This is a genomic window from Pseudomonas atacamensis (assembly GCF_017167965.1).
In the GTDB taxonomy this organism is placed as follows: Bacteria; Pseudomonadota; Gammaproteobacteria; order Pseudomonadales; family Pseudomonadaceae; genus Aquipseudomonas; species Aquipseudomonas atacamensis.
In genome coordinates this window covers 1,026,431-1,083,122 of record NZ_CP070503.1, presented here as the reverse complement: position 1 = coordinate 1,083,122, position 56,692 = coordinate 1,026,431, and the positions used below count along the sequence as shown (strand labels likewise).

Below are 56,692 nucleotides of genomic sequence, written 5' to 3'. Positions count from 1 at the left end.
GCGCGGTACAGAACACCAGTTCGCGCTTGAGCCGTTCGACATCGATGCCCAGATGACCGGCCTCGGATTCACCGAGCAACAAGGCATTCAATGCCTTGGCCCGACGCGGCAGCCACAGCGCCACGCCGATGGTGATGATCAGCAGTGGCCACAGCCGCGCGTAACTGGCGCCGTTGAGGCTGCCCAGATTCCAGAAGGTCAGGGTGCGCAGCGTGGCGTCATCGGCCAGATAGGTGAACAGACCGACCGCCGAACTGGCCAGCGCCGTCAGCGCGATACCGGCCAGCAACATGGTGGCGACGTGAGTCTGACCGTTGCGCCGGCCCAGCCGATAGACCAGCGCCGTCACCCCGAGCCCGCCAAGAAACGCACACACCGACAACAGATACGGCCCGAACCACTCCGGCAGGCCGCCGAATAACGAACCACCGACAATCGCAATCGCTGCGCCAAGTGCCGCGCCACTGGACACCCCGACCAGCCCCGGATCGGCCAGCGGATTACGAAACAGGCCCTGCATTGCCACCCCGGACAGCGCCAGCACTCCGCCGACCGCCAAGCCGAGCAAGGTTCGCGGCAGGCGGATCTGGCCGAGAATCAGCTCAGCCTGCTCCAGACCTTGCGGCGCCAACGGCACGCCGATCAGACGCAGCGCCGCGCGCAAGGTATCGAACAGCGGCAGGCTCACCGGCCCCAATGCCAGCGACAGCCAGATCGCCAGCAGACACAGCAATGTCAGGCCGATAAACAAGCCACGGGGTTTGACCAGTGTGGTCATTGGCCGCCCTTGGCCGGGTAGAAGCCGTCAGTCAGGGTTTGCAAAGCAGCCGGCAACCGCGGCCCGAGACCGCCCACCAGCAGCGTCGGATCGAGCTCCATCACCCGCCCGCTCTTGGCAGCACGGCTGGAATTGAGGATCGGGTTTTCCTTGAACAATGCCACTTTTGCGGCCTCGCCGGTCAGCGCACGGTCAGCGAACACCAGCACTTCGGGATCGAGGCTGGCGAGGGATTCGACAGAAAACGGTTTGTAGCCGCTATGCGTCGCAAGGTTGTGCCCGCCAGCCTGTTGCAGCAACCAATCGGCGGCAGTGTCCTTGCCGGCGATCAACGGCTTGCCGCCAGCGTGCCCGAGCAACAGCAACACGCCCGGAGCTTTCTGCGTGGCCTGCACTTGGGCAACGCGCGCTTTCTGCGCCTGGAGCTGCTGTTGATAACTCTGCAGCAGCTGCGCTGCCTGGCTTTGTGCGCCGAGCAACTGGCCCAAACGAGTGACATTCTTTTCCAGTGTCGGCAGATCAGGCTGTGCCGAGAACAACTCGACTTTCACCTTGGCGGCTTTGACTTGCGCCAGAACCGGCGGCGGCCCCATTTCTTCGGTACCGACCAGAATGTCCGGGCGCAGGCTCAAGATGCCTTCGGCCGACAGGCTGCGCTGATAACCAATACTCGGCAGCGCCTGCAACGATTGGGGATGCTGACTGGTGGTGTCGACCCCAACCAGTTTTGACTCGCCACCCAGCGCGCTGACCCATTCCGACAGCGCGCCGCCAGCGCTGACCCAGCGTTGCGGTAAATCCGCTGCGCTCGCCTGATGGCTGAGAAAAAGGCCGACGCACAGTACGGCAACGCGGGTTTTCAGGCGCATACGCAGCTTCCTTGAACAAGGTTTCCCGGGCATCGGCGCAGCGAGCCAAGTATCCTCGGCAACGGCCAGACTCCCTGTGGGAGAAGGTCGCCATTTGATAATTGTTTGCATTTGAACGTCAAGCTCGGACATATCCAGACACGAGCGGACATTTGAGGATAGCCATGAAGTTTCTCTGCGCCGGCAGCGATCTGGCCGAAGCCGGCAGTCGCGGTTTCGAAATCGAAGGCAAAAAGCTGTTTGCCGTGCGTCGTGGCGGCAAGGTGTTTGTCTATTTCAATCGCTGCCCGCACCGGGGCGTCGGGCTGGAATGGCAGCCCGACCAGTTTCTCGATCCGAGCAATAGCCTGATCCAGTGCGCTACCCATGGCGCACTGTTTCTGATCGAGGACGGCGAATGCGTCGCCGGCCCCTGCGCCGGGCAGTCGCTCACGGCAATTGAATGCCGGGAAGATACACAAGGCGTGTGGGTCGACGTTTAACCGTTTAGCCGCACGTCGAGTCGGCGGTCGATGACCATCTCTTCATGGTCCAGGCGCACGCCGTAGGCCAACACCTCAACACCGCAGGCGACCGCTTCACGCAACGCCTCGGCGTAAGCCCAATCGATCTCCTCGGCCGGGCGCACGGCATCGATGCCGGTCAGGTTCACGCAGTACAATTGCACCGCCCGAATGCCGTCGCGCGCCAGATGCGCCAGCTCGCGCAGATGTTTGGCGCCGCGCTGGGTCACCGCATCGGGAAACGCCGCCACCGCCGTGCCGTCGAAGCCGAGGGTGACGCTTTTGACTTCGACATACGCCGGCCCACTGGGGTATTCGAGGCGGAAGTCGATGCGGCTTTTTTCCTGTCCGTAGGCAACCTCACGCTTCAATGCGGTAAAACCGTTCAACTCGGTGATCACGCCCGCCTGCAAGGCTTCCTCAACCAAGCCGTTGGCGCGCCCGGTGTTGACGCAAAACAGCCGGCCCTGCGGGGTTTCGCCAATTTCCCAAGTGCCGGGCAATTTGCGTTTCGGGTCATTGGAGCGACTGAACCAGACCTGCCCGTCCTCGACCTGGCAATTGAGCATCGAACCGGTGTTGGGGCAGTGAATGGTCAGCAATTCGCCGCTAACGGTCTCGATATCGGCGAGAAAACGCTTGTAACGACGAATCAGCCGCGCTTCTTCCAGAGCAGGATAAAAGCGCATCAGCCTTGCCAGCTCTTCAAGCCGCGCGCGATGCGCTCAACCGCTTCCTGTAAACGTGCGAGGTTTTGTGTGTAAGCGAAGCGCACGTGATGGCTGGCCTGATAACGACCAAAATCCAGTCCCGGCGTAAAGGCAACGTGCTCGGTTTCGAGGAAATGTCGGCAGAAGGCGAAGGCATCACCGCCGAAACGACTGATATCGGCGTACAGATAAAACGCGCCTTCCGGCTCAACGGCGATGTTGAAACCGAGTTCACGTAGCGCCGGCAGGAGGAAGTCGCGACGGCGCGCAAATTCGGCGCGGCGTTCTTCGAGAATAGCAATGGTGGCTGGCTCGAAACAGGCCAGCGCCGCGTACTGCGCCATGCTCGGCGCACTGATGTAGAGGTTCTGCGCGAGTTTTTCCAGCTCGCTGACCGCCGCGTCCGGCGCGACCAGCCAGCCCAGGCGCCAACCGGTCATGCCGAAATACTTGGAGAAACTGTTGAGGACAAAAGCGTTGTCATCGACTTCCAGCACACTGGCGGCATCAGTGCCGTAGGTCAGGCCGTGGTAGATCTCATCCACCACCAAGTGCCCGTGCCGTGCCTTGATCGCTGTGGATAATCCGCCCAGTTCATCGCGGGTGAGCAAAGTGCCCGTCGGGTTGGCCGGCGAAGCGACAAGGGCGCCGACACTGTCGTGGTCCCAATGCCGCTCGACCAGATCCGGGGTCAGTTGGTAACGCACCTCCGGCCCGACCGGCACCAGCTGCGCCGCGCCTTCGACCAGCCGCAAGAAATGCCGATTGCACGGGTAGCCCGGGTCGGCGAGCAGCCAGTGTTTACCCGGATCGACCAACAGGGCACTGGCCAGCAACAGCGCGCCGGAGCCGCCCGGCGTGATCAGAATCCGCCGTGGGTCGATATTCAGGCCGTACCGCGATTGGTAGAAACCGGCGATCGCCTCGCGCAGTTCGGGAATGCCACGGGCGGCGGTGTAACGGGTCTTGCCGGCGCTCAACGCAGCTTGTCCGGCGCGGATGATCGGCTCGGCGGTGGTGAAGTCCGGCTCGCCGATTTCCAGATGGATCACGTCGTGGCCTTCGGCCTGCAATTCATTGGCCCGCGCCAGCAGCGCCATCACATGGAACGGTTCGATCGCACGACTGCGCGCACTGTAGGGGCCCATTGGAATGCCTTTGACGGAAAAAAGAGACGATTCTACCTGTCTGCCGGAACGAGCGAGAACCCGTGGAGGTCACAGCCTCAAGAACGCTGGACTGTAACGATCTGAACGTACGCTCCAGGATTGACTAAAATCAGTGATTGAACAGGTCTCCCTTCCCACAGACACGGCTTGTCAGACATCTGCAAGCGCCACCCGCCGGGGGCTCGACATCCGGGAGTAGCGCAGGCTGATTTGATCTGGTAAGTTCGCCCGCTTGCAGCCGCAGGGCCGGCAGGTGTCGGTGATGGAGCAATCCTGCGCAATGGATTACAAGAGTAGAGGCGGTCTATTTCATGTCCACCCAAGCAAAGCAACAGCAGAAAGACACGATCAGCGGCTTCGAACCTTATGTTTCGAAGGCGGGTGAAGAGTACATGGGCGCTCCAATGCGCGCGCACTTCACCAAGATCCTGAACAAGTGGAAACTGGACTTGATGCAGGAAGTCGACCGCACGGTTGATCACATGAAAGACGAAGCGGCCAATTTCCCTGACCCGGCCGACCGTGCCAGCCAGGAAGAAGAGTTCGCCCTCGAATTGCGCGCCCGCGACCGCGAGCGCAAGCTGATCAAGAAAATCGACAAGACGCTGCAACTGATCGAAGACGAAGAGTACGGCTGGTGCGAGTCCTGCGGCATCGAGATCGGCGTCAAGCGCCTCGAAGCCCGCCCGACAGCGGACCTGTGCATCGACTGCAAGACCCTGGCGGAAATCAAGGAAAAGCAGGTCGGCAAGTAATCTCGACCTGAACGAAAAACGGAGCGTGCGAACGCTCCGTTTTTGTTTGTGCCTTTTGCCCGCGGAACCTGCTTCTGCCTCTGTGGGAGCGAGCCTGCTCGCGAAAGCGCCCCTTCAGACAGCTCATTATTGCCTGACACAGCGCTTTCGCGAGCAGGCTCGCTCCCACAGGGGGTAACCTGCTTAAATTCTGAATAGCCTTTATCGCCTCCATGACTGCCAAATCCCCCGCCTACATCGGCCGCTTCGCCCCCACCCCCAGTGGCCACCTGCACTTCGGTTCGCTGGTCGCTGCGTTGGCGTCTTACCTCGACGCCCGCTCCGTCGGTGGGCGCTGGCTGGTGCGCATGGAAGATCTCGATCCGCCGCGCGAAGAGCCCGGTGCACAAGCGGCGATTCTCAAGGCGCTGGAAAGCTACGGTTTCGAATGGGACGGCGAAATGGTCCGCCAAAGCGATCGACACGCGGCTTATGCCGAAGTGCTCGATAGCTTGTTCAATCATGGCCTGGCCTACGCCTGCACCTGCTCGCGCAAACAACTGGAGCCCTATCACGGGATTTATCCGGGGTTTTGCCGCAATGCCGGGCATGAACAGCACGACGCCGCGATCCGCCTGCGCGTGCCGGAGCTGGAATACCACTTCATTGATCGCGTGCAGGGCGAATATCGCCAGCACCTGGGCCGCGATGTCGGCGACTTTGTCATCCGTCGGCGCGATGGTCTCTACGCCTATCAACTCGCGGTGGTGCTCGATGACGCCTGGCAAGGCATTACCGACATCGTGCGCGGCGCTGACCTGCTCGATTCGACGCCGCGTCAGCTGTACCTGCAAGAACTGCTCGGCCTGAAACAGCCGCGCTATCTGCACCTGCCGCTGATCACCCAGCCGGACGGCAACAAACTCGGCAAGTCCTACCGTTCGCCGCCGCTCGAAGCCGATCAGGCCACGCCGTTGCTGCTGCGGGCCTTGCGCGCGCTGGGGCAGAATCCCGGCCCCGAACTGGCTCACGCTTCGCCGGGCGAACTGCTGGCCTGGGGCAGCGCGCATTGGGATGCCGACGGGATCCCGCGCACACTGACCCTGCCCGAAGCGCAACTGCAATGACGACACTTGCAGTCGCGCGCCCATCCGTTACCATCGCCGCACGTTTTCGGGCACGCGCATAAAAAAGAGAGGCCGGGATGTACATCTATCGCTTGGTCCTGCTTCTGGTCGTCGGGATCTACCTGTTCTCCCCCGCCATCATGGATTGGTGGATCGACGCGACGGGCGCCTGGTATCGCCCTTATCTGCTCTGGCTGATCCTGATTGTCGTGACCTTCATCCTGCAGAGCCAAAAAGATGCCGATGAGCTTTAGCCTGACCCAGATGATCCTGATCAGCGCCGCGTACCTGGCGGCGCTGTTCGGCGTTGCCTGGGTCAGCGAACGGGGCATGATCCCGCGCGCGATCATTCGCCACCCGTTGACCTACACCCTGTCGCTGGGGGTTTACGCCAGTGCCTGGGCGTTCTACGGCACGGTGGGCCTGGCCTATCAGTACGGTTACGGCTTTCTGTCCAGTTATCTCGGCGTGTCCGGTGCATTCCTGCTGGCGCCGGTGCTGCTTTATCCGATCCTGAAGATCACCCGCACGTATCAACTGTCGTCGCTGGCCGATCTGTTTGCCTTCCGCTTTCGCAGCACCTGGGCCGGTGCGCTGACCACGATTTTCATGCTGATTGGCGTCTTGCCATTGCTTGCCTTGCAGATTCAGGCCGTGGCCGACTCGATCGGCATTCTCACCGGCGAACGTGTGCAGAGCCGCGTGGCGCTGGCGTTCTGTGCGCTGATCATTCTGTTCACGATTTTCTTCGGTTCCCGGCACATCGCCACGCGCGAGAAACATGAAGGGCTGGTGTTCGCGATTGCCTTCGAATCGATCATCAAACTGATCGCTCTCGGCGGCGTTGGCCTGTACGCGCTGTATGGTGTGTTCGACGGCCCGCAACAGCTCGAACTGTGGCTGCTGCAAAACCAGACCGCCCTCGCCGCCCTGCACACGCCGTTGCAGGAAGGTCCGTGGCGCACGCTGCTGCTGGTGTTCTTCGCCTCGGCGATCGTGATGCCGCACATGTATCACATGACCTTTACGGAAAACCTCAATCCGCGCTCGCTGGTCAGCGCCAGTTGGGGCCTGCCGTTGTTTCTGCTGTTGATGAGTCTCGCCGTACCGCTGATCCTCTGGGCCGGGCTGAAACTCGGCGCCACCACCGACCCGGAATATTTCACCCTTGGTATCGGCATTGCCGCCAACAGCAAACCGCTGGCCTTGCTCGCCTACGTCGGTGGCCTGTCCGCCGCCAGTGGCCTGATAATCGTCACCACCCTGGCCTTGTCGGGCATGGCGCTGAACCATCTGGTGCTGCCGCTTTATCAGCCGCCGGCCGAGGGCAATATCTACCGCTGGCTGAAATGGACCCGCCGGGCGCTGATCGTGGCGATCATCATGGCCGGTTTCGGTTTCTACCTGATGCTCGGCGTCGAGCAGGATCTGGCCAACCTCGGCATCGTCGCGTTTGTTGCGACCCTGCAATTTCTGCCCGGGGTGTTGTCGGTGCTGTACTGGCCGACCGCCAACCGCCGTGGTTTCATTGCCGGTCTGCTGGCGGGGATCACGGTCTGGGTGGTGACCATGCTGCTGCCGCTGGTCGGCAATCTGCAGGGTTTCTATATCCCGCTGCTGAACATGATCTACGTGCTCGACGACACCAGTTGGCACATGGCGGCCATCGCCTCGCTGGCCGCCAACGTACTGATGTTCACTTTGATCTCGCTGTTCACCAACGCCAGCCCGGAAGAAGCCAGCGCCGCCGAGGCCTGTGCGGTGGATAACGTGCGCCGCCCGCAACGCCGCGAACTGCACGCCGCCTCGCCGCAGGAATTCGCCACGCAGCTGGCCAAGCCGCTGGGTGCCAAGGCTGCGCAGAAAGAGGTCGAGCAAGCCTTGCGCGATCTGTATCTGCCCTTCGACGAACGCCGGCCTTACGCCTTGCGCAGGTTGCGCGACCGCATTGAGGCCAACCTGTCCGGCCTGATGGGCCCGAGCGTTGCGCAGGATATGGTGGAAACCTTCCTGCCCTATAAGGCTGGCGGCGAAAACTACGTCACCGAAGACATTCACTTCATTGAAAGCCGTCTCGAGGATTACCACTCGCGCCTCACCGGCCTGGCCGCCGAGCTCGACGCCCTGCGCCGCTACCACCGCCAGACCTTGCAGGAACTGCCGATGGGCGTCTGCTCGCTGGCCAAGGATCAGGAGATCCTGATGTGGAACAAGGCGATGGAAGAGCTGACCGGCATCGCCGCACAGCGAGTGGTCGGCTCGCGTCTGAGCACCATCGCCAACCCGTGGAAAGAATTGCTGCAAGGCTTCATCAACCTGCCCGACGAGCATTTGCACAAACAGCATCTGGCCCTCGATGGTCAGACCCGCTGGCTGAATCTGCACAAAGCGGCAATCGACGAGCCGTTGGCACCGGGTAACAGTGGTCTGGTGTTACTCGTCGAAGATTTGACCGAAACGCAGATGCTCGAAGATAAACTGGTGCATTCCGAACGGCTGGCCAGCATCGGTCGACTCGCAGCGGGTGTGGCCCACGAAATCGGTAATCCGATCACCGGCATCGCCTGCCTGGCGCAGAACCTGCGCGAAGAGCGCGAAGACGACGGCGAGCTGACGGAAATCAGCGGGCAGATTCTCGAGCAGACCAAACGCGTCTCGCGCATCGTCCAGTCGCTGATGAGCTTCGCCCATGCCGGCAGTCATCAGCACAACGACGAACCGGTGTGTCTGGCCGAAGTCGCGCAGGACGCCATCGGCCTGCTGGCGCTGAACCGGCGCAATTTCGAAGTGCAGTTCTACAACCTGTGCGATCCCGATCATTGGGTCGAAGGCGACCCGCAACGGCTTGCCCAGGTGCTGATCAATCTGCTCTCCAACGCCCGCGACGCCTCGCCGCCGCACAGTGCGGTACGGGTCAAGAGCGAAGCCGGCGAACACACGGTCGATCTGATCGTCGAAGACGAAGGCAGTGGTATTCCGTCGAGCATCATGGACCGATTGTTCGAACCTTTCTTCACCACCAAGGATCCGGGTGAAGGCACCGGTCTGGGCCTTGCACTGGTCTATTCCATCGTTGAAGAGCATTATGGACAAATCACCATCGACAGCCCGGCTGATGTACAAAGCCAACGCGGCACCCGTATCCGGGTGACCTTACCGCGTCATGTCGAAGCGACGTCCGCTGTGAACTGAGACCGTCGAGAGTATCGAATCAATGCCGCACATTTTGATCGTCGAAGACGAAACAATTATCCGCTCCGCCTTGCGCCGCCTGCTGGAACGCAACCAGTACCAGGTCAGCGAAGCCGGTTCAGTGCAGGAAGCACAAGAACGCTTCACCATTCCTACGTTCGATCTGATCGTCAGCGACCTGCGCCTGCCGGGCGCCCCGGGCACCGAGCTGATCAAGCTCGGCCAGGGCACACCGGTGCTGATCATGACCAGTTACGCCAGCCTGCGCTCGGCGGTCGACTCGATGAAAATGGGCGCGGTCGATTACATCGCCAAGCCGTTCGACCACGATGAAATGCTCCAGGCGGTTGCGCGGATCCTGCGCGATCGCCAGTCGGCGCCGGCTGCCGGCGAAGCTACGGCGAGCAAGCCTGCCGCTGGCAATGGCAAAGCTGCTGTGGATAACAGCAATGGTGAAATTGGCATCATCGGCTCCTGCCCACCGATGCAGGACCTGTACAGCAAGATCCGCAAAGTCGCGCCAACCGATTCCAACGTGTTGATTCAGGGTGAGTCCGGCACCGGTAAAGAGCTGGTGGCCCGCGCCCTGCACAATCTGTCGAAACGCGCCAAGGCGCCGATGATCTCGGTGAACTGCGCGGCGATTCCGGAAAGCCTGATCGAATCCGAACTGTTCGGCCACGAGAAAGGCGCGTTCACCGGCGCCAGTGCCGGTCGCGCCGGTCTGGTCGAAGCGGCGGACGGCGGCACCTTGTTTCTCGATGAGATCGGCGAACTGCCCCTCGAAGCCCAGGCTCGCTTGCTGCGGGTTCTGCAGGAGGGCGAAATTCGCCGCGTAGGTTCGGTGCAGTCGCAGAAAGTCGATGTGCGCCTGATCGCTGCAACTCACCGCGATCTGAAAAGCCTGGCGAAAATCGGTCAGTTCCGTGAAGACCTTTATTACCGTCTGCACGTGATTGCCCTGAAGCTGCCGCCGCTGCGCGAGCGTGGCGCCGACGTCAACGAAATCGCCAATGCCTTCCTCGCTCGCCAGAGCGCGCGGATCAATCGCACCGACCTGAAATTCGCCGCCGATGCCGAACAGGCGATCCGGCACTATTCCTGGCCGGGTAACGTGCGTGAGCTGGAAAACGCTGTCGAGCGCGCGGTGATTCTCAGCGAAAGCCCGGAGATCTCGGCCGACCTGCTGGGCATCGACATCGAGCTGAGCGATCTGGAAGACGACGAGTTCATCGGTCTGCCGCCGCAAACCGGCGGTAACGCCAGCAACAGCAGCCATGAGCCGACCGAGGATCTGTCGCTGGAGGATTACTTCCAGCACTTCGTCCTCGAGCATCAGGACCACATGACCGAGACCGAACTGGCACGCAAACTGGGCGTCAGCCGCAAATGCCTGTGGGAACGCCGCCAGCGTCTGGGCATTCCACGGCGCAAGACCGGGGTCGCCAGCGAAAGCTGAGCGTTACCCACCGCGTGCGCGGGTAACGCATGACAATGTGAAAAAACTGTTACCGCAGTCGATTCACGTAACAGAAGCCGGGGTTATCGGTAACGAAACCCCGGCTTTTTTTCGCCCCTGCAAAACGGCTATATCCACCTAACCCCTTGTTTTACTGGGCTTGGCAAAAGTTGGCACGCACCCTGCTATATGTTTGGTACAAGAACAATAACAAGCAATGCACAAGACAATAAAAATAAGACGAATCGACTCACGCACAATAAAAACAAGACGGCGAGAGGCGCAGCTAACTGATTCTTTTGGAGAGGCGTTGTATTTGGGGCTTGCCCCACGACCAGGCCGAGAACAACAAAAACTGTCCTAAGACAGAGCCTGTACTGGTTGGATCGACAGATCACTGCAATTCAGCGACCAAAGCAATCCGTTTGCTCTTGGCTCCCGATTGGGAGGGTCACGAAGGAAACACTTCGTGGCGAGGGCACTCAACAAAAACAAGAAGCCCGAATCAATAATAAAAAGAGCACGCAACTACTTCTTGGGGAGCTTCGGCTCCCCTTGTAGTTTCTCCCCTCCGTGAAACTCCCCTGCTTTCCCGCGTTCGACCCTTGCAGCTTGCGGCTTGCAGCTCATATCTGCTGCGTCCTACACCATCCCCCGACTAAATGCTAGAATCTGCGCCCATCATGCGGTCATTCTTTTGGTATGGCCGAACATTCCTTCAAACAGTGCATCCCATGCTGAAGAAGCTGTTCCAGTCATTCCGAACTCCCGTGCGTCGTACGCAACACATCCGCAGCACCCCTGAAGTGCTCAACAGCGGCCAACATTCGCTGCAGAAAACGCAGTTCAGCCGCTATGCGGTGAATATCGTCGAACGCCTGCAAGGTGCCGGTTACCAGGCTTATCTGGTCGGTGGTTGCGTGCGTGACATGCTACTGGGCATCACGCCCAAGGACTTCGACGTCGCCACCAGTGCCACCCCCGAGCAGGTGCGTGCCGAATTCCGCAATGCGCGGATCATCGGCCGCCGGTTCAAGCTGGTGCACATCCATTTCGGTCGCGAAATCATTGAAGTCGCGACCTTCCGCGCCAATCACCCGGTCAACGAAGACGACGAAGACAGCAACCAGTCTTCGCGCAACGAGAGCGGGCGCATTCTGCGCGACAACGTCTACGGCACCCTGGAAGAAGACGCGCAACGTCGCGACTTCACCATCAACGCCCTGTATTACGACCCGGTCAGCGAGCGCATTCTCGATTACGCCAACGGCGTGCACGACATCCGCAATCACCTGATCCGCCTGATCGGCGACCCCAAGCAGCGTTACCAGGAAGACCCGGTACGCATGCTGCGGGCCGTGCGTTTCGCCGCCAAGCTCAACTTCGGCATCGAGAAGCACACCGTGCAGCCGATCCGTGAGCTGGCGCCGATGCTGCGCGAGATTCCGTCGGCGCGACTGTTCGAAGAAGTGCTCAAGCTGTTCCTCTCCGGGCACGGCGCGATCACCTTTGAAATGCTGGTTGATCTGCAACTGTTCGCGCCGCTGTTCCCGGCCAGTGCCGAGGCGCTGGAATACAACCCGGAATACACCCACACGCTGATCAGCGAAGCACTGACCAACACCGACCTGCGCATCAAGCAGAACAAACCGGTAACTCCGGCGTTCCTCTTTGCCGCCCTGCTCTGGCCGGCGCTGCCGGCGCGCGTGTTGCGTCTGCAGGAACGTGGCATGCCGCCGATTCCGGCGATGCAGGAAGCGGCTCATGAGCTGATCGCCGAACAATGCCAGCGCATCGCGATTCCGAAGCGTTTCACCATGCCGATCCGCGAAATCTGGGACATGCAGGAACGCCTGCCACGGCGCAGTGGCAAACGCGCCGATCTGTTGCTGGACAACCCGCGCTTCCGTGCCGGTTACGACTTCCTGCTGCTGCGTGAAAGCGCCGGTGAGGAGACCGATGGCCTCGGCGAATGGTGGACCGATTATCAGGACGCCAATGACAGCGAGCGTCGCGACATGATCCGCGACCTCAGCGGCAAGGGCGACGATGCCAGCGGCGCACCGCGCAAACGTCGCCGCAGCGGCGGTTCCAAGCGCAAGCGCGCCGGTGCTTCGAGCGCGACGGGCGAGTAAGCATGGAACGCATCTACATCGGCCTGGGCAGCAACCTCGCTGACCCGGCCGACCAGTTGCGCAGCGCCATCGCGGCGCTGGGCCAATTGCCGCAGACACGTCTTGCCGGCGTGTCAGCCTTTTATCAAAGCGATTCGCTGCTGCCGGGCCAGCCGCGTTACACCAACGCCGTCGCCGCCCTCGACAGCTCGCTCGCACCGATCGAGCTGCTCGACGCCTTGCAAGCGATCGAAAACGCTCAGGGCCGCGAACGTCTTGAGCGCTGGGGGCCTCGCACGCTGGATCTGGATATTCTGCTGTTCGGCGATCGCCTGATCGATGAGCCACGGCTGAAGGTCCCGCATTACCAGATCCAAGAGCGGGCGTTCGTTCTTTATCCCCTCGCTGAACTGGCACCGCAGGATCTGCGTCTCGCCGATGGCCGCACGCTGACAGAGCTGCTGGCCGCCTGCCCGTTTGTCGGCCTTGAACGCCTCTCCCAGCCCTGACAAAAATCTGCTGTGAAATGTGGTTATGTGGCGAGGGGATTTATCCCCGTTGGGTCGCGGAGCGGCCCCATGTTGTGTACAGCTTGGTCAGATTTGGGCCTGCTTCGCAGTCCAAGGGGGATAAATCCCCTCGCCACAGGTCACCTGCCAATCTCCAGTTTTTGTCAGACAAAAATCCCCCGAATCAGGTCCGCCGCGCCGCTGAATCGCATCAGTAACGCCGGTAACACCGCCCGCGTAACAATGCGGTAACACACGCAATTGACTTCCTGTTGGCTCATCACGACTATAGGCGTCCCGCTGCCGCCAACCCGGTATGAACGGGCGCAATCCAGGCCTTTCAAAGCACGACACAAGACCGTGCGCCTGAGTAGATGAAGAATCACGCGCGTGACTCGCAGCAGTTTCCAGAGCGCCTGAACGAGGATTTTTTACATGCCAGCCATCACCCTGACCACGCTCCAGAGCCTCAAGCAGAAAGGTGAAAAAATCACCATGCTGACCTGCTATGACGCGACCTTCGCCCACGCCTGCAACGAGGCCGGTGTCGAAGTGCTGCTGGTCGGCGACTCCCTCGGCATGGTTCTGCAGGGTCATGACAGCACCCTGCCGGTGACCACGGCGGAAATGGCCTATCACGTCGCCAGCGTCAAGCGTGGCAATGGCGATGCCCTGATCCTCGCCGACCTGCCGTTCATGGCCAACGCCACCCTCGAACAGACCATGACCAACAGCGCCATGCTGATGCAGGCCGGCGCGCACATGGTCAAGGTCGAAGGTCAGCTGTGGCTGGCGGAGTCGATCCGCCTGCTCGCCGAGCGCGGTGTGCCGGTGTGTGCGCACATGGGCCTGACCCCGCAAGCAGTGAACATTCTCGGTGGCTATAAAGTGCAGGGCCGCAACGAGAATCAGGCGCGGCAGATGCGTGCCGATGCGATCGCGCTGGAGCAGGCCGGTGCGGCCATGCTGTTGCTCGAGTGCGTGCCGAGCGAACTGGCGGCAGAAATCAGCCAGGCCGTGAGCATTCCGGTGATCGGTATCGGTGCCGGCAACGCCACCGACGGCCAGGTGCTGGTATTGCACGACATGCTCGGCCTGTCGGTCACCGGCCGCGTACCCAAATTCGTCAAGAACTTCATGCAAGGTCAGGACAGCATCCAGTCCGCGCTGAAGGCTTACGTCAGCGAAGTCAAAGCCACCACGTTCCCCGGCATCGAACACGGATTCTCTGCATGAACACCGTCAAAACCGTACGCGAACTGCGCGCCGCCGTCGCCCGCGCGCGCAGTGAAGGCAAGCGCATCGGCTTCGTGCCGACCATGGGCAACCTGCACAGCGGCCACGTCGCACTGATCACCAAAGCTACCCAGCGAGTGGATTTCGTCGTCGCGAGCATTTTCGTCAACCCGCTGCAATTCGGCGCCGGCGAAGACCTCGACAAATACCCGCGCACCCTCGCCGCCGATCAGGAAAAGCTCCTCGAAGCCGGTTGCGACCTGCTGTTTGCGCCGACGGTTGAAGAGATGTACCCGGACGGCATGGCCGGACAAACCCGGGTCAGCGTGCCGCAATTGTCCGAAGGCCTGTGTGGTGCCAGCCGTCCGGGGCACTTCGAAGGTGTGGCGACGGTGGTCAGCAAGCTGTTCAACATGGTCCAGCCGGATCTGGCGATCTTCGGCCAGAAGGATTACCAGCAACTGGCGGTGATCCGCGCACTGGTGCATGACCTGAACATGCCGATCCAGATCATCGGCGAGCCGACCGTGCGTGCAGCGGATGGCTTGGCACTGTCGTCGCGCAACGGCTTCCTCAATGAAGACCAGCGCGCGGTGGCACCGGTGGTGTATCGCGTCCTGAGCAGCATTGCCGAAGCGATCAAGCAAGGTGAGCGCGATTACCCGGCGCTGATCGCTGCGCAGTCGCAGGTGCTGGAAGCGGCGGGGCTGCGTCCGGACTATCTGGAAATCCGCCATGGCCTGACCTTGCGTCCGGCGATGGCGGAGGATCGCGACCTGGTGATTCTCGCGGCGGCGTTCCTCGGCACTACGCGGCTGATCGACAACCTGCACCTGAATCTCGATAGCCCGATTTAAGCAGCAACGAATTTCCCTGTGGGAGCGAGCTTGCTCGCCAAGGCGGTGTATCAGCGACTTATAAGTTGCCTGACACCACGCCTTCGCGAGCAGGCTCGCTCCCACAGGTGTTTTCGGCGCATGCCGGTTGGGCGAAAGTGTTCCGGGCACCTCCGTTTGTCGGCCAGATTCTTCAACGGATGTTAAAAAAGTACAGGGATCTGGTCAGACAAAGTCAAGACAGAACGCAGCGCGAGGTTTACTGTATTCGCCCTGTGTCCAGATCTCGTGTCGACGCAGTTGATCCCATGCGCTAAAAACCCGTGGTTGATCTGTACCGTGTTCAAAAGGCCGTTCAAGTAAAAAGGAAAACCGCAGCGATGGCGTACTACCGCACTCCTCACGACGTTACCGCTCTGCCCGCCTGGCAAGCGTTGAAAGATCACCGCCAAGCCATGCAGGATTTCAGCATGCGCGAAGCCTTCAACGCCGATCCGCAGCGTTTCAATCAGTTCACCCTTAGTAGCTGCGGTCTGTTTCTCGACTATTCGAAGAATTTGATCAACGCCGAGACCCGCAACCTGCTCGTGGGCCTGGCCAATGAAGTAGATCTGAAGGGCGCGATCAAAGCGCTGTTCGACGGCGAAATCGTCAACGCCTCCGAAGGCCGCCCGGCACTGCACACCGCCCTGCGCCGCCCGGTCGGCGACAAGTTGTCGGTCAACGGCGTCAACGTGATGCCGGAAGTGCACAAGGTGCTGAACCAGATCACCGATCTGGTCGGCCGCATCCACGATGGCTTGTGGCGCGGTTACACCGAGAAGCCGATCACTGACGTGGTCAACATCGGCATCGGTGGTTCGTTCCTCGGTCCCGAGCTGGTCTCCGAGGCACTGCTGTCCTACGCGCAGAAAGGCGTACGTTGCCACTATCTGGCGAACATCGACGGCAGCGAATTCCACGAGCTGACGCAGAAACTGCGCGCCGAGACCACGCTGTTCATCGTTTCGTCGAAGTCGTTCAACACTCTCGAAACGTTGAAAAACGCGCAGGCCGCACGCGCCTGGTACCTGGCGCAGGGCGGCTCGGAAGCCGAGCTGTATCGCCACTTCATCGCTGTGTCGAGCAACAACGCCGCCGCTGTGGCTTTCGGGATTCGCGAAGAAAACATCTTCCCGATGTGGGACTGGGTCGGCGGGCGCTACTCGCTGTGGTCGGCGATCGGTTTGCCGATTGCGCTGGCCATCGGCATGTCCAACTTCAAGGAACTGCTGTCCGGTGCCTACACCATGGACCAGCATTTCCAGACCGCGCCGTTCGAACAGAACATGCCGGTGCTGCTGGCCCTGCTCGGCGTCTGGTATGGCAACTTCTGGGGTGCGCAAAGCCACGCGATCCTGCCGTACGACCACTACCTGCGCAACATCACCAAGCACTTGCAACAGCTCGACATGGAGTCCAATGGCAAGAGCGTGCGTCAGGACGGCACCTCGGTGTCGACCGATACCGGCCCGGTGATCTGGGGCGGCGTCGGCTGCAACGGTCAGCACGCTTATCACCAGTTGCTGCACCAGGGCACCCAATTGATCCCGGCCGACTTCATCGTGCCGATCGTCAGCTTCAACCCGGTTTCCGACCATCACCAGTGGCTGTACGCCAACTGCCTGTCGCAGAGCCAGGCGCTGATGCTCGGCAAGACCCTGCCGGAAGCTGAAGCCGAACTGCGCGACAAAGGCATGGGCGAAGACGACGTGCGCAAACTTGCGCCGCACAAGGTGATCCCGGGCAATCGTCCGAGCAACACCCTGGTGGTCGAACGCATCAGCCCGCGTCGCCTCGGCGCGCTGGTTGCGATGTATGAGCACAAAGTGTTCGTGCAAAGCGTGGTCTGGGGCATCAACGCCTTCGACCAGTGGGGTGTGGAACTGGGCAAGGAATTGGGCAAAGGCGTCTACAACCGCCTGGTCGGCAGCGACGAGACCGTGGCTGACGATGCCTCGACTCAAGGCCTGATCAACTACTTCCGCGGGCGCCATCGCGGCTGATAAAAGCCTTCGGGCACAACGCTGTTCCCCTGTGGGAGCGAGCCTGCTCGCGAAATCGGTGCGTCATTCAACACTGTGTTGACTGATCCGCCGCCTTCGCGAGCAAGCTCGCTCCCACAGTTGTTTTGGCGCATGACTTGAACCTGTGCAGCGCTCGGCGCATCTTTATTCGTGTCGCACCACAAGAATAAGGAACCGTCATGTTCGATATCAGCACGTTCCCCAAAGCCGATGCCGTGCGCCAGGCCGCTCAGTTGAGCCAGGACGAGTATCGGCGCCTGTACCGCGAATCGATTGAACACCCCAGTGCCTTCTGGGCCGAGCAGGCCACGCGTTTCCTCGATTGGAGCACGCCGTGGCAGACCGTTCAGCGCTACGACCTGAAAACCGGTGAAGCGGCCTGGTTTGCCGGCGGCAAGCTCAACGTCAGTTACAACTGCATCGACCGTCACCTCAAGCTCCGTGGCGAGCAGACCGCCCTGCTCTGGGAAGGCGACGATCCTGCCGAATCGGCGCAGATCACTTACAACAAACTCCATCACCACGTCTGCCGTCTGGCCAACGTACTGAAAAGCCGTGGCGTGAAGAAAGGCGATCGGGTGTGCATCTACATGCCGATGATCCCCGAAGCCGCCTACGCCATGCTCGCCTGCGCGCGAATCGGCGCGATTCATTCGGTGGTGTTTGGCGGATTTTCCCCGGATTCCTTGCGTGATCGAATCCTCGACGCCGACTGCCGTACCGTGATCACGGCCGATGAAGGCGTGCGCGGCGGCCGCTTCGTGCCGCTGAAAAACAACGTCGACAAAGCCCTGCAAAGTTGCCCGAACGTCAGCACCGTGGTGGTGGTCGAGCGCACTCAGGGCCAGGTCGATTGGGTCGAGGGCCGCGACCTGTGGTATCACCACGCGGTGCGCGAGGTCAGCGACGACTGCCCGCCGGAACCGATGGACGCCGAAGATCCGCTGTTCATCCTCTACACCTCCGGCAGCACCGGCAAACCCAAAGGCGTGCTGCACACCACCGGCGGCTACCTGCTGCAAGCGGCGATGACCTTCAAATATGTGCTCGACTACCGCGACGGCGAAGTGTTCTGGTGCACCGCCGACGTCGGCTGGGTCACCGGCCACAGTTACATCGTCTACGGGCCGCTGGCCAACGGTGCGACCACACTGATGTTCGAAGGCGTGCCGAGCTACCCGAGCAGTTCGCGCTTCTGGCAGGTCATCGACAAGCACAAGGTGAACATTTTCTACACAGCACCCACCGCCCTGCGCGCGCTGATGCGCGAAGGCACCGGACCATTGAAGGAAACGTCGCGCGCCAGCCTCAGATTGCTCGGCAGCGTCGGTGAGCCGATCAACCCGGAAGCGTGGGAATGGTATTTCAATGCTGTCGGTGAACAGCGCTGCCCGATCGTCGACACCTGGTGGCAGACCGAAACCGGCGGCATCATGCTCAGCCCGCTGGTCAGCGCGCAACGGATCAAACCGGGCTGCGCGACGCAACCGATGTTTGGCGTGCAACCGGTGTTGCTTGACGAAGTCGGCAAGGAAATCAAAGGCGCCGGCAGTGGCGTGCTGGCGATCAAGTCGAGCTGGCCGGCGCAGATTCGCAGCGTCTACGGTGATCCGCAGCGGATGATCGACACCTACTTCAAGCCCTACCCCGGCTATTACTTCACCGGCGACGGCGCCCGCCGTGACGAGGACGGCGATTACTGGATTACCGGACGCATCGACGATGTGATCAACGTCTCCGGCCACCGCATCGGCACCGCCGAAGTGGAGAGCGCCCTGGTGCTGCACGACAGCATCGCCGAAGCCGCCGTGGTCGGTTATCCCCACGACGTCAAAGGCCAGGGCATCTACGCATTCGTGACGCCAATGAACGGCACCGAGGCCAACGAAGAGCTGAAGAAAGACCTGCTGGCGCATGTCAGCAAGGAGATCGGCAGCTTCGCCAAACCGGACCTGATCCAGTGGGCGCCGGCGCTGCCAAAGACCCGCTCGGGCAAGATCATGCGGCGGATTTTGCGCAAGATTGCCTGCAATGAGCTCGACAGCCTCGGCGATACTTCGACCCTGGCTGATCCGAGTGTGGTGCAGGACCTCGTCGACAAGCGGCTCAATACTTGAGAGCTGCAAGTTTCTAGCTACAAGCTGCAAGCTAAAGCGGTCCGCGCAGCTTTTCGCTTTTAGCTTGCAGCTAGAAACTTGCCGCTTGTAGCGCCCCGACTGCTAAGCTTCGCGTTTTTTCAGCAAGGCGCCCGCATGTCTTCCTTGAATCAGGCGCTGCGCGCCGCCCTCGATCAACGCCAGGACCTGCTCGCTGTGCTGCACAGCCAGGGCACCGATTGCTATCGGCTGTTCCATGGCAGCCAGGAAGGTGCCGGCGGCCTGACCATCGACCGCTACGGCCCGCAACTGCTGGTGCAGAGTTTTCACCAGACGCTCGAACGTGACGATCTGCTGCAACTGCACGCCATGGTCAACCAGACCCTGGGCTTCGACAGCCTGCTGGTCTACAACGACCGCTCCCGTGGCAACTCGCGGATCGATCGCGAGGACAGCGTCTATAAAGCCGATGACGCCGCACTGGCGGATCTGGTCGGGCATGAATGGGGCCTGAACTACCGCGTGCGCGGGCGTCATGCCGGGCAGGATCCGCTGCTGTTCCTCGACCTGCGCAACACCCGTGGCTGGGTCAAGGATCACGCGCAAGGCAAAAGTGTGCTCAACCTGTTCGCCTACACCTGTGGCGTTGGCCTCAGTGCTGCGGCCGGCGGTGCACGTGAGGTGTGCAACCTCGATTTTGCCGAGGGCAATCTGGCGGTCGGTCGCGAGAATGGTTTGCTCAACCCGCAACTGCCGCCGATGCAATTCATTCAGTCCGATTACTTCCCGGCGATCCGTCAGCTTGCTGGCCTGCCGATCAGCGTGCGGCGCGGGCAGAAGTTGCCGAGCTATCAGCGCCTCGAACAGCGCCAATACGATCTGGTCCTGCTCGATCCGCCGGCGTGGGCCAAAAGTGCGTTCGGCACCGTCGATTTGCTGCGCGATTATCAGAGCCTGCTCAAACCGGCGCTGCTGACCACCGCTGACAACGGCGTGCTTATCTGCTGCAACAACCTGGCGAAAGTCAGCATGGACGACTGGCGCGAACAAGTGTTGCGCTGCGCCGAAAAGGCCGGCCGCCCGGTGCGCGAATGGAGCGTGATGACCCCGGGTGCCGACTTCCCCTCGCGGGACCAGCAGCCACCGTTGAAGACGCTGATTTTGCAGCTGTGATCCCTCCGGCATGAGCGATTACATTCCCTTGTGGGAGCGAGCCTGCTCGCGAAAGCGCAGTGTCAGTCGACTTGTTTTTCACTGAACCAGCGCATTCGCGAGCAGGCTCGCTCCCACAAGGGAGATCTGTTCCTACAGAAATTTCTGAACAATCCTGTCCCACATCAAGCACTTCGGAACCAGAATCGCGTGCCATACTCCAAGGCACTCCGATTCAGACAGATGAAGCCGCACATGCCCAAAGGATTGATTCGCGCGATTGGCGCACTGCTGACAGCCCTGGCCCTCTACAGCCTGCTGGGGTTTCTGATCCTGCCGGGCATTACCTTGCGCGTGGCCAACCAGCAACTGGCCAACTACGCCACGGTGCCGGCGCATCTGCAGCGCATCGAACTCAACCCCTTCAGCCTTGAGGTCACCCTGTGGGGCCTAGTCATCGGCGAGCCGGGCAAGGAGCAGGTCGGCTTCGATCGCCTCTATGCCAACCTGCAAATCGACAGCCTGTGGACCAAGGCCCTGCACCTGTCCGACATCGAACTGGACAAACCCAAAAGCGAAATCCTCTTCGCCAAGGACGGCAAGCTCAACCTGCTCGGCCTGTTCAACCTGCCGCCGAGCGAGCCGACACCCGCCGATCCCGACGCCAAGCCGTTCCCGCTGCGTATCGACAACATCAAACTGGCCGGCGGCGTGGTGCATTTCGAGGATATGCGGCCCAGTGAGCCGATCGAATTTCTTTACGACGACCTCAGTTTCGAGCTGAAAAACCTCAGCACCCTGCCCGAGGACAGCGCCGACATGACCCTCGTCGCCATCGGCCCCGCTGGCGGGCGGATCGACTGGACCGGCAATTTCAGCCTGATCCCGTTCACCTCCGAAGGCACGCTGAAAGTCACCGATGGCCAGATGAAATCCTTCTGGCCCTACGTGCGCGACGCCGTGCCGCTGGTGCTGGAAAACGGCGTGGTCAGCCTCAGCACCGAGTACAAACTCAACCTGTCGAAACAGACCGAACTGCTGCTGAACAACGTCGCGGTGAGCATTGCGCCATTCGCCATCAAGGCTCCGGACGGACGTCCGCTGGCCAGGCTTGAACGCCTCGACGTCAGCGAAACCTCGCTCGACCTGGCCAAGCAGCAAGTGGTGGTCGGCAAGATCCGCAGCAACAAACTGGAAACCTGGGCGGCGCTGGAAGCCGACGGCCAGTTGGATTGGCAGAAGCTGTTCGCCAGCCAACCGTCGAAACCGGCGGCCAAAGCCGCTGCCGAACCTACGGATACACCGGCCGCCGCCGACTCGCCGAAACCTGAGCCAAGCGCCCCGAGCAAGCCATGGCAGGTGCTGGTCAAGGATGTGCAACTGCGCAACTACACGGTTCATCTCGCTGACCGCTCGGCGCAACCGGCGGTGGCGCTGGACATCACCCCGCTGAACGTCGACTTGCAGGATTTCGACAGCCTCAACGGCTCGCCTTTCAAGCTCAAGCTCGACAGCGGTCTGGGCAAGCAAGGCAAGATCAGCGCAGACGGCACGGTCAATCTGGCCCCGGTCAACGCACAGCTCAACGTGAAAACCGAGGACGTCGACCTGCGTGTCGCGCAGTCCTATATCAACCCGTTCATTCGCCTGGAACTGCGCAGCGGCATGCTCGGCAGTGACCTCAAGGTCAACCTGAAGAGCACCGAGCCACTGGCCCTCAGCGTCACCGGCCGCGCGCAGATCGATCAACTGCACACCCTCGATACGCTGAAGACCCGCGACTTCCTCAAATGGCAGCAAGTCGTGGTCGACGGCATCAACTATCAGCACGGCGATAGTCTGTCGATTGACAAGGTCAACCTGTTGCAGCCGTATGTGCGCTTCATGATCAACGACGATCGCACCACCAACGTCGACGACCTGCTGATCCCGCAACCGGCCGACAGCGGCACCAAACCTGCCGGAGCCAAACCGGCCGGCAAGGACAAACCGTTGGGCATTCACATCGGTGCGATTGCGATCAACGACGGCTCGGCCAACTTCGCCGACTTCAGCCTGACGCCGAATTTCGCCACCGCCGTGCAACAGCTCAACGGTCAGATCGGCACCATCGACAGTCGTCAGGCGAAGCCGGCAAGCGTCGACATCAAAGGCAAGGTCGACCGCTATGCGCCGGTGACCATCAAGGGTGCGGTCAATCCGTTCGACCCGATGGCCAGCCTCGACATCGCCACCAGTTTCAAGCGCGTCGAACTGACGACCCTGACGCCCTACTCCGGCAAATTCGCCGGCTACCGCATCCGCAAGGGCCGGCTCAACCTTGATCTGCACTACCTGATCACCAAAGGCCAACTGAAAGCCGAGAACAAAGTCGTCGTCGAGCAACTGCAACTGGGCGAGAAGGTCGACAGCCCTGATGCAGTGAGTCTGCCGCTGAAACTGGCGATCGCCCTGCTCAAGGACGTCGACGGCAAGATTTCCATCGAATTGCCAGTGACCGGCGACCTGAATAATCCACAGTTCAGCGTCATGCCGATCGTCTGGCAGACCCTGCGCAATTTGATCGTCAAAGCGGCCGCCGCGCCGTTCAAGATGATCGGCGGGCTGGTCAGTGGCGGCGGCTCCGAAGACCTCGGCACGGTGTCCTTCGCGCCGGGCTCCAGCGATCTGAGCAAAGACGCCGAAGCGGCGCTGGTGAAACTGTCGCAAGCGCTCAAGGAACGTCCGGCGCTGCGCCTGGAAATCGAAGGCACTGCCGCGAAGAGCAGTGATGGGCCACTGCTGGCCGAGCAACGTCTGGAACGCGAATACCAATACAACTACTACAAGATGCTCCAGCGCCGTGGCGACAAGGTCCCGGCCCAGGCCTCGCTGCTGCAAGTGCCCGAAGGCGAGAAAGGCGCATTGCTCGAAGGGATTTACCGCACCCGCCTGAAAACCCAGCCACCGGCAGAATGGAAAGACCTCGGCAAGGAAGAACGCACGGCGAAAATGCGCCAGGGCGTGATCGCGTTCTGGAGCGGCAGCGAGGTGCTGTTGCGACAGTTGGGCCAGGATCGCGCCAGCACCATCAAGGATTACCTGGTCGACAAGGGCAAGCTCGAAGATGACCGCGTGTACTTCATCGACGCCAACCTCGGCGAGGCCGAAAGCGACGGCCGCGTGGTCACGCAAATGCACCTGGATGCAGAATGACCGTGCGTAACTGGCTGGCTGTGCTCGTTCTGACCTGCGCCGCCGGCCACGTGTCGGCTTCGGATACATTGCGCTGCGGCAGCCAGTTGATCAGCCTCGGCGACCGCACAAGCGAGGTGCTGCAAAAATGCGGCGAGCCGGTCAGTCGCGACGTGCTCGGCTACAAGCGCAGCGCCAATCGCCGCGAAGAGTTTCAGGTCGAGGAATGGACCTACGGCCCGAACAACGGCATGTACCAGTACCTGCGCTTCGAAGGTAATCGCTTGCGGCAGATCAACAGCAAACGCGGTAACTAAGCCGAAAGAAATTCACCCTGTGGGAGCGAGCCTGCTCGCGAATACGCTCTGTCTACTGACGAACTTGTCGGCTGACACTACGCATTCGCGAGCAGGCTCGCTCCCACATTGGTATTGCCCAAAATAGAACAGGCCCCGACACAAGTGCCGGGGCCTGTAATGGTCACATCCGTGTGACCGTTCGCATGAACTCTAAAGTTGCGGCAGACGTATTGCTCGGCCCGTCTGTCGCGTCTTCTCCCGGTTCAGGCGAGAAGTCTTGCCTTACTCGGCTTTCAGGCCATCAGCGGAGACCGCTTTAACGCCTTTGATTTTCTTGGCAATGCCTACGGCGACTTCTTTCTGCGACTCGGTTACCGCAGTGGTCGACGACAGGGAAACTACACCCTTGTTGGTTTCGACTTTGATGTCGGTGCCTGGAATGCCTTTTTCGGTAACCAGGTCAGCTTTGACCTTGGTGGTGATCCAGGTGTCGCTGGTATCTTGTTTCATTTCGGTAACTTCACCGGCAGCCAGAACCATTGGCGCTTGGGTAGCCTGAGCGGACTGGGCGAAAGCGCCACCAGCCATGGTCAGGGTCAGAGCGGTAGCAGCGGCAGTGATAGCGAACTTCTTCATACGAGTAACTCCTGTTTTTACTGGAAGTCTGCTGTAACGCTTGTCAGCAGGGTTACCGGAGATATTGCGAACGCTGTGCCAACTTTTTCAGTCGCATAAAATCCTTTTAAAACAACAAGTTATGAAAAACACTGATTTTCGTTTTCATGCAAAATGCATGACTCGCTGAATCTTCGCATGCAAGTTGCGGTTTTTCGGAAAGTTCATAAGCTGCTGAAATTATTGGAGCTTTTGTGAAGAGGTGGCGATACGAAAATGCCCCGCAGTGCGGGGCATTTTGGCTTCAGGCGCGAACCGAGTTACGTACCGCTCGCAGTGCAGCCGCGCGGAGAATAGTCAGCGTTGACCGTCGTTCCGCATGTCCAGGCACCCGATGTGTTACCGGTGGCGGCGCCGGAACGGGTAAGCGTAATGGTTTTGCCCAGCACCGGCCCCGGAGCGTTCAACAAGGTGCAGGTGATCGTACCTGCGCCTGTCGCCGCCGTGCCTGTAACCGCCAACGTGCAGTTGGAAGTTGTCGTCGTACCGTTGGCCACATTAGTGATATCCGGGGCCGTTCCCTGATTGATCGTATCTTCAAAGGGAACCTTCAGCGCAGTAATCTCCGCCAACCCCGCCGTCACCTTCGACCGCGCCTGATACTTCGAATACTGAGGCAGGGCGATAGTCGCCAGAATGCCGATGATCGCCACGACGATCAGCAGCTCGATCAATGTGAAACCTTGTTGTTTTTTCATAGACACGCTCCATGCATGAGTCGAAATCTCATGATCTGAACAGGGCTCAGCACAGCCCATGCCAACGCCTTTCAGGCCCCGCCTGCTGGGCGCGCGCAATTTTCTGCGCCGTTTCCTACAACCCGCAACCGCACTATCTGACACTTTTTGTCACCTGCACCGGCCGTGTTTGGCGCTGTCACTTGACTAGGCTATAAGTCATGAACGGCAAGCGTGCGGAATCCCCATGAATGACATCGCTCTGAGCGGTCTGGCCAAGCAATTGGTCCAGGCCGAACTGCTCACGGAAACAAGTGCCCGGCAATCCTGGGCGCAGGCCCAGCGCAATCGCGTGTCGCTGGTCAATTACCTGGTGCACAACAAACTGGTCAACAGCCGGCAAATTGCCGAGATCGCCTCGGAACATTTCGGCATGGCCCTGCTCGATCTGCATTGCCTCGACAAGGAGACTCAGCCCAAGGGGCTGGTCAGTGAAAAACTGGTTCGTCAGCATTGCGCCCTGCCCTTGTGGCGGCGCGGCAACAAACTGTTCGTGGGCCTTTCCGACCCGAGCAATCAGCAGGCGATCAGCGACATCCAGTTCAGCACCGGCCTGAGCACCGAAGCGATTCTGGTCGAGGACGACAAACTCAGCGACGCCATCGACAAGTTCTTCGACAGCCACGCCTCGGGCCTGGAGGAAATGGCCGATGTCGATCTCGACGGCCTCGACGTCGAGTCCATTGATGACAACAAACAGGACGTGATCGGCCTCGATGCCGACGATGCCCCGGTCGTACGCTTCGTGCACAAGATGCTGCTCGATGCGATCAAGAGTGGCTCCTCCGACCTGCATTTCGAGCCGTACGAAAAAAACTATCGGGTGCGCATGCGCACCGACGGCATGCTGCGCGAGGTCGCCAAGCCGCCGATCCAGTTGTCCGGGCGTATTGCCGCACGTTTGAAGGTCATGGCCAGTCTGGACATTTCCGAACGACGCAAACCCCAGGACGGGCGGATCAAGATGCGCCTGTCGAAAAGCAAATCCATCGATTTTCGCGTCAACACCCTGCCGACCCTGTGGGGCGAAAAAGTGGTGATCCGGATTCTCGACCCGTCCAGTGCACAAATGGGCATCGATGCGCTGGGCTACGAAGCCGAACAAAAAGCCTTGTACCTGGCCGCGCTGAAACAGCCGCAAGGGATGATTCTGGTCACCGGCCCCACCGGTTCCGGTAAAACCGTGTCGCTGTACACCGGGCTGAACATTCTCAACACCGTCGACATCAACATTTCCACCGCCGAAGACCCGGTGGAAATCAACATGGAAGGCATCAACCAAGTCAACGTCAATCCCCGCCAAGGGCTGGACTTCGCCCAGGCGCTGCGCTCATTTCTGCGTCAGGACCCGGACGTGATCATGGTCGGCGAGATCCGCGATCTGGAAACCGCCGAGATCGCGATCAAGGCCGCGCAGACCGGCCACCTGGTGCTGTCGACCCTGCACACCAACAGCGCAGCGGAAACCCTCACGCGCCTGCACAACATGGGCATTCCCGGTTTCAACATTGCCACCTCGGTCAGCCTGATCATCGCCCAGCGCCTGGCGCGCAAGTTGTGCGCACACTGCAAGCGGCCGCTGGAAATCCCGCACGAAACCTTGCTCAAGGAAGGCTTCCCCGAGGAACGCATCGGCCATTTCACGATCTACGAGCCGGTCGGTTGCGATCACTGCAATGGCGGTTACAAAGGACGCGTGGGGATTTATGAAGTGGTAAAGAACACACCGGACCTGCAACGGCTGATCATGGCCGAGGGCAATTCGCTGGAAATCGACATTCAGATGCGCCGCGACGGTTTCGCCGATCTGCGCACCTCCGGGCTGCACAAGGCGATGCAAGGCATCACCAGCCTTGAGGAAATCAACCGGGTCACCAAGGATTGAACATGGCGGTCAAGGCAGCGAAAGTCAGCGTTTACGCCTGGGAAGGCACCGACCGCAAAGGCAGTAAAGTCAGCGGCGAGTTGAGCGGGCAGAACCCCGCACTGATCAAGGCACAGCTGCGCAAACAAGGGATCAACCCGGGCAAGGTGCGCAAGAAATCCGCTTCCCTGCTGAGCTTGGGCAAACGCATCAAACCGCAGGACATCGCCCTGTTCACCCGGCAGATGGCAACGATGATGAAGGCCGGTGTACCGCTGTTGCAGTCCTTCGACATCATCGGCGAGGGCTTCGAAAACCCGGCCATGCGCAAGCTGGTCGACGAGGTCAAACAGGAGGTCGCCGCCGGTAACAGCTTCGCCACGGCCCTGCGCAAGAAGCCGCAATACTTCGACGAGTTGTACTGCAACCTGGTCGACGCCGGCGAACAGTCTGGTGCCCTCGACACTTTGCTCGAACGGGTCGCGACCTATAAGGAAAAAAGCGAAGCGCTCAAGGCCAAGATCAAGAAGGCCATGACCTACCCCACCGCCGTGGTGCTGGTGGCGGCGGTGGTGACCGGCATTCTGCTGGTCAAGGTAGTGCCGCAGTTCCAGTCGGTATTCTCCGGGTTCGGCGCCGAACTGCCGGGCTTCACCCTGATGATCATCAGCCTGTCGGAATTCATGCAGCAGTGGTGGTGGGCGATTCTTTTTGCGCTGGTGGCAGCGTTTTTCGGCACTCGCCACGCGTTGAAGACTTCGCAGGCCCTGCGCGACCGGCGCGATGCCTGGCTGCTGAAGCTGCCACTGGTGGGCACCTTGATGTACAAGTCCGCCGTTGCCCGCTTTGCCCGCACCCTGTCGACCACTTTCGCCGCCGGGGTGCCATTGGTGGAAGCGCTGGATTCGGTCGCCGGCGCCACCGGCAACGTGGTGTTCAAGCGCGCGGTGCTGCGCGTGCGGCAGGACGTCTCGACCGGCATGCAGCTGAATTTTTCGATGCGCAGCACCGGTGTATTTCCGAACATGGCGGTGCAGATGACCGCCATCGGCGAGGAATCGGGCGCACTGGATGACATGCTCGACAAGGTCGCCGGTTTTTATGAAGCGGAAGTCGATAACATGGTCGACAACCTCACCAGCCTGATGGAGCCGTTCATCATGGTGGTGCTGGGGGTCATCGTCGGTGGACTGGTGGTGGCCATGTACCTGCCGATCTTCCAACTCGGCTCAGCGATCTGACATGCCTATCGATGAACTGTTTGCTGTGTATCCGCTGGCCTTTGCGGTCAGCGCGCTGCTGCTCGGGCTGGTGGTCGGCAGCTTCCTCAATGTTGTGGTCTGGCGCCTGCCGAAAATGCTCGAGCGCGACTGGCGCCAGCAAGCCCATGATGTGCTCGGCCTGCCCAGCGAAACGCCCGTGCCGACCTACAACCTGATGCTGCCGCACTCCGCGTGCCCGCATTGCGGACACCGGATCCGCCCGTGGGAAAACATTCCGCTGCTCAGTTATCTGCTGCTGCGCGGGCGCTGCTCGGCCTGTTCGGCGCCGATCAGTAAACGCTACCCGCTGACCGAACTGGCCTGCGGCCTGCTGTCGGCATTCATCGCCTGGCATCTGGGCTTCGGCTGGCCGGCGGGCTTGCTGATCTTGCTGACGTGGGGCTTGCTGGCGATGAGTCTGATCGACTGCGAACATCAGCTGCTGCCCGATGTGCTGGTGCTACCGCTGCTGTGGCTGGGGCTGATCGTCAACAGCTTCGGCGTGTTCGTGGCGTTGCCCGATGCGTTGTGGGGTGCGGTCGCGGGTTATCTGGCGCTGTGGTCGGTGTTCTGGCTGTTCAAACTGCTCACCGGCAAGGACGGCATCGGTCATGGCGATTTCAAGCTGCTGGCCTTGCTTGGCGCTTGGGGTGGCTGGCAGATTCTGCCGCTGACGATTCTGTTGTCATCCTTGGTGGGAGCGATTTTGGGCGTCGTCATGCTGCGTCTGCGCGCCCAGGCAACCTCGACGCCGATCCCCTTCGGACCCTTTCTGGCAATTGCCGGCTGGATTGCCTTGCTCTGGGGTGGTCAAATAACCGACTTCTATTGGCAGTCTGTCGGTTTGAAATGAATACCCCTGTGGAAAAACCCTGGATCCTCGGCCTGACCGGCGGCATCGGCAGCGGCAAAAGCGCGGCGGCGCAGCACTTCATCGACCTCGGCGTGCACGTGGTGGATGCCGATCATGCGGCGCGCTGGGTAGTCGAACCGGGGCGTCCGGCGCTGGCGAAAATCGCCGAGCATTTCGGTTCCGGCGTGTTGCAGGCCGACGGCACACTGGACCGTGCCGCCCTGCGCAAACTGATTTTTGAAGACCCTGAACAGCGGCGTTGGCTTGAAGCGCTGCTGCATCCGTTGATCGGCGAAGAAATCGCTCATCATCTGGCGCAGGCAAAATCGCCTTACGCGATTCTGGTTTCACCGCTGCTGATCGAGTCCGGGCAATACGCGATGACCCAGCGCATTCTGGTCATCGATGCGCCGCAACAACTGCAGATCGAACGCACCTTGCAGCGTGACCAGACCAGCGAACAACAAGTGCAGGCGATCCTCAAGGCGCAATCGAGCCGTGAAGACCGCGTGAGCCGTGCCGACGATGTGATCGTCAACGACCGCGACCTCGCCTGGCTGCACAGCGAGGTCGAGCGTCTGCATCACTTTTATCTGACTTTATCCGGAGGCCAAGCATGAGCCAGATTCCAACCGTTGAATGCCCAACCTGCGGCGCCCCCGTCGAATTCACCCCGGCGAACAAATTCCGTCCGTTCTGCTCCGATCGCTGCAAACTGATCGACCTGGGCGCCTGGGCCTCGGAAGAGCACAAGATTCCGGTCGCCCCGGATGCCGAAGACGAGCTGTTTTCCGGCGATTTCGATCCGCGTCACTGATCGCTGATCAGGGCCGCATAAAGCCGTAGTCCTGACTGTCGTCGAGGTTCTCCGCGAGAAAGCGCAACTCGTCGGCCAGGTCTTCGGCATTGCGCACGGCCTTGCTCTGCTGCACCACGGCGCTGAGCAGGGCGCGCAAACTCAGGCCCGGGTCAAAGCCCACCTCCTGCGCCAGCTCCAGACTCTGCCGGGTTTCCTGCCGCGCCCATTCGTACACGCCCATGCCACTGCTCCTGAAGGGATTTGCGCGAGCATGAAATCTCTGCGGCATGGCCGGTTTGATGTGGATCAAGACTTCGGATCGTCGTCCTTCCACGGCGCTGAAAGGTAACGGGTGCGGTTGAAGGTCTCCAGCCATTCCGGGCAGAACACCACCAACGCGCTGACAACCATGCCGTTGATAAAGGCCTCGGGAAACAGCAGCAACCACAGGTAGCCGACGAAATCTTCCAGCCATTCCGGCATGGCAAAGAGGCCGTCGTACCACAGCAACGTCAGGCTCAGAATCAGGCACAACAGGCCTGACAACGAAGCGGCGAAGAAACCGGAACAGAAGATGTAAACGAACGGATTTCGTGGCTGCGCACGCTCGACCAGAATCGCCACGCATTCGGTGATCAGCACTGGCAGCAGAATCAGCAACGCGCCATTGACGCCCACCGCAGCCAGGTCCTGACGCCCCAGCAGCACCAGCCCCATCTGCGCAACCAGCCCGCCGACGATCGCCAGCGGCCAATCTAACATCAGCGTCACCGCCGTCATGCCCATGAAGTGATAAGACACGCCGGTGTCGAAATCCCTGCGCACCAGCCACAGCAGAAATAGCGCGAACACCGTGCCGAACAGCAAGTGCTGCCGGCGACTGTCGCTGAACAGCTCGACCCATGGCGCACGCATGATCGCCCAGAGCAGCGCCGGCAGATAAATCAGCCAGCCGAGCGTCAGGCTTGCCGAGGACAGCAGTTCGGCACCGATCATGATTCCCTCACCTTCTCCATGGGCTTACCGCTTTGTCGCAGTCTACACCGCCGATGCATGTGCACCAGCCGATGCAAAGCTATCTGCTTGTCGCATTTGGACGCTAAGCTTGGGCTTATGGATGATTCAGATTATTTACGCCTGCTGACCATCGCGGCCGAGCAGGCCAATGCGTTCCTGTCCAATGCCCGCAAATGGGAGCGTGAGCGTTGGGTCTGCCAGCGCCTGCTGCAAGGTCTGAACATCCCCTACCGCGCCGACGAATTCGCCCCGGCCGGTGAGCCGCCGGACGTGTTGTTCCGCGATGCCAATTTCGAAGTTTTTTTCGTCCTCGATGAAGGCCGCCGTCTCAATGACGAGTGGCGCGACGAATTGCAGCGTCGGCGCAGCGCGTTTTCCCTGAGCCAACTGGTGCGCCGCGAAGCCAAACCCAAGCGCATCCCGGCCAATGAATTTCTCCTGCGTCTGGCGCCAACCCTGCGCAAGAAGGCGCACAACTACAAGGAACGCGGCATGGATCTGGGTGAGCTGGACATCATCGCCTTCGCCAGCCTCAAACGCGAAGTGCTGGATCTCAACAGTCACTTCCCGCCACCGACCGAATACCTGCGTCAGGGCTGGCGCTCGCTGTCGCTGGTCGGCCCGACATTCGCAAGGGTGCTGTTTGCTCATCCCGACGCGCCGGACTTTCTGCGCAGCAACCTCGGCCGCAGCATTGTGTTCGACGTGGGCATCAGCCTGTGACGCCGCTGCAGCAGTTGATCGCCGAGGTTCCGCAAACCGGTCGTGTGCGCTGGATCGGCGTGCGTCCAGAATCCCGCGGGCCGATGCTTGAGCTCGACGCGGTCGAGGCGCGGCTGGAGGCCGGGCTCACCGGCGACCACGCCCGCCCGGGTGTTCGCAATGCGCGACAGGTGACGCTGATTCAGTGGGAGCACTTGGCGGTGATCAATGCATTGATGGGCCGTCCCGCTGACCAGCCGGTCCGGCCTGAAGATCTGCGGCGCAATCTCGTTATAAGCGGAATCAATTTGTTTAGCCTGAAGGGGCGGCGCTTTCGCATCGGGCAAGCGATACTCGAAACCACTGGCTGGTGTCAGCCCTGCGCACGCTTGCAGAACAACCTCGGCCCGGGCACTTTTCAAGCCGTGCGCGGGCATGGCGGGATCACCGCCCGGGTGTTACAAAGCGGCATCATTCGTCTCGACGATAGCGTGTGCGTCGAACCGGTTCCGGACAGTGGCTACGCTGCGTTCAATCCGGGCTGAAAACCGCTGTAGCCTGTGCTCATTCAGTAACGTCTACCTGACGAGGCAAATATGACCAGCCGCCTGAACCCCGAAGACCAAAAGCATGTCGAAGAGTACCTGCAACTGTCCCAACACCGTGTCGAGCGCCGGCCTTTCCGGCCGTGGATGCTCCTGGTGCTGGTGCTGGCAGTGACCATTGGTCTGGGCCTGTTGAGCCGATTTATCAGTTACCTGACGTTATGAGCTGCCTTGCGCTCCCTCGGGTAACCGCACCGATTTCCTTTAAAAACCTTGCGAGTTATCCCTATGTCCCATCGTATTGTCATTGTCGGCGGCGGCGCCGGCGGTCTGGAGTTGGCTACCCGCCTGGGTAAGACTCTGGGCAAGCGCGGCACGGCCAGCGTGATGCTGGTCGACGCGAACCTGACCCACATCTGGAAGCCGCTGCTGCACGAAGTGGCCGCCGGTTCCCTGAACTCCTCCGAAGACGAACTCAACTATGTCGCCCAGGCGAAATGGAACCACTTCGAGTTCCAGCTCGGGCGCATGAGCGGGCTCGATCGCGCGCAGAAGAAAATCCAGTTGGCCGCGACCTATGACGAAAACGGCGTCGAGCTGGTGCCGGCGCGTGAAGTGGCTTATGACTCGCTGGTGATCAGCGTGGGCAGCACCACCAACGATTTCGGCACCCAGGGCGCGGCGCAGCATTGCCTGTTCCTCGATACGCGCAAACAGGCTGAGCGCTTCCACCAGCAATTGCTCAATCACTATCTGCGCGCCCACGCCGGGCAGACCGATGTGGTCGAGCAAATCAGCGTGGCCATCGTCGGCGCTGGCGCCACTGGCGTCGAACTGGCGGCAGAGCTGCACAACGCCGCCCATGAATTGGCCGCGTATGGTCTGGACCGGATCAAACCGGAAAACATGCACATCACGCTGATCGAAGCCGGCCCACGGGTGCTGCCTGCCCTGCCGGAGCGCATCAGCGGGCCGGTGCACAAGACCCTGGAAAAGCTCGGGGTCAATGTGATGACCAACGCAGCAGTCAGCGAAGTGACTGCCGACAGCCTGATCACCGCCGATGGCAACGAGATCAAGGCCAGCCTGAAAGTCTGGGCTGCCGGCATTCGCGCACCGGGTTTCCTCAAGGACATCGACGGTCTGGAAACCAACCGCATCAATCAGCTGCAAGTGCTGCCGACTCTGCAAACCACGCGCGACGAAAACATCTTTGCCTTCGGTGACTGCGCGGCCTGCCCGCAACCGGGTACCGATCGCAACGTGCCGCCACGGGCACAAGCGGCGCATCAACAGGCGTCGCTGCTGGCCAAGTCGCTGAAATTGCGCATCGAAGGCAAGACCCTGCCGGAGTACAAATACACCGACTACGGCTCGCTGATCTCGCTGTCGCGTTTTTCTGCTGTGGGTAACTTGATGGGTAACCTGACCGGCAGCGTCATGCTCGAAGGCTGGCTGGCGCGGATGTTCTATGTGTCGCTGTACCGTATGCACCAGATGGCGCTGTACGGGCCGTTCCGCACGGCGATGCTGATGCTGGGCAGCAAGATTGGTCGTGGCACCGAGCCGCGTCTGAAACTGCACTAAAACGCCAACCTGTGGGAGCGAGCCTGCTCGCGAAAGCGGTGGGTCTGTCAACACTGTCGTTGAATGATCCGGCCCCTTCGCGAGCAGGCTCGCTCCCACATCGTTTCGTGCTGTTCTCAAATCAGTGGGCGAAGGCCTGCAATGAATCGCTGTTCATCACAGCTGGAAGCGCCGCACCATGCCCTGTAGCGCATTGGCCAGTTGCGACAGTTCGTGGCTCGATGCGCTGGTCTGATCAGCCCCCGCAGCCGAACGCACCGACAGGTCGCGAATATTCACCAGATTGCGATCCACTTCCCGCGCCACTTGCGCCTGCTCCTCGGCGGCGCTGGCGATCACCAGGTTGCGCTCGTGAATCTCGTGCACCGACGCCGTGATCGTCACCAACGCCTCACCTGCCCGCTCTGCAAGAACCAGCGTGCTCGCCGCACGAGATGCGCTGGCCTGCATTGATTCCAGCGCCTGGCTCGAACCGCTGCGCATGCCTTGCACCATCTGTTCGATTTCCTGCGTCGATTGCTGGGTGCGATACGCCAGCGCGCGCACTTCGTCGGCTACCACCGCAAAGCCGCGACCGCTTTCACCGGCGCGTGCTGCTTCGATGGCAGCGTTGAGCGCCAGCAGATTGGTCTGCTCGGCGATGGCGCGAATCACGTCCAGAACCTTGCCGATGTCCTGCGACTGATTGGCCAGCGACTGCACCAGTTCACCGGTGTTCTGCACATCACTGGCCAGCGCATTGATCGCGCTGGCGGTTTCGCTGACGCGCTCCTGGCCCAATTGCGCCGATTGACTCGACTGGCGCGTGGCATCGGACGTCGACACCGCGTTGCGCGCGACTTCCTCCACCGCAGCGGTCATCTCATTGACCGCAGTGGCAGCTTGTTCGATTTCGTTGTTCTGCTCTTGCAGGCCTTGGGTGCTGTCGACGGTGACGGCACTCAGTTCGTCAGCGGCGGTGGCCAGTTGTGTGGCTGAGCCGCTGATACCTTGCAGCGTCTCGCGCAGGTTTTGTTGCATCGTCGCCAAGGCTTTGAGCAAGCGGCTGACTTCGTCGTTGCCATGGGTTTCGATCGGCCGCGTGAGATCGCCCTTGGCGACACTTTCTGCGGCATCCACGGCGCTGCTCAGCGGGCGCACGATACTGCGCGTGAGCAACATCGCCAGCGCCACCGTGGCCAGCGCTGCCAAGGCAATGAAAAGAGTAACGATGGTGCGCGAGGTTTCATAATGCGCGGCGGACTTCTCGCTTTCGGCAGCGACCTGGCGGGCGAACAGATCGGCGAGATCATTGAGCTGTTTGCCGGAGCCGTCGACCACGGTCTTCATGTCAACCAGGAGCAATTTGGTCAGCTCGTCACGCTTGCCTTGCTCGGCAAGGGTGAATGACTGGGCAATGCCAGTGCGATAGGCGGCGAAGGTTTTCTTGAACTGGTCATACAGCTGCCGGCCTTCGGCAGTGTCGACCAGTTTGTCGTAGGCGGCGATCTTCTCGCTCAGTTCCTTGTCGCGGGTGTCCATCTGGCCGCGATAGGTGGCGATATTGGCCGGATCCTGATCGAGCGCCATGCGCAGGGAGATGGTGCGGATGCGCAGCATCAGTTCGCGGATCTCGTCGCCGCCACGGATGCTCGGCAACCAACGGTTCTCCACCGCTACCTCACTGTCGCGAATGCTCGACATCTGTCCCAGCGCAAACACGCCGAGCAAGGCCACCAACACCGCGATCAGGGCAAATCCCAGGGCAGCCCGGGGAGCAATATTCAACTGACGAAGCAACATGACGAACGCCCTTATTCTTGTAATGGCCAGATCAAGGGGCGAAGCGTTGGCAGTCCCCTCGTGTTAGCGGGCTATCGGCAGGTTGTATGACGACTTGAAGGGATTCAGCTTTCGGCAGGCAAAAAAAATCCCCGTATCTTTCGATACGAGGATTTTCAATATGGTCGGGGTAAGGGGATTCGAACTCCTGACATCCTGCTCCCAAAGCAGGCGCGCTACCGGACTGCGCTATACCCCGGTAAAAAAAAGGCGACCTTTCAAAGATCGCCTTCTTCGATCAGCGCTTTTGGCCTCTGATCTTAAGATTCGATCCCAGCGCAAACTGGTTTCAAAAATGGTGGGTCGTGTGGGATTCGAACCTACGACCAATTGGTTAAAAGCCAACTGCTCTACCAACTGAGCTAACGACCCAAATATGGTCGGGGTAAGGGGATTCGAACTCCTGACATCCTGCTCCCAAAGCAGGCGCGCTACCGGACTGCGCTATACCCCGGTTTGAAATTGGCTCCGTGACCAGGACTCGAACCTGGGACCCAATGATTAACAGTCATTTGCTCTACCGACTGAGCTATCACGGAACTACATATTTCAATTTACAGCGGTGAAGCTTTGTTGCATCTCGCCACCCGTTCGCATCGCTGCGTTCGTGTGTCTGAGGCGCGCTATTCTACAACCTAGAACACCTCTGTCAACCCCCTAAATTGCTTTCAAGTTAATGATTTGCAACTTATTTCAGATTCCAACCCGGTGGGTTGAAACGCTGCCGGTGACTGACTGCGGGGCGCACTTTACAAGCCTTTTCCTTTGAGTTCAACAGCCTGGCGAAAAAAAGGCCTCGCAATGCGAGGCCTTCCCGGTTTCATTGCTGCTGAGGCTTAGCCGAAAACGATTTCGTCGTTCTCGACCTTGCCGGTGGCGGTGTCGCCAGGCATGAAATGACCCGACAGGATCAACTGTGCCAGCGGGTTTTCGATCCAGCGCTGGATCGCCCGTTTCAAAGGACGTGCGCCATACACCGGGTCGTAACCGACGGCGATCAGCTTGTCCATCGCTTCCGGGCTCAGCTCCAGCTTCAGCTCGCGCTCAGCCAGACGGCTGCGCAGGCGACCCAACTGGATCTCGGTAATCCCGGCGATCTGATCCCGCGCCAACGGCTCGAAGATCACCACCTCGTCGACCCGGTTGATGAACTCCGGACGGAAGTGCGACGTCAGCGCGTCCATCACAGCAGCGCGCTGCGCCTCGCGATCACCGACCAGCTCCTGGATCTGCATCGACCCGAGGTTGGAGGTCATCACGATCACCGTGTTGCGGAAGTCCACCGTACGCCCGTGACTGTCGGTCAGCCGGCCATCCTCAAGCACTTGCAGAAGGATGTTGAACACATCCGGATGGGCCTTCTCGACTTCGTCCATGAGGATCACCGAGTACGGCTTGCGACGCACCGCTTCGGTCAGATAACCGCCCTCTTCGTAGCCGACGTAGCCCGGTGGCGCACCGATCAGACGAGCCACGGAATGTTTCTCCATGAACTCGGACATGTCGATCCGCACCATCGCCTCTTCGGTATCAAAAAGGAATTCGGCCAAGGCCTTGCACAGCTCGGTTTTACCGACACCGGTAGGGCCGAGGAACATGAACGAGCCGCTCGGACGATTCGGGTCGGACAGCCCGGCGCGGGAACGCCGCACGGCGTTGGCCACAGCCACGACCGCTTCTTCCTGACCGATGACCCGTTTGTGCAACAGGCTCTCCATCTTCATCAGCTTGTCGCGCTCGCCTTCGAGCATCTTCGACACCGGGATGCCGGTCCACTTCGACACGACTTCGGCAATCTCTTCTTCAGTCACCTTGCTGCGCAGCAACTGGTTTTCGCTCTTGCCGTGCTGGTCGACCATTTGCAGGCTGCGCTCCAGATCGGGGATCACCCCGTACTGCAACTCCGCCATGCGATTCAGGTCGCCTTTGCGGCGTGCGGCTTCCAGTTCCTGGCGCGACTGTTCGATCTTCTGCTGGATCTGCGCAGAACCCTGCACCTCGGCTTTTTCCGAGTTCCAGATTTCTTCCAGATCCGAGTACTCACGTTCGTGACGCTCGATTTCTTCCTGGAGTTTTTCCAGGCGTTTCTTCGCTGCGTCGTCGCTTTCTTTCTTCAGCGCCTGGGATTCCACTTTCAACTGAATCAGGCGCCGCTCCAGACGATCGAGTACTTCCGGTTTGGAGTCGATTTCCATGCGGATACGGCTGGCGGCCTCATCGATCAAGTCGATGGCCTTGTCCGGCAACTGCCGATCCGTGATGTAGCGATGGCTGAGTTTCGCTGCGGCAATGATCGCGCCGTCGGTGATCGCCACCTTGTGGTGGACCTCGTAACGCTCCTTGAGGCCACGCAGAATGGCGATGGTGTCTTCTTCGCTCGGCTCGTCCACCAGGACTTTCTGGAAACGCCGCTCGAGCGCCGCGTCCTTCTCTATATATTGGCGATACTCGTTGAGCGTGGTCGCGCCGACGCAGTGCAACTCGCCGCGAGCCAGCGCAGGCTTGAGCATGTTGCCAGCGTCCATCGAGCCTTCGCCTTTACCAGCGCCGACCATGGTGTGCAGTTCGTCGATGAACAGAATGATCTGCCCTTCCTGCTTCGACAGTTCGTTGAGCAACGATTTCAGGCGCTCTTCGAACTCACCGCGATACTTGGCGCCGGCAATCAGCGCGCCCATGTCCAGCGACAGCAGGCGCTTGCCTTTAAGGCCATCCGGCACTTCGCCGTTGATGATGCGCTGCGCCAGCCCTTCGGCGATCGCGGTTTTACCCACGCCAGGCTCACCGATCAGCACCGGGTTGTTCTTGGTGCGGCGTTGCAGAACCTGAATGGTGCGGCGGATCTCGTCGTCACGGCCGATCACCGGATCAAGCTTGCCGTCTTCGGCGCGCTTGGTCAGGTCGACGGTGTATTTGTCCAAGGCCTGACGCGATTCTTCGTGGTTGGCGTCATTTACCGCTTCGCCACCACGCAGGTTGTTGATCGCGTTTTCCAGGGCTTTTTTGCTCACGCCTTGGCCGAGCAGCAACTTGCCGAGCTTGCTGTTCTCGTCCATCGCGGCGAGCAGCACCAGTTCGCTGGAGATGAACTGGTCGCCCTTCTGCTGAGCCAGACGGTCGGCCTGATTGAGCAGGCGCGCCAGATCCTGCGACATGTTGACGTCGCCGGTCGGATTCTGGATTTTCGGTAGTTGATCGAGCTCTTTGGTCAGCTCTTTACGCAAGCTGTTGACGTCGAAGCCTACTTGCATCAGCAACGGCTTGATCGAACCGCCCTGCTGTTCAAGCATGGCCTGCATCAAATGCGCCGGCTCGATGGCCGGATGATCGTGGCCAACCGCCAACGACTGGGCGTCGGACAGGGCCAACTGTAATTTACTGGTTAAACGGTCAATACGCATGGGTCACCTTCCTTTTGAGCAGGCCGGACCTAAGAAACCATCCTGAATAAAGAAACCTGCCAGATACCACTGTAGATGCGGTCGATTCTGGGAGATTCAAGCGTCGGAGAGTTGATGCAGATCAGAGAGTTTAGCGGGTGAGCCAAACAAGGGAGGCGAAACGACCGGTGCGCGACGCACGGCGGTAAGAGAAGAAGCGCGGGTCGGTCACGGTGCAGAAACCGCCACCATAAACAGCCGTGACACCCCGTTCAGCCAGACGCAGGCGCGCCAGCAGATAGATATCAGCCATGAACTTGCCGGCATTGTTGCTCGGTACGAACGCTTCTGCTGCTTCAGGCAGTTGATTGATGAAGACTTCCCGTACTTCCGGACCGACTTCAAAGGCTTTGGGGCCAATGGCCGGGCCGAGCCAGACCAGTACCTCGCCAGCAGGAACATCGAGGCTGTCGAGAGTTGCCTCAAGCACGCCCGCCGCCAGACCACGCCAACCGGCATGAGCGGCCGCGACACGCGTGCCGGCACGATCGCAGAACAATGCCGGCAAGCAGTCTGCCGTCATCGCCGTGCAGGCAATGCCCGGCGTTGCCGTCCAACTGGCATCTGCCGTCGCAACAATGCCCGGATCAGCATGAACCACGGCTATCCCGTGCACTTGCTGCAACCAGGCAGGCTGTATAGAGAAGCGCTCGGTCAGACGCCGACGGTTCTCGGCGACGGCTTCAGGACGATCATCAACGTGATCGCCCAGATTCAGGCTGTCGAACGGCGCCTCGCTGACACCACCCTCGCGGGTGGTGACACAGGCCCTGACGCTGGCCGGCGCAGGCCAGTCCGGCGTCAGCCAGTTCATCCGACGAAGGCCTCGCGATCCTGCTTGAGCAGGGTCAGCAGCCAGACGAAATCTTCCGGCAGCGGCGATTCCCAGCTCATGCGCTCACCGCTCGTCGGGTGATCAAGTTCAAGGAAGCGCGCGTGCAGCGCCTGACGCGGGAAGTGCTTGAGCGATTCCACCATGGTCGGGTTGGCCGCAGGCGGAATGCGGAAACGCCCGCCGTAGGCCGGATCGCCGACCAACGGGAAGTTGATGTGTGCCATGTGCACGCGGATCTGGTGGGTCCGACCGGTTTCCAGCTTCACCCGCACGTGAGTGTGGGAACGGAAACGCTCGAGCACGCGGTAGTGGCTGACGGCAGGCTTGCCGCCTTCCATCACTGCCATGCGCTGGCGTTGCTGGCCGTGACGACCGATCGGCGCATTGATCTTGCCACCGGCGGTGACCACGCCGATCACAATGCACTCGTAGATACGGCTGACGCTGCGGCTCTGCAATTGTGCGACCAGTTTGGTCTGCGCCTGAATGGTCTTGGCCACCACCATCAGACCGGTGGTGTCCTTGTCCAGACGATGCACGATACCGGCGCGCGGGACATTGATGATGTCCGGCACATGGTGCAACAAAGCGTTGAGCAGGGTGCCATCGGCATGACCGGCAGCCGGGTGCACCACCAGGCCCGCAGGCTTGTTGATCACCAGGATGTCGTCGTCTTCATAGACGATGTCGAGCTCGATGTCCTGGGCGATCCACTCGCCCTGGGCTTCCTGCTCGGCAGTCAGCTCAAGGACGGCACCGCCATGCACAATGTCGCGCGGGCGGATCACCGCCCCGTCCACAGTCAGGCGACCTTCTTTGATCCAGGCGGAAAGGCGCGAGCGTGAGTGCTCAGCGAAGAGTTGGGCGGCGACTTGATCGAGGCGTTGGCCGCCCAATTCGGACGGCACCTCTGCGCGAAGTTCAATTTTATCGGACATGCTCGGACTGGGCGTCGGCACAGCCTTTGGTTTCGGCTGCGCGCTTGTGGTTAAATACGGCGTCTTTTGCCCCGAGGCTTTTCAACGGGGCGCTCATCATAACAGGACGGCCCCGCCCAAGACAGCGGCCGTCATAGGGACGCAAGCCGCCATGCAAGTGAAACACCTGCTGCTGATCGCCATCCTCGCATTGACCGCTGCTTGCTCATCGAAGGAAGTCGTAGACGAAAACCTCAGCGAAGCCGAGCTGTATCAGCAGGCTCAGACTGACCTGGACAACAACAGCTACACCAGCGCCACAGCCAAACTGAAGGCTCTGGAGTCGCGATATCCGTTCGGTCGCTACGCCGATCAGGCTCAGCTGGAGTTGATCTACGCCAACTACAAGAACGCCGAGCCGGAAGCTGCAAAGTCTGCCGCCGAGCGTTTCATTCGTTTGCATCCGCAGCATCCGAACGTGGATTACGCGTACTACCTCAAGGGTCTGACTTCGTTCGACCAGGACGTCGGCCTGCTGGCGCGCTTCCTGCCGCTGGACATGACCAAGCGTGACCCGGGCGCCGCCCGTGACTCGTACAACGAGTTCGCGCAGTTGACCAGCCGCTACCCGAACAGCCGCTACGCGCCGGACGCCAAGCAGCGCATGATCTATCTGCGCAACCTGCTGGCGGCCTACGAAATCCACGTTGCTGACTACTACCTGACCCGTCAGGCTTACGTAGCCGCTGCCAACCGTGGCAAGTATGTCGTGGAAAACTTCCAGGAAACCCCATCGGTCGGCGACGGCCTGGCGGTGATGACCGAAGCCTACCAGCGTCTGCACCTCGACGATCTGGCCGCCACCAGCCTGGAAACCCTGAAGCTCAACTACCCGGATCACCCGAGCCTGCAAGATGGCCAGTTCGTGCCACGTGTAGCCGAGGCCGACAACCGTTCGTTCCTGAGCAAGGCGACTTTGGGCCTGATCGAATCGCGTCCACCGCTGCCGCCGGGCGAAACCCGCGCCAACCAAGACGTGCAGAAGCAGTTCCAGGACGCGAAGGATGCAATCCCGAACGAGCTCAAGCCTAAGGACGAAAACGGCGACGTGATCGAAGAGCCAGAGCCGGAATCCAGCGACACCGATCGCTCGTGGTTCAGCTACATGACCTTCGGCGTGTTCGACTGACCACACCGGCTGTACGAAAAAAGGGAGATCTGCGGATCTCCCTTTTTTATTGCCGCGCTTTAATAGGCTGTGCGCTGATCGGGTCCTTGGCTAAACTGCCGGATCATCAGTCGAAAAGCCGCTCATCATGCTTCGTTTATTGTTCTGGATTGCCCTGATCTTCGCCGCCATCTGGCTCTGGCGCAAATTCAAGGCCCCCGCCTCGTCCACCCGATCGCCGCGCGAACAGGATGCGCCGCCGATGGTGCGCTGCGCCCACTGCGGCGTGCACCTGCCGCGCGACCGCGCGCTGGGCAACCAGCAACTGTGGTATTGCAGCCAGGCTCATCTCGAGCAAGGCCCGGGCGCCAGTGGTCGCTGAGGCCGCCAACGCCGACCAGAAACAGGCGCAGCGTCTGCTGCGCCTTTATCACCTGTACCGTTTAAGTGTCGGCATCACTCTGGTGCTGCTGATCTCCAGCAACATGGACAACCGCCTGCTGACGTCGGCCAACGACGATCTGCTGCGCGGCGGCAGCTGGCTGTACCTGATCATCAACATGCTGCTGGTGGTGTTCCTTGAAAACACCCGGCGCCCGGCGCAGTTGTTCACCCTGGCGCTCGTCGATGTGCTGCTGTTGTGCGGCCTGTTCTACGCGGCGGGCGGCGTGGCCAGTGCGCTGGGCAATTTGCTGGTGGTCTCGGTGGCGATCAGCAACACCCTGCTGCGCCGACGCATCGGCCTGCTGATTGCCGCCATTGCGGCGATCGGCATTGTCGGCCTGAGCTTTCTGCTCGGGCTCAGCCGCCCCTTGAGCGCCAACGCCTACTTGCAAGCCGGCACCCTCGGCGCGCTGTGCTTCGCCGCCTCATTGCTGGTGCAAGGGCTGATCCGCCGCCTCGAAGTCAGCGAAACCCTGGCCGAACAGCGCGCCAGCGAGGTGGTCAGCCTGGAGGCGCTGAACGCATTGATCCTGCAACGCATGCGCACGGGGATTCTAGTGCTCGACGAGCAACGCCGGGTGCAACTGGCCAATCACAGTGCGCAGAGTCTGCTCGGCCATAGTCACCTGCAAGGTCATTTGATCGACGAATATTCGCCAGCACTGGTCGAGCGTCTGCAACTGTGGCGCAACAACCCGACCTTGCGCCCGCAGAGCCTGAAAATCCCCGGCAATGGCCTTGAGCTGCAACCCAGCTTCATCGCCCTTGAGCAGAGTCCGAACCAGCAGACGCTGGTGTTTCTCGAAGACCTGGCGCAAATCACCCAACAGGCGCAGCAACTCAAGCTCGCTGCGCTCGGGCGTTTGACCGCCGGCATCTCCCATGAAATTCGCAATCCACTGGGCGCGATCAGTCATGCCGCGCAGCTGTTGGCCGAGTCCGAGGAACTCGATAGCGCAGATCGGCGTCTGACGCAGATTATTCAAGACCACTCCCAGCGCATGAACCGAGTCATCGAAAACGTCCTGCAACTGTCCCGCCGCCAGCAAAGCGCGCCGCAACGGCTGGACCTCAAGCCGTGGCTGGAAGACTTCGTCGGCGAAATCCGCGAGCAGGCCAACGAGCGCCAGCACATTCATCTGCGGATCAATTCCGGCGATTTCACCACGCTGATGGACCCCAACCAATTGCGGCAGATTCTCGACAATCTGATACGCAACGCCTGGCGTCACAGTGCGCAACTGCACGAGCAGGCCGACGTCTGGCTGGCACTGTTCGTCGACCCCGACAGCCAATTGGCAGTGCTCGAAGTGCAGGACAACGGCCCCGGTGTGTCGGCCGATGAACAGGCGCATCTGTTTGAGCCGTTCTTCACTACCAGCAGCAAGGGCACCGGTCTTGGCCTTTATCTGTCCCGTGAGCTGTGCGAAAGCAATCAGGCACGCCTAGACTTCAAATCACGCCAAGGCGGCGGCTGCTTTTGCATCACTTTTGCTCACGGACGGAAACAAAGTTGAATACAAGCCCACGGCAAAAAATTCTAATCGTCGACGACGAACCGGATATCCGCGAGCTCCTGGAAATCACCCTGGGACGGATGAAACTGGAGACCTTCAGCGCACGCAATCTGGGCGAAGCTCAGGCGCTGTTGCAGCGCGAGCACTTTGACCTGTGCCTGACCGACATGCGCCTGCCCGACGGCACCGGGCTGGAGCTGGTGCAACACATTCAGCAACGCGATCCACACCTGCCGGTGGCGATGATCACTGCGTACGGAAGCCTGGAAACGGCTATCAATGCGCTGAAGGCCGGGGCGTTCGACTTCCTCACCAAACCGGTGGAACTGCCGCGCTTGCGCGAACTGGTCAGCTCGGCGCTGCGCCTGCCGACAGCGGGCGGCTTGAGCACGGCAATCGAGCGACGCTTGCTGGGCGACTCGCCGCCGATGGCCAATCTGCGCAGGCAGATCGACAAGCTCGCACGCAGTCAGGCACCGGTGTACATCAGTGGTGAATCCGGCAGCGGCAAAGAACTGGTCGCGCGTCTGATCCACGAACAAGGTCCGCGCGCCGGCCAACCCTTTGTGCCGGTGAACTGCGGGGCGATTCCATCGGAGCTGATGGAAAGCGAATTTTTCGGCCACCGCAAAGGCAGTTTCACTGGAGCCGTCGAAGACAAGCCGGGGCTGTTTCAAGCGGCCCATGGCGGCACTCTGTTTCTCGATGAAGTCGCCGACCTGCCACTGTCGATGCAGGTGAAGCTGCTGCGGGCGATCCAGGAAAAAGCCGTGCGCAGCGTCGGCGGCCAGCAGGAAACAGTGGTCGACGTACGCATCCTTTGCGCCACGCACAAAGACCTTGAAGCCGAAGTTTCGGCCGAACGCTTCCGCCAGGATCTGTATTACCGGCTCAACGTCATCGAACTGCGTGTGCCGTCCCTGCGCGAACGCCGTGACGACATTGAGGCGCTTGCCATGCACGTGCTCAAGCGCCTGGCCAAAGACACCGGACAACCCGAAGCGCGCCTGCACCCGCAAGCGCTGGAGGCGCTGAAGAACTATCGCTTTCCCGGCAATGTACGCGAACTGGAGAACGTCCTCGAACGCGCGCACACCCTGTGTGAAAACCGCACGATCGAGGCGCAGGATCTGCGTTTGAGCGAAGGCAATTGCACGGCGGACGGGGCGATGGCCGATCTGACGCAGGTCGACAATCTTGAGGATTATCTGGAGAGCGTCGAGAGGAAGCTGATTTTGCAGGCGCTGGAGGAAACCCGCTGGAACCGCACGGCGGCGGCGCAGCGGTTGAGTCTGTCGTTTCGGTCGATGCGTTATCGGCTGAAGAAATTGGGCCTGGATTAAAGGCCCCTTCGCGAGCAGGCTCGCTCCCACATTTGGAATGAGTACTCCTGTGGGAGCGAGCCAGCTCGCGAAGGCGGTCTACCCGCCTCTGACTAAATCCGGCCCTCAGGCGCATACGGCGCCGGATCAATAATCGGCGCCCGCCCCAGCATCACGTCAGCAAATAGCTGACACGATGCCGGCGCCAGCACCAGCCCGTTGCGGTAATGCCCGCAGTTCAGCCACAACCCCTCGAACCCCGGCACCCGGCCAATAAACGGAATGCCCTCCGGCGACCCCGGCCGCAGCCCCGCCCAGTGCCCGACCACTTCGGCATCCGCCAGCGCCGGCAACAACTCGATGGCCGAAGCCTTGAGGCTTTGCAGCGCTACATCGGTCGGGGTCTTGTCGTAACCTTCGTGCTCCAGCGTGCTGCCGATCAGAATGTGACCGTCGCGACGCGGGATCGCATATCGCCCCTTGGCCAGCACCATGCTTGGCAGGAAATCAGCCGCGCACTTGTAGAGAATCATCTGGCCTTTGACCGGTTCGACCGGCAGCGTCAGGTTCAGCGTCTTGAGCAGATCACCGCTCCACGCTCCCGCTGTCAGCACAATCTGATCGCCGTTGATCACGCCCGTCGGAGTCTGCACGCCGACCACGCGCTCGCCCTCGCGGACGAAGCCACTGACTTCGCATTGCTCATGAATCGTCACATTCGGCAGCGCCAGCAGCGCGGCTTTCAGCGATTTGACCAGCCGTGGATTGCGCACGTTGGCGACATCGGCCATGTAGATCGCCCGGCTGAAACCGCTGCCGAGCACCGGCACCGCGTCATGCGCCGCCGAGATATCCACAGCCCGCAGCGGCCGATTTTCCCGCTCGGCCCAGGCCAGGGCTGCGGCATCATCGTCCAGATCCAGCCAATACAGGCCAGTGGTGTGCACCTCAGGATCAACCCCCGTGTCGGCAAACAAGCGCTGGCCGAGCTGTGGATAAAAGTCCTGCGACCAATGCGCCAGCGCGGTGACTGCCGGACTGTAGCGCCACGGGTATAACGGCGAGACGATGCCGCCGCCAGCCCAGGACGATTCCTGGCCGACATTCGAGCGATCCAGCAGCACCACGCTGCGCACTTCGGAGGCGAGATTGTAGGCAGTGAGCAGGCCAATCACCCCGCCGCCGACAATCACCACTTGCTGTTGCCTGGTCATGTTTGATCCAACCGTAAAAAAGACAGTGGGCACAAAAAGCGCCCGAAAAAGAATACGTCAGCGGCCCCAGCAATCCTTGGCGGTCACTCCGGTGGTCGCGTTGTTCATGCTTCGCACGCCGGTGTTGGTCAGGGTGAAATCCCCGCATTTGTCGGTGGCCATGGCCGAGCCGGTTTTACGCACCGCAGTCAGCACAAAGGTCTGGTCGGTCAGCGTCGGGGTGATGGTGTAGAAATCATTGCCCGTGCTCAGTCCGGTGACGCCGGTGTAGACATTGTTGCGGGTGTAGAAACGCTCGAGGGTCTGCGCCTGCTCCGAGAGCAGCGAAACCACTTCGGCGCGACGGCCCTTCTTCACGTATTCGTTGTAGCTGGGAATGCTGATGGTGAGGATGATCCCGATAATCGCGATAACGATCATGATCTCGATCAGGGTAAAACCTCGGCTGGTTCTGCGCATGCCTCAAATTCTCGCTTACTGGATTTGTCGCCACATGATACGACGGCTGCCACCGCCACCCTTCTCTACAATGGTGGTGATGACGCCACTGGTGTCGGTCACGACCTTTCCCGTACCACCGGCGGAAATGACGTTAAGGGTCGGAATGCCGCCGGTAAAAATCACGCCGCTGGATATCGTATCGTTGCTGTCGACCAAACGGTCGCCGGTGGTGTCGATCACGGCGTAGTTGAGCATCTTACCGTTGAACGCATCGAGTTCGACCAGTCGGCCCGTACCAAAGCTCGAACACGGGTCGGTGGTATCGACGCTGGCGGTGGTGAAAACAACTCGCCCCAACACAAGACTGGCCTGATTGATCACGCGCTCGCCGGTCAGCACGTTGTTATACACCAGCGGCAGATACCAGCCTTTCTCTGCCGGATAGGTCGTTTCATTCTGGCTGGTGGTCAGAAACTGCCCGGAACTGCCGGCGAACGAGCCGGTAATCGCCTGTGCCTGCAAACTGCTGACGGTGATTTGTCCGGCCCCACCCTCTGCATCCCAGATTGAATAGAACGCTTGCAGATCCTTGTTGGTCTTGTCGGCAGTCTCGTTGAACTTGCCGGTGCCAAAGAACACTTGCTTGCCGCCCTGGGGGTTGTCCGCCAGCAGCGGTTGCGCGGTGATCGGCTGCGTTGCCCCACCCGGGGCTGTAAACAAGGGCTTGCCGGCAAACGCCACGCCCCAGCTTTCTGCCCCGGGTGCGCTCAAGTCGAATTTCCACATACGCCCCTTCAGGTCACCAGCGTAGGCAGCCTGCACCACGTTCGAGGAATTGACCCTGAGTTTTACCGAAGACAGACCGTTAGTGGTTTCCGTGCTGTCGATGACGATTTTCCTGATCAGCGAACCGTCCATTGCATCCAGTACATACAACGCTGCAACCCCCGAATTGCTGCCGTAACCATTGGCGACGAATGTCGCCCAGCGACCATTGGCCAAGCGTGCCACTTCCGGACGCGCGTAGGCGTAACCCAGATCATTGAAAGCATTCGACGCATTTGCCGTAGCCGGCGCACTGACTTCCCACAGTGCCTTGATCACGTTGCCTGCCGAGGCATCGAACAGTTGCAGCCCATAGAAGGTTTTGCCACCGGCCCCCGTTCCGCCAATGGCCAGGGTTTTCCAGGTGGTGCCAGCCTGCGCATCGAACACGCCGACCTGACCATCCACGAGAAACTTGTGGCTGACGCCGTTGACGTAATTGGTATCCGCAATCAGCCGCAACGAAGGCAGCACGCTGGAAGGCATGTAGGCATAACGGCGGGTGCCGTTCGCCGAATTGATCACGTTGACGAAACCGTCGTTGGCGTTCACCACCAGACTGGTATTCATGTTCGCAGTCTTGGTGGTCAGGTAGTTGGTGTAACTGCTGTCACCCGTCAGATCGGATGCGGTCTTGTCCGAAGGCGACGCGAGCACCAGCGGCGAATTGATGATGTCGCCCAGCAGCGCAGTGCGCACTTTGAGCCCTGCCCTGTTGGTCCCTTTGCTCCACTCCACCAGTTCAGTGCCGCTGATACCGGTGGGTAGGCCCTGATTCAACGTGTTCTGCTGGGCTGGGGAAAAGCTGCCGAATGCCAGAGCAATGGGCGTGTTGCTCAAGGTGTTCCATGACTGGAAAGTCGGCGCTGTGGCAGAGGGCACGATGGTGGTGTCGGTCGACCATTGCGCCGTCGAGGTATTTACCGTGCCGGTCGAGGTAAAGCCGAACGACCTGATCGTGCCGCGCCAATCCTTGGGATCGTAGGTTGTCTGGTAAAAACTGCTGCCACTGGTCAACGTACTGCTGCTGGCAACACCGGCACCACCGGAGCCGGCCTTGGAAGTGATATCGCTCAGTGCCGACGATAACGCCGCATTGAGCCCGGAGCTGTCGGTCGCCTGGTAATACCTGCCCTGCCCGTAACTGGCGGCGTCGGACAACATATCGTTATCCGCAGCGAAACCCACGGTGTAGGTGTTCATGTTCTGCCCGGGAAAATCCAACGCGTTCCAGCTCTTGCCGGCGGCGTCGGTGCCGGTCGAACGCATGTCGATGTCGAAGGCGAATTTGGCGATGTCATCCAGATACAGCGTGTCACCTTCGCCGTCACCGTTGAGGTTGTCGCCATCGTTATTCACGCCATCCCAGTTCGGTAAGCGACTGCCTCCCAGCGGATCGTTGGTCGGGAAGGTACGGTCATAGGTCGGCAAGCCATCGGTAATCACCACGCCGTAGTTTTTCTGGCAGCGGTATTGAATCGGACTGGTATAGGTCGCCGGTGTGCCGTTGTAGTAAGGCGCCAAGCCACGCATGTAGCGCGTGACTTCGTAATAGCTCTCGGCCAATGGCGTGTTGGCCACGGCGTTCAAGCCGTTGATCGATGAGATCAGCGCGTTGTAGTTGGTGTCTGCCTGGGCCTGGGTGACGCTGCCCGCGACGGGTGACAAATCGGTGATCGAGCGGGCGATGAAACCGCCGTTGCCCGGGTTGCTGCTTGTCGCCGGATTGAATGTCGACAGGCCCATGCGCAAGGTGCGGTTGCTGCTCACCAGTGCAGTGGAAACGTTGCGCGCCACGTTCATCCGGTAATCGTTGGGAATCGCCCCCGTGGTGAAGTCGCGGGTGCCGTTGCTGTTGGCGAGGCTGACTATGTAGGAAATGTAATCGGCGGAATACCGAGTGTTCTCATTGCCTACGGGGTCGGGCAGTTTCAGGCACAAGGGCGCCACGCTGTTGTTGTAGAACGCATAGGCGCCTCCCGAGCAACCGGAAGTCGGCAGGCTCGATAGAAACACCGTGTCGCCGGTAATCTGCGGCGCATTGAGTGCAGAGCACAAGCCGAGGAAGGCATTGCACTGCCGGGCTGGAGTGCGGTTGACGTTCGGGTCGAATCCGGCGGCGTAAATGATGCTGTTCATACTCCCCGAATCATCGATCAGCAGCATCACGTTCGGCGCCACCGCTGCCGCGCTCAGCAGCGGCGAATCGGAAGGCGTGAAAGCCCAGGCCGGTGCCGCCAGGTAGCTACTCAGCAGCATGCCGATCAGCAGCGACAGGCCGCGCTCAATACTTCGCATAGACACTCTCCACCACGCTACGCGAATTGCCGGCGATGCCGACCGCAGTGACTCGATACAACGTCGCCGAAGTGTTACTTGGCACGTTCACCGCCGTCAGGGTCGTGCCGATGTTCTGCACGCCATAAAAGCCATTACCGGCAGCGATCCACGTCACCCCGGAGGTCGAATTGAAACCTGCCGAGCTGACCGATGACGATTCCGCCGGCGGCAGACATTGGCTCGTGCCGCTGCACACCGCCAACGAATAACTGTCCAGTTGTACTGCGCTTTCGCCGACACGCAATGCAGCTTCGGCCGCCTGAAACGATTGATTGCGCAAGCTGACGCTGCCGGCCATTTTCTCTTGCAGGTTGGCGCTCTGCATCGAGGACAAACCGATCAATGTCAGCAACAGCAGAAACACCAGACTGACCAACAAGACCATGCCGCGCTGGGCCTGACGTTGTTGCAAGGAAATCCTCATCGCCGCCCCCTCATGGCAAGCGGTTGCGCAATGCCGCAACCACGTTGAAGGTTTGATCGCGCACCCGATTGTTCGGGTCGGTGAGGGTCAGGCTCAGGCGCACACTGCGGATGCGCGCCGGATCGCCAGGGTTGCTGCTGTAGGTTGAAGCTGCGACGTCGGTCGCCGAACTGGCCAGACCGAATGTGACGTTGAAGGCGCTGACATTGTTGACCAGCACTTGCTGCGCCGGATTGCCGCTGCCAGTGCCCATGAGGATCTGGTTATTGCTGAAGCTGTAGATCAGGCGCCGGATCGGGAACGCGATCTGCCCCGTGGTCGGGCTGCGCAATCCGCTGTAGGCGACCGCGCTGTTGCGGCAATCGGAAATCACCGTCCAGGTCGGCGTCCCCCCGCCGCTGCCGACATCGGCAGTGACTATGGTCAGCTTGAGACTGGCGTTATCCCAGTTGATCGGGATGAGTTGCGCGGTGTTGAAATCCCCTGCAGAACTGGAGTCGACGATGGTGCCGAGGCAGCCGAACATGCCGACCATACGAATTTCCTGAATCATTTTGCTGAGAACGAAGCGCGCGTCTTCCTGCATCGCTGCGGCGCTGTTCTGACTGACGTAAGTGTTTTTTGCGGCGATGAAAATCTGTACCACACCAAGCACGACGATCAGCCCCAAAGCCAGAGCAATCAGCAACTCGATCAGGCCGAAACCACGGCTGGTGTGCTTCATGGTGTGGCCACCGGATCGACCGCCGCCCGGCTGGTCAGGACGAAACTGCGCTGGGCACTGGCAGCGTTCGCCGCGCGCGCATCGCTCCAGGTAATGGTGATGGTGTAGACCCGTTGATTGAGGGTGATGCTGCCCGTCGCGGTCGGACCGCCGAAGTTGGCGATGTTGGTGGTGAAATCGTAGAGATCCTGGTCCCGCGCATTATTGAAATTGCCCGAGGTCGGTGGCGTAACGGTGTAGTTGGCGCCGGAATTGGCGCGGATGCGATCCATCATGTCATAGGCGATGAAGCTGGCCTGACTGGTCATCCGCGAACTGTCGGTGTACTTCAGCGCATTGAGCTGCACCGCCGCTGCGCCCAACAGCCCGACGGTGAGAATCAGCAGCGCGACCAGCACTTCGATCAGCGTCATGCCCTCCTGTGCGTTTTTGCTCCCTGCCCTCATCCGCAATTTCCACCCAGTTGAATGCGTCCGTTCAAACACACGTTCAGCGTCCTGCTTTGCGTGCCCAGCGTGTAACCGATGACCACCGCCATCGACGGTGCCGCCAGACCACCAAGATTGTTGAAATCCAGTGCGGTCACTCCTGAGGGTAGCGTCAGAGTCGCGCCACTGCTCATCGCTGGAACAACCCGCAACACATTGGCCGGATTGCCAGTACTGTCGTAGACCGCCAGCTCACCGGTCCAGACACTGCCGCCGGCGGTCGGACGCAGACGCGTGGTCACGCCGCGATTGATTGCCTCGAGGCGAGCGAAATTGATCGCGCGCTGCAAGTCGCCGACTTCGGTATCCGCCCTGCTGCTCTGGATCGTACGGGTAAAGGCCGGCACCGCCAGCGTGATCAGTATCAGGAACACCGCGATGGCGACCAGCAACTCGACCAGCGTGAAACCTTTTGTACGAAGATCCATCGGTGCCCTCCGTTGCCGTCGGCTATACCTGCTTTTACACGCTAGAACATTCGCTCGGCACGCGCCGACTGATTTGCCCTGCGCGGCGCACGGATTGCGCTGCTCATACCATTCCACGGAGGGATTTTTCATGCCGCAACACGGTTTCAGCCTGATTGAACTGCTTATGGGACTGGCGATTGGCGCAATTGTTCTGCTGCTGGTCAGCCCGGCGTTCGCCGCGCTCAAGCAAGCGACTCAACGCGACCACGCAGCGCAGTCGCTGCTCGAAGGCATCCGCCACGCTCGCACACTGGCCATCACGCACAATCAGAGCGTGGTGATCCATGGCATCGACGGTGACTGGAGTCAGGGTTGGCGGATCATTCTGGATCGAAGCGGTAGGGGGCCGGAGGACAGCAGCAATCCGCTGCTGGTGGAGCGCGCCAGTGAGGCGAAAGTGCCGATTGTCGGCAACTGGTGGGTGAGCCGCTATGTGCGGTTCAGTCATCTGGGGCAGCCACTGATGCCGGGGCGGCGATTTCAGGCGGGGACGATACACATCTGCTCGCCGCGCGAACCGGTCAGCCAGCGGCAGATCGTGCTGGCGGCGACCGGTCGCGTGCGCCTGGGCAGTCAGGAAACCGAGCAGGCGCTGTGCGACAAAGGCAGAAGCGTCAGATCGAACGGACGCGCAGCTCTTTCGGCATCGAGAACGTGATGTTCTCCTCACGGCCAGCCAGCTCGTCGGCACCGGTCGCACCCCAGGCCTGCAATTGCTGGATCACGCCCCGGACCAGCACTTCCGGCGCCGAGGCGCCAGCGGTAATGCCGATGCGCTCGACGCCGTCGAACCAGCTCTGTTGCAGGTCCTCGGCACCGTCGATCAGGTACGCCGGAGTCGCCATGCGCTCAGCCAATTCGCGCAGACGGTTGGAGTTGGAACTGTTCGGGCTGCCGACCACCAGCACCACGTCGCACTCGTCGGCCAGTTGCTTGACGGCGTCCTGGCGGTTTTGTGTGGCGTAGCAGATGTCGTCCTTGCGCGGACCACCGATGGCCGGGAAGCGCGTTCGCAGGGCATCGATCACACGGCTGGTATCGTCCATCGACAAGGTTGTCTGGGTGACGAAGGCGAGTCTTTCCGGATCGCGCACCTGCAGTGCGGCCACGTCCTTTTCGTCTTCAACGAGGTAGATCGCGCCGCCATTGCTGGCGTCGTACTGGCCCATGGTGCCTTCGACTTCCGGGTGACCGGCGTGGCCGATCAGGATGCACTCACGACCGTCGCGGCTGTATTTGGCGACTTCGATGTGCACCTTCGTCACCAGCGGGCAGGTTGCATCGAATACTTTCAGGCCACGACCGGCAGCTTCGTTGCGTACGGCTTGGGAAACACCGTGGGCGCTGAAGATGACGATCACGTCATCGGGTACCTGATCGAGCTCTTCGACGAAAATCGCGCCACGGCTGCGCAGGTCTTCGACGACGAACTTGTTGTGCACCACTTCGTGACGCACATAGATTGGCGGCCCGAAGACTTCAAGGGCGCGGTTGACGATTTCGATCGCCCGGTCCACACCGGCGCAGAAGCCACGGGGGTTGGCGAGTTTGATTTGCATGCTGTGCCTCGTGTCTTGCGCGCGAAAACAATGGAAAACAGACTGTGGAGACCTACTTGTTGTGGCGAGGGGATTCATCCCCGCTCGGCTGCTTAGCAGTCGTAGACCGTCAACGGACTTATCTCAGAATCCGTTGACTGGTCTGGGGGCGCTTCGCACCCCAGCGGGGATGAATCCCCTCGCCACAAAGGCTCACTCCTGCATTTTTAGATCGCTTTGACGGAAATGATTTCCACGTCAAAGGTCAGCGTCTTGCCCGCCAGCGGGTGGTTGAAGTCGACGGTCACTTGCGTGTCATCGAATTCCTTCACCACACCCGGCAACTCAGTATTGGCCGCATCGTTGAAGATCACCAGCAGACCCGGCGACAACTCCATGTCGGTGAACTGCGAACGCGGGATGGTCTGCACGTTCTGCGGGTTCGGCTGACCGAAAGCGTTTTCCGGCTCGACGGTCAGGGTGCGCTTGTCGCCGGCCTTGAAGCCGAACAATGCGGCTTCGAAGCCCGGCAGCAGGTTGCCATCGCCGACCTTGAACGTCGCCGGGGCCTTTTCGAAGGTACTGTCGACGGTGTCACCGTTTTCCAGGCGCAAGGCAAAGTGCAGGGTGACTTCGGTGTTCTGGCCGATGCGTTGCTCAGTCGATAGCGGTTCAGTCATGAGCGGCCTCTTCGGTTTTCTTCGATTTGAACATGTCCAGTGCCAGCATGATCGCGCCAACGGTAATCGCGCTGTCGGCAATGTTGAACGCCGGGAAATACCAGCGGTTCTGCCAGTGCACCAGAATGAAGTCGATCACATGGCCCAGGGCAACGCGGTCATACAGGTTGCCCAGCGCGCCACCCAGCACCAGTGCCAGGGCGACGGCCAGCCAGGTGTCGTTGCGGCCCAGACGCTTGAGCCAGACCACCAGCACGGCACTGACCACAATCGCGATCAGGGCAAACAGCCAGCGCTGCCAGCCGGAGCTGTCGGCAAGGAAGCTGAAAGCAGCGCCAGTGTTGTAGGCCAGCGTCCAGCTGAACAGGTCGGGAATGATCACGATCTGCTGGAACATTTCAAGCTTGGCTTCGAAGTAGAACTTGCTGGCCTGGTCAATGACCAGGACCAGCAAGCTCAACCACAGCCAGCTCAGCCGTCCGAAACGGCCAACGGCATCAGGCATAGTGACGAACCTCGCCCGCGCCGCTGATGTTGTCGACGCAACGCCCGCAGATTTCCGGATGCTCCGGGTTCACGCCGACGTCTTCGCGGCAATGCCAGCATCGCGCGCATTTCGGGAACGCCGATTTGACGATCTTCAGTTTCAGACCGCTGACTTCGGTGGCCACTGCATCGGCGGGAGCCTGAACGAACGGTGCAACGCTGGCAGTCGAGGTGATCAGGACAAAGCGCAGCTCGTTGCTCAGCTTGGCCAGATCGGCGCTCAGCGCCTCTTCGGCAAACAGCGTCACTTCGGCCTGCAGGTTGCCACCGACGGCTTTCGCCGCACGCTGGATTTCCATCTCTTTGTTGACCGCAACCTTCACTTCCATGATGCGATCCCAGTAGGTGCGACCCAGCTCGAAGCCTTCCGGCAGCTCGGTCAGGCCTTCGTACCAGGTGTTGAGCATGACCGACTCGTTACGCTCGCCCGGCAGGTATTGCCACAGTTCGTCAGCAGTGAAGGCGAGGATCGGCGCGATCCAGCGCACCAGCGCTTCAGAGATGTGGAACAGCGCAGTCTGGCACGAGCGCCGGGCCTTGCTGTCGGCACCGGTGGTGTACTGGCGGTCCTTGATGATGTCGAGGTAGAAACCACCCAGCTCCTGCACGCAGAAGTTGTGGATCTTAGAGTACACGTTCCAGAAACGGTATTCGCCGTAGTGCTCTTGCAACTCGCGTTGCAGCAGCAGCGTACGATCCACGGCCCAGCGATCCAGCGCCAGCATGTCTTCGGCCGGCAACAGGTCGGTGGCCGGGTTGAAACCGGTCAGGTTGGAAAGCAGGAAGCGCGCGGTGTTACGGATACGACGGTAGGCATCGGCGCTGCGGGTCAGGATCTGATCCGACACAGCGATTTCGCCAGAGTAGTCGGTCGACGCGACCCAAAGACGCATGATGTCGGCGCCCAGCGTATCGTTGATCTTCTTCGGCTCAATCACGTTTTTCAGCGACTTGGACATCTTGCGGCCGGACTCGTCGACGGTGAAGCCGTGCGTCAGCAGTTCGCGGTACGGCGCGTGGTTGTCGATGGCGCAACCGGTCAGCAGGGACGAGTGGAACCAGCCACGGTGCTGGTCGGAACCTTCCAGGTACAGGTCGGCACGCGGGCCGCTCTCGTGACCCATCGGGTGCGAACCGCGCAGGACGTGCCAATGCGTGGTGCCCGAGTCGAACCAGACGTCGAGGGTGTCGCTGATCTTGTCGTACTGCGGCGCTTCATCACCGAGCAGTTCGGCAGCGTCGAGTTTGAACCAGGCTTCGATGCCTTCGACTTCAACGCGTTTGGCGACTTCTTCCATCAGCTCGACGGTACGCGGGTGCAGCTCGCCGCTTTCCTTGTTGAGGAAGAACGGGATCGGCACGCCCCAGTTGCGCTGACGCGAGATGCACCAGTCCGGACGGTTGGCGATCATCGAATGCAGACGCGCCTGGCCCCAGGCCGGAACGAACCTGGTGTCTTCGATGGCTTTGAGCG

The 56,692-nt window shown here is 60.6% G+C and carries 52 protein-coding genes and 4 tRNA genes (2 of these 56 cut by a window edge); 29 read left to right on the top strand and 27 right to left on the bottom strand.

What is annotated here, in order from left to right:
* Both JWU58_RS05035 and JWU58_RS05030 read right to left on the bottom strand, forming a co-directional pair.
* Positions 1-724 carry the 5' portion of a FecCD family ABC transporter permease gene (locus JWU58_RS05035; RefSeq protein ID WP_167333571.1) on the bottom strand. The gene continues 260 nt to the left of window position 1, outside the view, so the window shows 724 of its 984 coding nt (coding positions 1-724); its start codon is at positions 722-724; the stop codon falls past the left edge of the window.
* A 50-nt stretch (positions 725-774) separates the two neighbouring features.
* On the bottom strand, positions 775-1,647 hold the full coding sequence (locus JWU58_RS05030; RefSeq protein WP_110603198.1) for a heme/hemin ABC transporter substrate-binding protein: 873 nt from the start codon (positions 1,645-1,647) through the stop codon (positions 775-777).
* A 164-nt stretch (positions 1,648-1,811) separates the two neighbouring features.
* Here JWU58_RS05030 and JWU58_RS05025 point away from each other — a divergent pair, with 164 nt between their 5' ends.
* The gene (locus tag JWU58_RS05025; RefSeq protein WP_016773170.1) at positions 1,812-2,129 is read left to right on the top strand and encodes a Rieske (2Fe-2S) protein; all 318 of its coding nucleotides are present in this window, start codon (positions 1,812-1,814) and stop codon (positions 2,127-2,129) included.
* Here the strand turns inward: JWU58_RS05025 and sfsA are convergent.
* Both sfsA and JWU58_RS05015 read right to left on the bottom strand, forming a co-directional pair.
* Entirely contained in the window at positions 2,126-2,839 is a 714-nt protein-coding gene (sfsA, locus tag JWU58_RS05020) for a DNA/RNA nuclease SfsA (RefSeq protein WP_206421557.1), read from the bottom strand. The two genes, JWU58_RS05025 and sfsA, sit on opposite strands and share 4 nt — an antisense overlap.
* Positions 2,839-4,008: a pyridoxal phosphate-dependent aminotransferase gene (locus tag JWU58_RS05015; protein WP_125918141.1), complete on the bottom strand. Its 1,170-nt coding sequence runs from the start codon at positions 4,006-4,008 to the stop codon at positions 2,839-2,841. The genes sfsA and JWU58_RS05015 overlap by 1 nt, the downstream gene beginning before the upstream one ends.
* Positions 4,009-4,340: 332 nt before the next feature.
* Here JWU58_RS05015 and dksA point away from each other — a divergent pair, with 332 nt between their 5' ends.
* The 14 genes from dksA to JWU58_RS04945 all read left to right on the top strand — a co-directional run bounded on the left by dksA (position 4,341) and on the right by JWU58_RS04945 (position 24,041).
* On the top strand, positions 4,341-4,784 hold the full coding sequence (dksA, locus tag JWU58_RS05010; RefSeq protein WP_016773167.1) for an RNA polymerase-binding protein DksA: 444 nt from the start codon (positions 4,341-4,343) through the stop codon (positions 4,782-4,784).
* A 212-nt stretch (positions 4,785-4,996) separates the two neighbouring features.
* Positions 4,997-5,890, top strand: coding sequence for a tRNA glutamyl-Q(34) synthetase GluQRS (gluQRS, locus tag JWU58_RS05005; RefSeq protein WP_206421556.1), 894 nt, complete (start codon positions 4,997-4,999; stop codon positions 5,888-5,890).
* 77 nt (positions 5,891-5,967) lie between these two features.
* Positions 5,968-6,144 carry a hypothetical protein gene (locus JWU58_RS05000; protein ID WP_003176118.1) on the top strand — a complete coding sequence of 59 codons (177 nt, stop codon included), beginning with the start codon at positions 5,968-5,970 and terminating at the stop codon, positions 6,142-6,144.
* On the top strand, positions 6,128-9,082 hold the full coding sequence (locus JWU58_RS04995; protein ID WP_024014332.1) for a sensor histidine kinase: 2,955 nt from the start codon (positions 6,128-6,130) through the stop codon (positions 9,080-9,082). Before JWU58_RS05000 ends, JWU58_RS04995 begins: the two co-directional genes overlap by 17 nt.
* Positions 9,083-9,104: 22 nt before the next feature.
* On the top strand, positions 9,105-10,541 hold the full coding sequence (locus tag JWU58_RS04990) for a sigma-54-dependent transcriptional regulator (RefSeq protein ID WP_039761623.1): 1,437 nt from the start codon (positions 9,105-9,107) through the stop codon (positions 10,539-10,541).
* Between the two features lie 734 nt (positions 10,542-11,275).
* A complete protein-coding gene (locus tag JWU58_RS04985) occupies positions 11,276-12,676 on the top strand; it encodes a polynucleotide adenylyltransferase PcnB (RefSeq protein ID WP_016773164.1) in 1,401 nt (466 codons plus the stop codon).
* Between the two features lie 2 nt (positions 12,677-12,678).
* Positions 12,679-13,164 carry a 2-amino-4-hydroxy-6-hydroxymethyldihydropteridine diphosphokinase gene (gene folK / locus JWU58_RS04980; protein WP_123443325.1) on the top strand — a complete coding sequence of 162 codons (486 nt, stop codon included), beginning with the start codon at positions 12,679-12,681 and terminating at the stop codon, positions 13,162-13,164.
* A gap of 435 nt (positions 13,165-13,599) precedes the next feature.
* Positions 13,600-14,400: a 3-methyl-2-oxobutanoate hydroxymethyltransferase gene (panB, locus tag JWU58_RS04975; protein ID WP_206421555.1), complete on the top strand. Its 801-nt coding sequence runs from the start codon at positions 13,600-13,602 to the stop codon at positions 14,398-14,400.
* Positions 14,397-15,257: a pantoate--beta-alanine ligase gene (gene panC, locus JWU58_RS04970; RefSeq protein WP_206421554.1), complete on the top strand. Its 861-nt coding sequence runs from the start codon at positions 14,397-14,399 to the stop codon at positions 15,255-15,257. The genes panB and panC overlap by 4 nt, the downstream gene beginning before the upstream one ends.
* 359 nt (positions 15,258-15,616) lie before the next feature.
* On the top strand, positions 15,617-17,281 hold the full coding sequence (pgi, locus tag JWU58_RS04965; RefSeq protein WP_016773160.1) for a glucose-6-phosphate isomerase: 1,665 nt from the start codon (positions 15,617-15,619) through the stop codon (positions 17,279-17,281).
* A gap of 200 nt (positions 17,282-17,481) precedes the next feature.
* Entirely contained in the window at positions 17,482-19,419 is a 1,938-nt protein-coding gene (gene acs / locus JWU58_RS04960; RefSeq protein WP_123443324.1) for an acetate--CoA ligase, read from the top strand.
* 135 nt (positions 19,420-19,554) lie between these two features.
* Entirely contained in the window at positions 19,555-20,571 is a 1,017-nt protein-coding gene (locus JWU58_RS04955) for a class I SAM-dependent rRNA methyltransferase (protein WP_123443323.1), read from the top strand.
* 222 nt (positions 20,572-20,793) lie between these two features.
* A complete protein-coding gene (locus JWU58_RS04950; RefSeq protein ID WP_123443322.1) occupies positions 20,794-23,745 on the top strand; it encodes a DUF748 domain-containing protein in 2,952 nt (983 codons plus the stop codon).
* Positions 23,742-24,041 carry a DUF2845 domain-containing protein gene (locus tag JWU58_RS04945; RefSeq protein WP_071173628.1) on the top strand — a complete coding sequence of 100 codons (300 nt, stop codon included), beginning with the start codon at positions 23,742-23,744 and terminating at the stop codon, positions 24,039-24,041. Before JWU58_RS04950 ends, JWU58_RS04945 begins: the two co-directional genes overlap by 4 nt.
* Before the next feature lie 264 nt (positions 24,042-24,305).
* Here the strand turns inward: JWU58_RS04945 and JWU58_RS04940 are convergent, their stop codons facing one another.
* Complete coding sequence (locus JWU58_RS04940; RefSeq protein WP_016773155.1) at positions 24,306-24,659, bottom strand: BON domain-containing protein; 354 nt, start codon at positions 24,657-24,659, stop codon at positions 24,306-24,308.
* A 299-nt stretch (positions 24,660-24,958) separates the two neighbouring features.
* On the bottom strand, positions 24,959-25,396 hold the full coding sequence (locus JWU58_RS04935; protein ID WP_122698547.1) for a pilin: 438 nt from the start codon (positions 25,394-25,396) through the stop codon (positions 24,959-24,961).
* A 226-nt stretch (positions 25,397-25,622) separates the two neighbouring features.
* On the opposite strand from JWU58_RS04935, the gene pilB reads away from it, so the two are divergent.
* Genes pilB through yacG form a run of 5 tightly spaced genes read left to right on the top strand, consistent with a single transcriptional unit; the run spans position 25,623 to position 30,231 of the window.
* Positions 25,623-27,320 (top strand): type IV-A pilus assembly ATPase PilB, encoded by a 1,698-nt coding sequence (pilB, locus tag JWU58_RS04930; protein WP_206421553.1) that lies wholly within the window; start codon positions 25,623-25,625, stop codon positions 27,318-27,320.
* A gap of 2 nt (positions 27,321-27,322) precedes the next feature.
* A complete protein-coding gene (locus JWU58_RS04925) occupies positions 27,323-28,540 on the top strand; it encodes a type II secretion system F family protein (RefSeq protein ID WP_024014342.1) in 1,218 nt (405 codons plus the stop codon).
* Between the two features lies 1 nt (position 28,541).
* Complete coding sequence (locus JWU58_RS04920) at positions 28,542-29,414, top strand: prepilin peptidase (RefSeq protein WP_206421552.1); 873 nt, start codon at positions 28,542-28,544, stop codon at positions 29,412-29,414.
* On the top strand, positions 29,411-30,034 hold the full coding sequence (coaE, locus tag JWU58_RS04915) for a dephospho-CoA kinase (protein ID WP_130887103.1): 624 nt from the start codon (positions 29,411-29,413) through the stop codon (positions 30,032-30,034). Before JWU58_RS04920 ends, coaE begins: the two co-directional genes overlap by 4 nt.
* Positions 30,031-30,231: a DNA gyrase inhibitor YacG gene (gene yacG / locus JWU58_RS04910; protein WP_016773149.1), complete on the top strand. Its 201-nt coding sequence runs from the start codon at positions 30,031-30,033 to the stop codon at positions 30,229-30,231. The genes coaE and yacG overlap by 4 nt, the downstream gene beginning before the upstream one ends.
* Before the next feature lie 7 nt (positions 30,232-30,238).
* Here the strand turns inward: yacG and JWU58_RS04905 are convergent, their stop codons facing one another.
* Entirely contained in the window at positions 30,239-30,454 is a 216-nt protein-coding gene (locus JWU58_RS04905; RefSeq protein WP_016773148.1) for a hypothetical protein, read from the bottom strand.
* A 65-nt stretch (positions 30,455-30,519) separates the two neighbouring features.
* Positions 30,520-31,209: an energy-coupling factor ABC transporter permease gene (locus tag JWU58_RS04900; RefSeq protein WP_206421551.1), complete on the bottom strand. Its 690-nt coding sequence runs from the start codon at positions 31,207-31,209 to the stop codon at positions 30,520-30,522.
* A gap of 117 nt (positions 31,210-31,326) precedes the next feature.
* Between JWU58_RS04900 and JWU58_RS04895 the strand changes: the two genes are divergently transcribed.
* The 4 genes from JWU58_RS04895 to JWU58_RS04880 all read left to right on the top strand — a co-directional run bounded on the left by JWU58_RS04895 (position 31,327) and on the right by JWU58_RS04880 (position 34,064).
* Entirely contained in the window at positions 31,327-31,953 is a 627-nt protein-coding gene (locus JWU58_RS04895) for a DUF1780 domain-containing protein (RefSeq protein ID WP_007909887.1), read from the top strand.
* Positions 31,950-32,477: an MOSC domain-containing protein gene (locus tag JWU58_RS04890; protein ID WP_016773146.1), complete on the top strand. Its 528-nt coding sequence runs from the start codon at positions 31,950-31,952 to the stop codon at positions 32,475-32,477. Before JWU58_RS04895 ends, JWU58_RS04890 begins: the two co-directional genes overlap by 4 nt.
* A gap of 51 nt (positions 32,478-32,528) precedes the next feature.
* Entirely contained in the window at positions 32,529-32,702 is a 174-nt protein-coding gene (locus JWU58_RS04885) for a DUF3094 domain-containing protein (protein WP_007909875.1), read from the top strand.
* A 63-nt stretch (positions 32,703-32,765) separates the two neighbouring features.
* Positions 32,766-34,064 (top strand): NAD(P)/FAD-dependent oxidoreductase, encoded by a 1,299-nt coding sequence (locus JWU58_RS04880; protein WP_016773144.1) that lies wholly within the window; start codon positions 32,766-32,768, stop codon positions 34,062-34,064.
* 156 nt (positions 34,065-34,220) lie between these two features.
* On the opposite strand, the gene JWU58_RS04875 is transcribed toward JWU58_RS04880, so the two are convergent.
* From JWU58_RS04875 to rluD, 8 genes are all read right to left on the bottom strand, one after another.
* The gene (locus JWU58_RS04875; protein WP_024014347.1) at positions 34,221-35,846 is read right to left on the bottom strand and encodes a methyl-accepting chemotaxis protein; all 1,626 of its coding nucleotides are present in this window, start codon (positions 35,844-35,846) and stop codon (positions 34,221-34,223) included.
* A gap of 161 nt (positions 35,847-36,007) precedes the next feature.
* Positions 36,008-36,084 (bottom strand) — tRNA-Pro (locus tag JWU58_RS04870).
* Positions 36,085-36,181: 97 nt separating this feature from the next.
* Positions 36,182-36,257, bottom strand: a tRNA-Lys gene (locus JWU58_RS04865).
* Between the two features lie 5 nt (positions 36,258-36,262).
* Positions 36,263-36,339, bottom strand: a tRNA-Pro gene (locus JWU58_RS04860).
* 9 nt (positions 36,340-36,348) lie between these two features.
* Positions 36,349-36,424, bottom strand: a tRNA-Asn gene (locus tag JWU58_RS04855).
* A 297-nt stretch (positions 36,425-36,721) separates the two neighbouring features.
* Positions 36,722-39,286, bottom strand: a complete 2,565-nt coding sequence (gene clpB, locus JWU58_RS04850) for an ATP-dependent chaperone ClpB (protein WP_073475480.1) — start codon at positions 39,284-39,286, stop codon at positions 36,722-36,724.
* A 130-nt stretch (positions 39,287-39,416) separates the two neighbouring features.
* On the bottom strand, positions 39,417-40,139 hold the full coding sequence (pgeF, locus tag JWU58_RS04845; RefSeq protein ID WP_206421550.1) for a peptidoglycan editing factor PgeF: 723 nt from the start codon (positions 40,137-40,139) through the stop codon (positions 39,417-39,419).
* Positions 40,136-41,098, bottom strand: a complete 963-nt coding sequence (gene rluD, locus JWU58_RS04840) for a 23S rRNA pseudouridine(1911/1915/1917) synthase RluD (protein WP_016773140.1) — start codon at positions 41,096-41,098, stop codon at positions 40,136-40,138. The genes pgeF and rluD overlap by 4 nt, the downstream gene beginning before the upstream one ends.
* A 151-nt stretch (positions 41,099-41,249) precedes the next feature.
* On the opposite strand from rluD, the gene JWU58_RS04835 reads away from it, so the two are divergent.
* The 4 genes from JWU58_RS04835 to JWU58_RS04820 all read left to right on the top strand — a co-directional run bounded on the left by JWU58_RS04835 (position 41,250) and on the right by JWU58_RS04820 (position 45,549).
* On the top strand, positions 41,250-42,266 hold the full coding sequence (locus JWU58_RS04835) for an outer membrane protein assembly factor BamD (protein WP_016773139.1): 1,017 nt from the start codon (positions 41,250-41,252) through the stop codon (positions 42,264-42,266).
* Between the two features lie 127 nt (positions 42,267-42,393).
* Positions 42,394-42,627, top strand: coding sequence for a PP0621 family protein (locus JWU58_RS04830; protein ID WP_016773138.1), 234 nt, complete (start codon positions 42,394-42,396; stop codon positions 42,625-42,627).
* Positions 42,617-44,206 carry a sensor histidine kinase gene (locus JWU58_RS04825; protein ID WP_206421549.1) on the top strand — a complete coding sequence of 530 codons (1,590 nt, stop codon included), beginning with the start codon at positions 42,617-42,619 and terminating at the stop codon, positions 44,204-44,206. The genes JWU58_RS04830 and JWU58_RS04825 overlap by 11 nt, the downstream gene beginning before the upstream one ends.
* The gene (locus JWU58_RS04820; protein ID WP_206421548.1) at positions 44,203-45,549 is read left to right on the top strand and encodes a sigma-54-dependent transcriptional regulator; all 1,347 of its coding nucleotides are present in this window, start codon (positions 44,203-44,205) and stop codon (positions 45,547-45,549) included. The genes JWU58_RS04825 and JWU58_RS04820 overlap by 4 nt, the downstream gene beginning before the upstream one ends.
* A 92-nt stretch (positions 45,550-45,641) precedes the next feature.
* Here the strand turns inward: JWU58_RS04820 and thiO are convergent, their stop codons facing one another.
* Genes thiO through JWU58_RS04785 form a run of 7 tightly spaced genes read right to left on the bottom strand, consistent with a single transcriptional unit; the run spans position 45,642 to position 52,412 of the window.
* On the bottom strand, positions 45,642-46,742 hold the full coding sequence (thiO, locus tag JWU58_RS04815; RefSeq protein WP_206421547.1) for a glycine oxidase ThiO: 1,101 nt from the start codon (positions 46,740-46,742) through the stop codon (positions 45,642-45,644).
* Between the two features lie 57 nt (positions 46,743-46,799).
* Positions 46,800-47,201: a type IV pilin protein gene (locus tag JWU58_RS04810; RefSeq protein ID WP_130902285.1), complete on the bottom strand. Its 402-nt coding sequence runs from the start codon at positions 47,199-47,201 to the stop codon at positions 46,800-46,802.
* A 15-nt stretch (positions 47,202-47,216) separates the two neighbouring features.
* On the bottom strand, positions 47,217-50,306 hold the full coding sequence (locus JWU58_RS04805; protein WP_206421546.1) for a pilus assembly protein: 3,090 nt from the start codon (positions 50,304-50,306) through the stop codon (positions 47,217-47,219).
* On the bottom strand, positions 50,293-50,772 hold the full coding sequence (locus JWU58_RS04800; protein ID WP_016773134.1) for a pilus assembly PilX family protein: 480 nt from the start codon (positions 50,770-50,772) through the stop codon (positions 50,293-50,295). Before JWU58_RS04800 ends, JWU58_RS04805 begins: the two co-directional genes overlap by 14 nt.
* 10 nt (positions 50,773-50,782) lie before the next feature.
* The gene (locus JWU58_RS04795) at positions 50,783-51,496 is read right to left on the bottom strand and encodes a PilW family protein (RefSeq protein ID WP_206421545.1); all 714 of its coding nucleotides are present in this window, start codon (positions 51,494-51,496) and stop codon (positions 50,783-50,785) included.
* The gene (pilV, locus tag JWU58_RS04790; protein ID WP_110603161.1) at positions 51,493-51,942 is read right to left on the bottom strand and encodes a type IV pilus modification protein PilV; all 450 of its coding nucleotides are present in this window, start codon (positions 51,940-51,942) and stop codon (positions 51,493-51,495) included. Before pilV ends, JWU58_RS04795 begins: the two co-directional genes overlap by 4 nt.
* Positions 51,939-52,412 (bottom strand): GspH/FimT family pseudopilin, encoded by a 474-nt coding sequence (locus tag JWU58_RS04785; protein WP_110603159.1) that lies wholly within the window; start codon positions 52,410-52,412, stop codon positions 51,939-51,941. The genes pilV and JWU58_RS04785 overlap by 4 nt, the downstream gene beginning before the upstream one ends.
* A 130-nt stretch (positions 52,413-52,542) precedes the next feature.
* Between JWU58_RS04785 and JWU58_RS04780 the strand changes: the two genes are divergently transcribed.
* Entirely contained in the window at positions 52,543-53,112 is a 570-nt protein-coding gene (locus JWU58_RS04780) for a GspH/FimT family pseudopilin (RefSeq protein ID WP_130902283.1), read from the top strand.
* Here the strand turns inward: JWU58_RS04780 and ispH are convergent.
* The 4 genes from ispH to ileS all read right to left on the bottom strand — a co-directional run.
* Positions 53,069-54,013, bottom strand: a complete 945-nt coding sequence (gene ispH / locus JWU58_RS04775) for a 4-hydroxy-3-methylbut-2-enyl diphosphate reductase (protein ID WP_016773129.1) — start codon at positions 54,011-54,013, stop codon at positions 53,069-53,071. The genes JWU58_RS04780 and ispH overlap by 44 nt on opposite strands.
* A gap of 206 nt (positions 54,014-54,219) precedes the next feature.
* Positions 54,220-54,672 (bottom strand): FKBP-type peptidyl-prolyl cis-trans isomerase, encoded by a 453-nt coding sequence (gene fkpB, locus JWU58_RS04770; RefSeq protein ID WP_206421544.1) that lies wholly within the window; start codon positions 54,670-54,672, stop codon positions 54,220-54,222.
* Positions 54,665-55,177, bottom strand: coding sequence for a signal peptidase II (gene lspA / locus JWU58_RS04765; RefSeq protein ID WP_130887010.1), 513 nt, complete (start codon positions 55,175-55,177; stop codon positions 54,665-54,667). Before lspA ends, fkpB begins: the two co-directional genes overlap by 8 nt.
* Positions 55,170-56,692, bottom strand: partial view of an isoleucine--tRNA ligase gene (gene ileS / locus JWU58_RS04760; RefSeq protein WP_206421543.1) — the 3' portion only. It continues 1,309 nt past the right edge of the window; the window shows 1,523 of its 2,832 coding nt (coding positions 1,310-2,832); its start codon lies off the right edge, out of view; it ends in the stop codon at positions 55,170-55,172. Before ileS ends, lspA begins: the two co-directional genes overlap by 8 nt.

What these genes read in the sequence shown, in the direction of transcription:
- dksA (WP_016773167.1), top strand. Translation starts at nt 4,341, where the DNA reads ATGTCCACCCAAGCAAAGCAACAGCAGAAAGACACGATCAGCGGCTTC.
- JWU58_RS05025 (WP_016773170.1), top strand. Translation starts at nt 1,812, where the DNA reads ATGAAGTTTCTCTGCGCCGGCAGCGATCTGGCCGAAGCCGGCAGTCGC.
- fkpB (WP_206421544.1), bottom strand. Translation starts at nt 54,672, where the DNA reads ATGACTGAACCGCTATCGACTGAGCAACGCATCGGCCAGAACACCGAA.
- JWU58_RS04995 (WP_024014332.1), top strand. Translation starts at nt 6,128, where the DNA reads ATGCCGATGAGCTTTAGCCTGACCCAGATGATCCTGATCAGCGCCGCG.
- pilB (WP_206421553.1), top strand. Translation starts at nt 25,623, where the DNA reads ATGAATGACATCGCTCTGAGCGGTCTGGCCAAGCAATTGGTCCAGGCC.
- panC (WP_206421554.1), top strand. Translation starts at nt 14,397, where the DNA reads ATGAACACCGTCAAAACCGTACGCGAACTGCGCGCCGCCGTCGCCCGC.
- JWU58_RS04785 (WP_110603159.1), bottom strand. Translation starts at nt 52,412, where the DNA reads ATGGATCTTCGTACAAAAGGTTTCACGCTGGTCGAGTTGCTGGTCGCC.
- JWU58_RS04950 (WP_123443322.1), top strand. Translation starts at nt 20,794, where the DNA reads ATGAAGCCGCACATGCCCAAAGGATTGATTCGCGCGATTGGCGCACTG.
- pilV (WP_110603161.1), bottom strand. Translation starts at nt 51,942, where the DNA reads ATGAGGGCAGGGAGCAAAAACGCACAGGAGGGCATGACGCTGATCGAA.
- JWU58_RS04900 (WP_206421551.1), bottom strand. Translation starts at nt 31,209, where the DNA reads ATGATCGGTGCCGAACTGCTGTCCTCGGCAAGCCTGACGCTCGGCTGG.
- JWU58_RS04780 (WP_130902283.1), top strand. Translation starts at nt 52,543, where the DNA reads ATGCCGCAACACGGTTTCAGCCTGATTGAACTGCTTATGGGACTGGCG.
- pgeF (WP_206421550.1), bottom strand. Translation starts at nt 40,139, where the DNA reads ATGAACTGGCTGACGCCGGACTGGCCTGCGCCGGCCAGCGTCAGGGCC.
- JWU58_RS04945 (WP_071173628.1), top strand. Translation starts at nt 23,742, where the DNA reads ATGACCGTGCGTAACTGGCTGGCTGTGCTCGTTCTGACCTGCGCCGCC.
- JWU58_RS05015 (WP_125918141.1), bottom strand. Translation starts at nt 4,008, where the DNA reads ATGGGCCCCTACAGTGCGCGCAGTCGTGCGATCGAACCGTTCCATGTG.
- thiO (WP_206421547.1), bottom strand. Translation starts at nt 46,742, where the DNA reads ATGACCAGGCAACAGCAAGTGGTGATTGTCGGCGGCGGGGTGATTGGC.
- acs (WP_123443324.1), top strand. Translation starts at nt 17,482, where the DNA reads ATGTTCGATATCAGCACGTTCCCCAAAGCCGATGCCGTGCGCCAGGCC.
- JWU58_RS04940 (WP_016773155.1), bottom strand. Translation starts at nt 24,659, where the DNA reads ATGAAGAAGTTCGCTATCACTGCCGCTGCTACCGCTCTGACCCTGACC.
- JWU58_RS04830 (WP_016773138.1), top strand. Translation starts at nt 42,394, where the DNA reads ATGCTTCGTTTATTGTTCTGGATTGCCCTGATCTTCGCCGCCATCTGG.
- folK (WP_123443325.1), top strand. Translation starts at nt 12,679, where the DNA reads ATGGAACGCATCTACATCGGCCTGGGCAGCAACCTCGCTGACCCGGCC.
- pgi (WP_016773160.1), top strand. Translation starts at nt 15,617, where the DNA reads ATGGCGTACTACCGCACTCCTCACGACGTTACCGCTCTGCCCGCCTGG.
- gluQRS (WP_206421556.1), top strand. Translation starts at nt 4,997, where the DNA reads ATGACTGCCAAATCCCCCGCCTACATCGGCCGCTTCGCCCCCACCCCC.
- JWU58_RS04935 (WP_122698547.1), bottom strand. Translation starts at nt 25,396, where the DNA reads ATGAAAAAACAACAAGGTTTCACATTGATCGAGCTGCTGATCGTCGTG.
- JWU58_RS04810 (WP_130902285.1), bottom strand. Translation starts at nt 47,201, where the DNA reads ATGCGCAGAACCAGCCGAGGTTTTACCCTGATCGAGATCATGATCGTT.
- JWU58_RS04795 (WP_206421545.1), bottom strand. Translation starts at nt 51,496, where the DNA reads ATGAAGCACACCAGCCGTGGTTTCGGCCTGATCGAGTTGCTGATTGCT.
- JWU58_RS05000 (WP_003176118.1), top strand. Translation starts at nt 5,968, where the DNA reads ATGTACATCTATCGCTTGGTCCTGCTTCTGGTCGTCGGGATCTACCTG.
- JWU58_RS04885 (WP_007909875.1), top strand. Translation starts at nt 32,529, where the DNA reads ATGACCAGCCGCCTGAACCCCGAAGACCAAAAGCATGTCGAAGAGTAC.
- JWU58_RS04805 (WP_206421546.1), bottom strand. Translation starts at nt 50,306, where the DNA reads ATGCGAAGTATTGAGCGCGGCCTGTCGCTGCTGATCGGCATGCTGCTG.
- panB (WP_206421555.1), top strand. Translation starts at nt 13,600, where the DNA reads ATGCCAGCCATCACCCTGACCACGCTCCAGAGCCTCAAGCAGAAAGGT.
- JWU58_RS05030 (WP_110603198.1), bottom strand. Translation starts at nt 1,647, where the DNA reads ATGCGCCTGAAAACCCGCGTTGCCGTACTGTGCGTCGGCCTTTTTCTC.
- JWU58_RS04925 (WP_024014342.1), top strand. Translation starts at nt 27,323, where the DNA reads ATGGCGGTCAAGGCAGCGAAAGTCAGCGTTTACGCCTGGGAAGGCACC.
- JWU58_RS04880 (WP_016773144.1), top strand. Translation starts at nt 32,766, where the DNA reads ATGTCCCATCGTATTGTCATTGTCGGCGGCGGCGCCGGCGGTCTGGAG.
- rluD (WP_016773140.1), bottom strand. Translation starts at nt 41,098, where the DNA reads ATGTCCGATAAAATTGAACTTCGCGCAGAGGTGCCGTCCGAATTGGGC.
- JWU58_RS04990 (WP_039761623.1), top strand. Translation starts at nt 9,105, where the DNA reads ATGCCGCACATTTTGATCGTCGAAGACGAAACAATTATCCGCTCCGCC.
- JWU58_RS04920 (WP_206421552.1), top strand. Translation starts at nt 28,542, where the DNA reads ATGCCTATCGATGAACTGTTTGCTGTGTATCCGCTGGCCTTTGCGGTC.
- JWU58_RS04905 (WP_016773148.1), bottom strand. Translation starts at nt 30,454, where the DNA reads ATGGGCGTGTACGAATGGGCGCGGCAGGAAACCCGGCAGAGTCTGGAG.
- JWU58_RS04955 (WP_123443323.1), top strand. Translation starts at nt 19,555, where the DNA reads ATGTCTTCCTTGAATCAGGCGCTGCGCGCCGCCCTCGATCAACGCCAG.
- JWU58_RS04875 (WP_024014347.1), bottom strand. Translation starts at nt 35,846, where the DNA reads ATGTTGCTTCGTCAGTTGAATATTGCTCCCCGGGCTGCCCTGGGATTT.
- yacG (WP_016773149.1), top strand. Translation starts at nt 30,031, where the DNA reads ATGAGCCAGATTCCAACCGTTGAATGCCCAACCTGCGGCGCCCCCGTC.
- sfsA (WP_206421557.1), bottom strand. Translation starts at nt 2,839, where the DNA reads ATGCGCTTTTATCCTGCTCTGGAAGAAGCGCGGCTGATTCGTCGTTAC.
- JWU58_RS04985 (WP_016773164.1), top strand. Translation starts at nt 11,276, where the DNA reads ATGCTGAAGAAGCTGTTCCAGTCATTCCGAACTCCCGTGCGTCGTACG.
- coaE (WP_130887103.1), top strand. Translation starts at nt 29,411, where the DNA reads ATGAATACCCCTGTGGAAAAACCCTGGATCCTCGGCCTGACCGGCGGC.
- JWU58_RS04895 (WP_007909887.1), top strand. Translation starts at nt 31,327, where the DNA reads ATGGATGATTCAGATTATTTACGCCTGCTGACCATCGCGGCCGAGCAG.
- clpB (WP_073475480.1), bottom strand. Translation starts at nt 39,286, where the DNA reads ATGCGTATTGACCGTTTAACCAGTAAATTACAGTTGGCCCTGTCCGAC.
- JWU58_RS04800 (WP_016773134.1), bottom strand. Translation starts at nt 50,772, where the DNA reads ATGAGGATTTCCTTGCAACAACGTCAGGCCCAGCGCGGCATGGTCTTG.
- ispH (WP_016773129.1), bottom strand. Translation starts at nt 54,013, where the DNA reads ATGCAAATCAAACTCGCCAACCCCCGTGGCTTCTGCGCCGGTGTGGAC.
- lspA (WP_130887010.1), bottom strand. Translation starts at nt 55,177, where the DNA reads ATGCCTGATGCCGTTGGCCGTTTCGGACGGCTGAGCTGGCTGTGGTTG.
- JWU58_RS04835 (WP_016773139.1), top strand. Translation starts at nt 41,250, where the DNA reads ATGCAAGTGAAACACCTGCTGCTGATCGCCATCCTCGCATTGACCGCT.